The 57,671-nt window shown below is 67.7% G+C and carries 40 protein-coding genes and 1 tRNA gene (2 of these 41 running past the window's edge); 14 read left to right on the top strand and 27 right to left on the bottom strand.

Features of this window, described 5'->3' with window-relative positions; translation table 11 throughout:
• Positions 1-179, top strand: the final stretch of a protein-coding gene (locus tag ACS5PN_RS28235) for a caspase family protein (protein ID WP_439467372.1). The gene continues 1,237 nt to the left of window position 1, outside the view; only the last 179 of its 1,416 coding nucleotides appear in the window; its start codon lies beyond the left edge, outside the window; it ends in the stop codon at positions 177-179.
• 165 nt (positions 180-344) lie between these two features.
• Here ACS5PN_RS28235 and ACS5PN_RS28230 read toward each other — a convergent pair whose 3' ends face one another.
• Positions 345-1,523: a hypothetical protein gene (locus ACS5PN_RS28230; protein ID WP_439467371.1), complete on the bottom strand. Its 1,179-nt coding sequence runs from the start codon at positions 1,521-1,523 to the stop codon at positions 345-347.
• A gap of 127 nt (positions 1,524-1,650) precedes the next feature.
• Between ACS5PN_RS28230 and ACS5PN_RS28225 the strand changes: the two genes are divergently transcribed.
• The 6 genes from ACS5PN_RS28225 to ACS5PN_RS28200 are packed head-to-tail and all read left to right on the top strand — an operon-like array spanning position 1,651 to position 11,453.
• Positions 1,651-3,402 carry a hypothetical protein gene (locus tag ACS5PN_RS28225; protein ID WP_439467370.1) on the top strand — a complete coding sequence of 584 codons (1,752 nt, stop codon included), beginning with the start codon at positions 1,651-1,653 and terminating at the stop codon, positions 3,400-3,402.
• Positions 3,403-3,415: 13 nt separating this feature from the next.
• Positions 3,416-5,626 (top strand): hypothetical protein, encoded by a 2,211-nt coding sequence (locus tag ACS5PN_RS28220; protein WP_439467369.1) that lies wholly within the window; start codon positions 3,416-3,418, stop codon positions 5,624-5,626.
• A gap of 2 nt (positions 5,627-5,628) precedes the next feature.
• Entirely contained in the window at positions 5,629-6,318 is a 690-nt protein-coding gene (locus ACS5PN_RS28215; protein WP_439467368.1) for a CpXC domain-containing protein, read from the top strand.
• 12 nt (positions 6,319-6,330) lie between these two features.
• Positions 6,331-8,475, top strand: coding sequence for a hypothetical protein (locus ACS5PN_RS28210; protein ID WP_439467367.1), 2,145 nt, complete (start codon positions 6,331-6,333; stop codon positions 8,473-8,475).
• 12 nt (positions 8,476-8,487) lie between these two features.
• Positions 8,488-9,186: a CpXC domain-containing protein gene (locus ACS5PN_RS28205; protein ID WP_439467366.1), complete on the top strand. Its 699-nt coding sequence runs from the start codon at positions 8,488-8,490 to the stop codon at positions 9,184-9,186.
• Positions 9,187-9,212: 26 nt separating this feature from the next.
• Positions 9,213-11,453, top strand: a complete 2,241-nt coding sequence (locus ACS5PN_RS28200; RefSeq protein ID WP_439467365.1) for a hypothetical protein — start codon at positions 9,213-9,215, stop codon at positions 11,451-11,453.
• Positions 11,454-11,491: 38 nt separating this feature from the next.
• Here the strand turns inward: ACS5PN_RS28200 and ACS5PN_RS28195 are convergent, their stop codons facing one another.
• The 6 genes from ACS5PN_RS28195 to tssK all read right to left on the bottom strand — a co-directional run bounded on the left by ACS5PN_RS28195 (position 11,492) and on the right by tssK (position 22,960).
• Entirely contained in the window at positions 11,492-14,050 is a 2,559-nt protein-coding gene (locus ACS5PN_RS28195; protein ID WP_439467364.1) for a hypothetical protein, read from the bottom strand.
• Positions 14,051-14,141: 91 nt separating this feature from the next.
• Positions 14,142-15,983 carry a type VI secretion system contractile sheath domain-containing protein gene (locus tag ACS5PN_RS28190; RefSeq protein WP_439467363.1) on the bottom strand — a complete coding sequence of 614 codons (1,842 nt, stop codon included), beginning with the start codon at positions 15,981-15,983 and terminating at the stop codon, positions 14,142-14,144.
• A gap of 7 nt (positions 15,984-15,990) precedes the next feature.
• Positions 15,991-16,602, bottom strand: a complete 612-nt coding sequence (gene tagF, locus ACS5PN_RS28185; RefSeq protein WP_439467362.1) for a type VI secretion system-associated protein TagF — start codon at positions 16,600-16,602, stop codon at positions 15,991-15,993.
• On the bottom strand, positions 16,599-20,144 hold the full coding sequence (gene tssM / locus ACS5PN_RS28180; RefSeq protein WP_439467361.1) for a type VI secretion system membrane subunit TssM: 3,546 nt from the start codon (positions 20,142-20,144) through the stop codon (positions 16,599-16,601). The genes tagF and tssM overlap by 4 nt, the downstream gene beginning before the upstream one ends.
• A 2-nt stretch (positions 20,145-20,146) precedes the next feature.
• Positions 20,147-21,496 carry a DotU family type VI secretion system protein gene (locus ACS5PN_RS28175; protein WP_439467360.1) on the bottom strand — a complete coding sequence of 450 codons (1,350 nt, stop codon included), beginning with the start codon at positions 21,494-21,496 and terminating at the stop codon, positions 20,147-20,149.
• A 126-nt stretch (positions 21,497-21,622) separates the two neighbouring features.
• Complete coding sequence (gene tssK / locus ACS5PN_RS28170) at positions 21,623-22,960, bottom strand: type VI secretion system baseplate subunit TssK (protein ID WP_439467359.1); 1,338 nt, start codon at positions 22,958-22,960, stop codon at positions 21,623-21,625.
• Positions 22,961-23,134: 174 nt separating this feature from the next.
• Between tssK and ACS5PN_RS28165 the strand changes: the two genes are divergently transcribed.
• Both ACS5PN_RS28165 and ACS5PN_RS28160 read left to right on the top strand, forming a co-directional pair.
• The gene (locus ACS5PN_RS28165; protein ID WP_439467358.1) at positions 23,135-23,701 is read left to right on the top strand and encodes an OmpA family protein; all 567 of its coding nucleotides are present in this window, start codon (positions 23,135-23,137) and stop codon (positions 23,699-23,701) included.
• Positions 23,702-23,709: 8 nt separating this feature from the next.
• Positions 23,710-24,117, top strand: coding sequence for a DUF4280 domain-containing protein (locus ACS5PN_RS28160; protein ID WP_439467357.1), 408 nt, complete (start codon positions 23,710-23,712; stop codon positions 24,115-24,117).
• Positions 24,118-24,304: 187 nt separating this feature from the next.
• On the opposite strand, the gene ACS5PN_RS28155 is transcribed toward ACS5PN_RS28160, so the two are convergent.
• The 18 genes from ACS5PN_RS28155 to tssA all read right to left on the bottom strand — a co-directional run bounded on the left by ACS5PN_RS28155 (position 24,305) and on the right by tssA (position 46,035).
• The gene (locus ACS5PN_RS28155) at positions 24,305-25,051 is read right to left on the bottom strand and encodes a PP2C family protein-serine/threonine phosphatase (protein WP_439467356.1); all 747 of its coding nucleotides are present in this window, start codon (positions 25,049-25,051) and stop codon (positions 24,305-24,307) included.
• Between the two features lie 9 nt (positions 25,052-25,060).
• Positions 25,061-26,839 (bottom strand): type VI secretion system-associated FHA domain protein TagH, encoded by a 1,779-nt coding sequence (gene tagH / locus ACS5PN_RS28150; protein WP_439467355.1) that lies wholly within the window; start codon positions 26,837-26,839, stop codon positions 25,061-25,063.
• 60 nt (positions 26,840-26,899) lie between these two features.
• Positions 26,900-27,718, bottom strand: a complete 819-nt coding sequence (locus ACS5PN_RS28145; protein WP_439467354.1) for a hypothetical protein — start codon at positions 27,716-27,718, stop codon at positions 26,900-26,902.
• Positions 27,718-29,457 carry a hypothetical protein gene (locus ACS5PN_RS28140; protein WP_439467353.1) on the bottom strand — a complete coding sequence of 580 codons (1,740 nt, stop codon included), beginning with the start codon at positions 29,455-29,457 and terminating at the stop codon, positions 27,718-27,720. Before ACS5PN_RS28140 ends, ACS5PN_RS28145 begins: the two co-directional genes overlap by 1 nt.
• Entirely contained in the window at positions 29,457-29,999 is a 543-nt protein-coding gene (locus ACS5PN_RS28135; RefSeq protein WP_439467352.1) for a DUF4123 domain-containing protein, read from the bottom strand. The genes ACS5PN_RS28140 and ACS5PN_RS28135 overlap by 1 nt, the downstream gene beginning before the upstream one ends.
• Positions 29,996-32,911 (bottom strand): type VI secretion system Vgr family protein, encoded by a 2,916-nt coding sequence (locus tag ACS5PN_RS28130; protein WP_439467351.1) that lies wholly within the window; start codon positions 32,909-32,911, stop codon positions 29,996-29,998. The genes ACS5PN_RS28135 and ACS5PN_RS28130 overlap by 4 nt, the downstream gene beginning before the upstream one ends.
• A gap of 26 nt (positions 32,912-32,937) precedes the next feature.
• Complete coding sequence (gene tssH, locus ACS5PN_RS28125; protein ID WP_439467350.1) at positions 32,938-35,607, bottom strand: type VI secretion system ATPase TssH; 2,670 nt, start codon at positions 35,605-35,607, stop codon at positions 32,938-32,940.
• Between the two features lie 48 nt (positions 35,608-35,655).
• Positions 35,656-36,714, bottom strand: a complete 1,059-nt coding sequence (gene tssG / locus ACS5PN_RS28120) for a type VI secretion system baseplate subunit TssG (RefSeq protein WP_439467349.1) — start codon at positions 36,712-36,714, stop codon at positions 35,656-35,658.
• The gene (gene tssF, locus ACS5PN_RS28115; protein ID WP_439467348.1) at positions 36,711-38,582 is read right to left on the bottom strand and encodes a type VI secretion system baseplate subunit TssF; all 1,872 of its coding nucleotides are present in this window, start codon (positions 38,580-38,582) and stop codon (positions 36,711-36,713) included. The genes tssG and tssF overlap by 4 nt, the downstream gene beginning before the upstream one ends.
• Before the next feature lie 112 nt (positions 38,583-38,694).
• The gene (tssE, locus tag ACS5PN_RS28110) at positions 38,695-39,231 is read right to left on the bottom strand and encodes a type VI secretion system baseplate subunit TssE (protein ID WP_439467347.1); all 537 of its coding nucleotides are present in this window, start codon (positions 39,229-39,231) and stop codon (positions 38,695-38,697) included.
• Complete coding sequence (locus tag ACS5PN_RS28105; protein ID WP_439467346.1) at positions 39,231-40,073, bottom strand: type VI secretion system accessory protein TagJ; 843 nt, start codon at positions 40,071-40,073, stop codon at positions 39,231-39,233. The genes tssE and ACS5PN_RS28105 overlap by 1 nt, the downstream gene beginning before the upstream one ends.
• Positions 40,063-40,641, bottom strand: a complete 579-nt coding sequence (locus ACS5PN_RS28100) for a double zinc ribbon domain-containing protein (RefSeq protein ID WP_439467345.1) — start codon at positions 40,639-40,641, stop codon at positions 40,063-40,065. Before ACS5PN_RS28100 ends, ACS5PN_RS28105 begins: the two co-directional genes overlap by 11 nt.
• Before the next feature lie 17 nt (positions 40,642-40,658).
• A complete protein-coding gene (locus ACS5PN_RS28095; RefSeq protein WP_439467344.1) occupies positions 40,659-41,492 on the bottom strand; it encodes a type VI secretion system tube protein Hcp in 834 nt (277 codons plus the stop codon).
• Positions 41,492-42,019 carry a type VI secretion system tube protein Hcp gene (locus ACS5PN_RS28090; protein ID WP_439467343.1) on the bottom strand — a complete coding sequence of 176 codons (528 nt, stop codon included), beginning with the start codon at positions 42,017-42,019 and terminating at the stop codon, positions 41,492-41,494. Before ACS5PN_RS28090 ends, ACS5PN_RS28095 begins: the two co-directional genes overlap by 1 nt.
• Before the next feature lie 169 nt (positions 42,020-42,188).
• On the bottom strand, positions 42,189-42,689 hold the full coding sequence (locus tag ACS5PN_RS28085; RefSeq protein ID WP_310272906.1) for an Hcp family type VI secretion system effector: 501 nt from the start codon (positions 42,687-42,689) through the stop codon (positions 42,189-42,191).
• A gap of 93 nt (positions 42,690-42,782) precedes the next feature.
• Positions 42,783-44,276 (bottom strand): type VI secretion system contractile sheath large subunit, encoded by a 1,494-nt coding sequence (gene tssC, locus ACS5PN_RS28080; RefSeq protein ID WP_439467342.1) that lies wholly within the window; start codon positions 44,274-44,276, stop codon positions 42,783-42,785.
• Between the two features lie 45 nt (positions 44,277-44,321).
• Positions 44,322-44,816, bottom strand: coding sequence for a type VI secretion system contractile sheath small subunit (gene tssB / locus ACS5PN_RS28075; protein ID WP_439467341.1), 495 nt, complete (start codon positions 44,814-44,816; stop codon positions 44,322-44,324).
• A gap of 112 nt (positions 44,817-44,928) precedes the next feature.
• Entirely contained in the window at positions 44,929-46,035 is a 1,107-nt protein-coding gene (gene tssA, locus ACS5PN_RS28070) for a type VI secretion system protein TssA (protein ID WP_439467340.1), read from the bottom strand.
• A gap of 157 nt (positions 46,036-46,192) precedes the next feature.
• On the opposite strand from tssA, the gene ACS5PN_RS28065 reads away from it, so the two are divergent.
• From ACS5PN_RS28065 to ACS5PN_RS28050, 4 genes are all read left to right on the top strand, one after another.
• On the top strand, positions 46,193-48,001 hold the full coding sequence (locus ACS5PN_RS28065; protein WP_439467339.1) for a serine/threonine protein kinase: 1,809 nt from the start codon (positions 46,193-46,195) through the stop codon (positions 47,999-48,001).
• A 42-nt stretch (positions 48,002-48,043) separates the two neighbouring features.
• Positions 48,044-48,649, top strand: a complete 606-nt coding sequence (locus ACS5PN_RS28060) for a hypothetical protein (RefSeq protein ID WP_439467338.1) — start codon at positions 48,044-48,046, stop codon at positions 48,647-48,649.
• Between the two features lie 147 nt (positions 48,650-48,796).
• Complete coding sequence (locus ACS5PN_RS28055; RefSeq protein WP_439467337.1) at positions 48,797-49,360, top strand: RNA polymerase sigma factor; 564 nt, start codon at positions 48,797-48,799, stop codon at positions 49,358-49,360.
• A gap of 98 nt (positions 49,361-49,458) precedes the next feature.
• Positions 49,459-49,535 (top strand) — tRNA-Met (locus ACS5PN_RS28050).
• A gap of 1,352 nt (positions 49,536-50,887) precedes the next feature.
• Here the strand turns inward: ACS5PN_RS28050 and ACS5PN_RS28045 are convergent.
• Positions 50,888-51,643, bottom strand: coding sequence for a hypothetical protein (locus ACS5PN_RS28045; protein ID WP_439467336.1), 756 nt, complete (start codon positions 51,641-51,643; stop codon positions 50,888-50,890).
• A 28-nt stretch (positions 51,644-51,671) separates the two neighbouring features.
• Positions 51,672-52,925, bottom strand: coding sequence for a deoxyribonuclease II family protein (locus tag ACS5PN_RS28040; protein WP_439467335.1), 1,254 nt, complete (start codon positions 52,923-52,925; stop codon positions 51,672-51,674).
• Positions 52,926-53,523: 598 nt separating this feature from the next.
• Between ACS5PN_RS28040 and ACS5PN_RS28035 the strand changes: the two genes are divergently transcribed.
• Positions 53,524-57,671 carry the start of a hypothetical protein gene (locus tag ACS5PN_RS28035; RefSeq protein WP_439467334.1) on the top strand. The gene runs 9,937 nt beyond the window's last position, so only the first 4,148 of its 14,085 coding nucleotides appear in the window; its start codon is at positions 53,524-53,526; its stop codon lies off the right edge, out of view.

Raw genomic sequence — 57,671 nt, 5'->3', positions numbered from 1 at the left:
AGTCGCGTTACGAAGGCTGGATGCAGTTCGCCGTCGCCCTGGGCAACGGCATTGCCAGCTACGAGCTGGCCCTGCATTTCCGCAACACCGGCCAGCCCTTGCTGGCCTCGCAGTTCGAGGCCCGAGCCCGCGACCTCGGCTACACCCCGCCGCCCGATCTGGACAACGTCCGCAAGTAACGAGCACGGCTGCTTGGTATTCGGGCCGAGCGCTGGGCCGCTCCCGAGCCGGCCCGGTTGGCGATGTGCTTGCCGGTCGACCCGGCAAGCATCGCCGTCCCCTCGGGGGACCGACTGGGCAGACGCGCTTTCAGCGCCGCCTGACCAGGCGAGGGGCCTCCTGGTCTAGCTGGCCTTCATGGCGGCGCCGAGCTTGCCGATGGAGCTGACCGAATCGACGGCCGTGGACAGCAGGTCGGTGTTGACGTACTGCTTGATGGATTCCGTCAGCGTGCGGGCCGGCACGACCGGGATCTTGGTCAGGTCGCCCATGACGACGCGGGCCTTGTCGATGAACTCCTCGAAGGCCTTGTCGCGTGCCAGGGCGGAGTCGAGGAACTTCTGCGACTTGACCTGTTCCTCGGCGATCTTCTTGACCGTGGCGGCCTGCTTGGCAATGCCCTTGAGGTCGCCCACGGACTTGAGCTGGGTCAGCTTGGCGTCGGCCTCCTTGGCCTTGTTGCCGAGTTCGTCCAGCTTGCTGCGGGCTTCCTGGATCAGCACGCGGCGCTCGGTGCACAGGCGCGAGGCGTCGTCCAGGTGCTTGGGCATGCCGGCGCTCTTGCTGATGATGCTGCCCAGGTGCGTGAGCACGGCCTTGAGGTCGTTCTCCAGGTTGACCAGGGCGCGCTTCTCCAGGTCGTACTTGCCTTTGATGTCGGTGCCGACCTTGTAGAGGGCGTGCAGGCCGCCCATGCTGGCGAAGGCCACGCCCACGGCGGCGATCAGCGGTGTGGCTGCGCCCAGGGTCATGACACTCAGCGCGATGGCCGCGGCCGCGCCGCCGAGGATCAGCACGCCCTTGACGACGGCGCCCACGACGTGGCGCACCTTCTTCCACTTGATGTCGCTCTTGATCTTCTTCTTGGCGGCGTCCTCCGCCTCCTTCTCCAGCGTCGGCGCCCAGGCCAGGATCTGCTGCTGGGCCATGTTGTGCACGGCCGCGGCGATGTAGGTGGCGTAGTCCTTGAGCTGCTCGTCCAGGGCCTTCTTCAGGTCGACGGCCTTGTCGATCTCTTCCTTCAGCTTGAAGGGATCGGTGGCCGTGGTCGCTGCGTGGTACGACGCCCTGAGCTTGTCGATGTCCTTCTGCATGGACTGCAGGGGCACGGCGAAGGCGTCGATCTGCTTGCGGAACTTCTTGCGCATGGCGGCTTCGAAGTTCTTGACGATGTAGTCAAACTTGACCCGCTCATGCTCCTCGCTGCCCGAGCTTTCGACCTCGTAGGTCAGCTCCAGCTTGGGCGGCTTGAGGTCGGCCGTGCCTGGAATGTCCTCGGTGATGGTGATGGTCTTCTTGCCCATGGGGATTCCGGTTGCGGCTGTCCGTGCGTTGAATCTGTGTGACGCGGTGGCCGGGGAAGTTCCCGAGGGAACTCGCGGCGCCGCCGCGTCACTCAATGGGCCACGACGATCACCGAGGATCACGACGATGGCTCAAGTCAAACTGCCGGCAGCGCTCACCGCGGCCTCCTGGGACAAGCAGAAGTCCGCCCTGGCCAAGGCTGCCAAGGCGCCCGCCACCAAGCTCCCTGACGAGCTCAAGGAACTGGCCAAGCTCAATGGCGCCGTCGACTGGGACGAGTTCGACGCCGGCAACTACGACTCCGAAGGCGAGATCGCCGCGGTCACCGGCGAGCTGGACAAGGCGGTCGGCGGTCCCATCAAGGCCCTGCTGGCCCAGCTGCAGGCCGTCGAGAAATCGGCCACCAGCTTCGAGACCGAGGCCAAGAAGGACAAGGCCTTCCCGAAGGAGCCGCTGACGGCGGTGGCGGCCATCGTCAAGGCGGCCAAGGAGCACCGCGACGAGGTCAATGCGTCGGTGGAAGCCGCGAAGAAGGCGCTGAAGGCCAAGGGCGACAAGCTGGCCGCCGAGCAGAAGAAGGCCGGCACCGGCGGCCCGCCGCCCAAGCTGGTGGCCATGGCCAAGAGCCGCCTGCTGTCGACCATCGGCCTGATGGTCAAGCCCGGCGGCGCGCCCAAGACCGTGCGCTTCATGATCGTGCAGGGCAAGAAGACGACCGGCTTGGCCCTGGCCTATGCCGTCGGCCCGGCCCAGGAAAAGCTGCTCAAGGGCCTGCTGCCCGGCGAAGCCCCCTACAAGGTGCTGAAGGACCCCAAGGCCCAGGTGGTGTGGGAGAACAAGTCGCTCACCTTCGTCAGCGACAAGCTGTCGGGCACCATCCTGAAGAAGATCCAGCTCTGGTTGAAGAAGCAGTTCAAGCTCAACCTGAAGATGCGGGTGCGCAAGTCCAACGGCCAGGTCGAGGAAGGCGATGGCGGCGAGGACATCCCCGACGACCTGCTGAAGCAGGCCGCGAGCGCCGGCTCGGGCCTGACCACGGCCGAGGTCTCCAAGCGCCGCGCCGACATGGCGGACGACATCAAGAAGGGCCTGGCCGGTCCGGCCCAGGCGCAGATCAAGACGCTGTACGCCAGCATCACTGAGCTCATCAAGGCCGGCAAGGCGGATGAGGCCGACGAGGCCCTCGACGAGATGGAAGCGCTGCTGCATGCCGATGATGGCGGCGGCAACGACACGCTGGACGAGGAAACCGACGAGGCGGAGGGCGAGGAGACGAGCGCCAGCGGCGGCAAGCCCGTGCGGCATCCGGTGCAGGAAGAAGACGAGGCCAACGAGAGCGAGACGGAAGAGAAGCCGGGCGCGGCCTTCACCAAGCGCATGGCGGCCATGGGCGCGGCCATCAAGGCCGGCCTGGCCGGCCCGGAGAAGGCCCGCATCAAGCTGGGCCTGGAGAAGATCACCGAGCTGACCGGCAAGAGCAAGTTTGCCGACGCCGGCAAGGTGCTGGACGCCATCCAGGCCCTGCTGGGCAAGGACGGCGGCGCCGCGCCGACGACGACCAGCAACGGTGGCGGCCAGGGCGCTGCCCAGGCCCTGGACGAGTGGAAGACCCGCCGCGCCGCGGCCGTGACCTCGCTGAAGGCGGTGGCCACCCAGGTCGCCAGCGCCAAGCACGCCAGTTCGGCCAAGGCCATCATCGAGCTGCAGGCCGTCATCAAGAACCTGACCGAAGCGCCGTCCACGGTGCAGCAGGTCAAGGAGCTGGAGCGCTGGCTGAAGGACGACGACGTCGTCACCGACGTCTGCGAACTGGCCGAGGACATCCGCACGCCGCTGCTGGGTGCGCTGGGCAAGCTGCGCGACGCCATCGCCGCCTGATCGCTCGCAGCCCATGTCACGTCCCCCCGAGCATCTGGGAAGTTCATCCGACAGTACGCCCGTTCGCCGCAAGAGCAGCGTGGGCGAAGTGCTGCAGGCCATCAACAGCCAGACGGTCGAAGTCCCCAAGGCCAGCGAGTCCAGCAAGCCGCCGCCGCCCAAGGTCGACGCGGGCGCCGTGCTGCAGAAGCTGGCCCAACAGCTCAAAGGGCTCAGCGCCGACGCCGAAATGCTGCCCGACGAGGCCGAGGCCGTCGGCGAGCTGAAGCGGCGCCGTCAGGTGCTGTCCGACGAGCTCACGCCGGTGCTGGAATCGACGCCGCGCGACTTCGACCCCTGGCTGGTCAAGTTGCGCCAGCTCGAGAAGGACGTGGCCGACGAGCAGCTGAAGATCGACGGCCTGGCCACGACGAAAGCGAAAGGCTACGAGAAGCCTTTCAAGGACCAGCGCGCCAAGCAGGCCAAGGACATCGACCGCTTCGACCAGGCCGACTTCGGCTCGCCGCCGCCGGCCGACCTGAAGGCAGCCTGGGATATGTACAGCGCGGAAAGGCCGCGGCTGAAGCTGGCCGAGGAATCGGGCGACTATCTGCGCGCCATGTCCGCGCTGACCAAGGTCATCGAGGGCATCAAGGCCATCAACAATGCGCTGCCGCAGCTCGACGCCAAGCTGAAGAACGCGGAGAAGATTGCGCAGTCGGTCGACGCCTACAGGGGCGAGGCCTTCAAGAAGCCCGCGGAGAAGGTGAAGGCCGCCCTGGCCCGTGCCAACCAGGCCAACCAGGACGACGACTTCGCCACCGCCTACGAGGCCCTGGAAGCCATGGAGGCGGCGCGCGGCGAACTGCGCGAGGCCAGCGCCAACGCCTTGCTGGACGCGAAGACGCCCAAGGCCGAGGTGCTGAAGCAAGCCATGGCCTTTGTCGACAAGGACCCCGGCATGTTGAAGGCCCTGGTCGCCAAGAAGCCTGAAGGCGAGAAGCTGCTCGATGAACTGGTCGAGTCCCTGGGCGGCAAGGCTGGCGATGGCCAGAAGGCCTTCGTCAAGCAGGCCGTCATCGCCCGCTACGGCCTCGAGGAAGAAGGCCTGACGGGCATCCTGAGCACCAAGGCTCTGCCGCGTTTGTACAAGGTCATGGGCATGGTGCCGGCCAGCCATGCGCAGGACAACCACCTGCTGAAGAAGGTCGAACGCCGTCGCGAAGGCGATGCTTCTCAATACGAGCTGGGCCAGAAGAAGGTCGTCATCACCTGCAAGCGCACCGGCTGGAACGCCGACACCTCGAGCTTCGACCCCGACGCGGGCAAGAAGACCAAGGTGCCGGCCTTCGATGCCCACACCTTGCACGAGATCGGCCATGCCGTGGATGCCAAAGAGAACTTCATGGATGGGGCCAGGGGCAAGGAGACGCAGCACGGCGGCTGGGCGCAGGACCTCACGCCCGAGGGCATCGCCGCCACGCTGTACGCGGATACCAAGTTCAAGTTCGCCTCGAAGTGGGAGAAGGCCGGCTGCTCGCCAGCCTTCCTGAAAGGCTATCTCGCCGCCGCCTTGAAGGGCAACGCCGCCAAGGCCGCCGGTGCCGGCAAGATCAGCCGCGAGGATCTGCTCGCCGATGCCGCTCTCAAAGCTGCGGTGGAAGCCGCCACAGCGCTCAAGCAAAAGCCCAAGCCCACGACCCCCGCCGAGACCAAGAAGGTCGACGCCGCCAAGGCCAAGTTCGCCAAGGCGGCGGTCGGCAAGTCCAAGTCCAAGGACGCCGACGTGAAGAACCTGCTGCTGCAGGTGACCACCCTCATCCTGGACGGCAAGACGGCGGCCGATGCCGTCAAGGAAGCGCTTGCCGAGGCCAAGATCGATGCAGCCCCCGAGGGCCTGGACTGGGCTGCGCTGGCCAAGGACGATGCCGTGAAGTGGTGCGAGGCGGTGCGGCTCAAGGGCTCGTCCACCGGCCTGTGGGAGGGCGGTGCCAGCAGCGCGACGGCCCAGGCCCTGTCCGACAAGCGGGTCTATCAAGAGGCCTATCGGGGCAAATGGGTCAGCTATGACCTGGGCGCCCGCGGTGAGGGCATCAGCTCCTACCAGTTTCGCGCGCCGGGCGAGTGGTTCGCCGAGGCCTATTCCGCCTTCTTCCTGAAGAAGCTGAAGACCGGCCATCCGCTCTACACCTGGCTGCAGACGCAACTGCCCGCCGACCACCCGCTCAAAGCGAAGGCCGCCTGATCATGTCCCTGCTCCAGACCGAGGCAGTCACCTGCCCCCACTGCGGCGAGGTGTCGGACGTCGACGTGGTCTACAGCGTCTACGCCGACCGCCGCCCCGACCTGCGCCAGGCCGTCCTCGACGACAACCTGCAGCGCGAAACCTGCCCGCACTGTGGCGAAGGCTTCCGCATCGAGCCGGTGCTGACCTTCCTCGACATGAGCCGCAAGCTGTGGCTGCTGCTCCAGCCGGCCGAGAACCTGACGCTCTGGCCCGAGCTCGAGCAGTCGGCCCGCACCACCTTCGACATGGCCTACGGCCAGCGCGCCATGCCGGCCGCGCAAACCCTGGGCGCCGGCCTGCAGGCGCGCGTCACCTTTGGCTGGCCGGCGCTGCGCGAGAAGGTGCTGTGCACCGAGCACGATCTGGACGACGTCGTGCTCGAGCTGACCAAGCTGGCGCTGATCCGCAGCCAGCCGCAACTGCGCCTCTCCGACGACGTCGAGCTGCGCCTTACCGAGGTGGGCGACGAGCAGCTGGTGTTCTGCTGGGTCCATGCCACGTCGGAAGGGGTCGAGGACGAGCTGCTGGTGCCGCGGCAGGTCTACGACGACATCGCGGCCAACCAGAAACCCTGGGCGGCCCTGCGCGGCGAACTGACGGCCGGCCCCTTTGTCGATGTGCACCGCTTGCTCGTGCCGACGGCCGATTGATAGGAAAACAAAATGCCGAAAACAAGTCTGCGGGAAGTTCTGGAAGCCATCGGGTCCACGGGTCCGGGCATCACCAGCGAGAAAGACGCCGTTGCGCTGCTGGACCTGCATCTGGGCCTGGTGCAGGAATGCCAGCACACCGACGCGCTGGAACGCCTGGTCAAGGTTCGCGACGACGCCCGCAAGGCGCTGGCGACCACCTTCAAGGTGCGCGCCGAGAGCATGCTGGCGCGTTCGCATGCCGATCCGCTCGAGAAGGCCCTGGGACCGCTGGAGCGCCTGATTGACGGCCAGGCCACCGAGGAGAAAGGCCGCTTCGAGAAGCGCTGGGCCCAGCTCGGCGCGCGCGTCGAGAAGCTGGTGGGCGAGCTCGAGGCCAGCCGCTACATCGGTGTACAGGACGAGGGCTTCAAATCTGCCGCCAGCAGCCTGAGGAAAAACAACACGGAGTTGCAGGGCCTCAAGAAGGGCCCGGACTTCGAGAAGGCCAACGAGGTGCTGGATCTGGTCGAGCAGGACCTGAAGGCCTTCGACAAGGCTTTCTCGCCGGTCAATGACAAGGCCAGGAAGGACTACCTGGTGGCCAAGGCCGAGCTGAAGCCGGCCATGGAGAAGCTGGATGCCGCGTTGGCGGCGCACAAGTACGGCAACCCGATCCTGGACGTCTTCAAGCAGCCGGTCGAGTCGTACACGACGGCGCGCGACCGCATGCTGAAGAACGAGGAGGACGGCAACTACCTGTTCGCCAACGGCGTCGCCAAGGCCCTCAAGGCCGATATCCCGAAGCGCCAGGGGCAGATCCTGGCCGCGTTGACGGATGCTTTCCACAAGCGGCAGGGTCCTGCAAAGAAGCTGCTTGACGGCATCGGCGGCGGCGCGTTTTCGGGTGTCGATGCCAAGCCGCTGAAGACGGCCCTGGACCGTGCAGAGCAGGCCATGAAGCGCGTCGACTCCGACGACGAATGTGCCGCGGCAATGGCGACCTTCGATCCCATCGACGACGCCATCGTGGCGGTGCGCAAGGCGGCGGTGAAGGGCCTGGTCGAGGCGGGGACCAAGACGCCCAAGGCGGCGCGCGCCAAGGCCATGGCCATGCTCGAGCACGACCCGGAGGCCATGACGGCCCTGGGCGATGAGCCCGGCGGCGCCGAGCTGCTGGACGCCATGGTCAGCGACCTGGGCGGCAAGGCCAAAGGCGCCGAGAACAAGCGTTTCGTGCGCGCGGCCATCACGGCCCGCTTCGGCACCAGCCTGTCCAACAAGCCCGATGACAACACCACCAAATATCTGCCGCGCCTGTACAAGGCGCTGGGCATGGTGCCGGCGTCGCACACGCTGGACAACCCCATGCTCAAGAACATCAACCGCGAGCGCACCAAGCTGATGCCGCAGGGCGACTACACCGACGGCACGGGGAAGATCAATCTCGAGGTGCCGCGCACCGGCTTTGTCGATTCGCTGCTGAGCTTCGGCGTGCGCGTGCTGCCGGAGAAGCTGATCGGCAAGGTGACCCACGGCAAGGACATCTCGATCTTCGACGTGCTGACCTTGCACGAGGTCGGCCATTCGGTGGACGACAAGAAGCAGTTCATGGCCGGCAAGGCTGGCAACGTCACCTTCGGCGGCTGGCAGAAGCACACGGTCGACGAGATTGCCCAGGTGCTGGGCGACATGCTGGGCTTCTTCAAGGACTGCGCCGACCAGGGCCAGAAGTCCTTCCTGAAGGCCTATCTGAAGGCCGTGCTGCAGAAGAAGAAGCCGCAGGACGAAGGCGACGTCACCAAGGAGATCAAGGCTGGCGACAAGCCCGACTGGAAGAAGCTGGCCAAGCATGCCGCGGTGACGCATGCCGAGAACATCCGGCTGAAGAACAGCGACTCCGGTCTCTGGGACAAGGGAGATTCCGGCGCGTCGAAATGGGCCATCGGGAGCTCGGTCTTCCAGCAGTCCTACGACGGTGACGACAACTGGGTCAGCTATGCGCTGTCGGCGCGCTCGTCCAAGATCACCGACTACCAGTTCCGCGCCGATGGCGAGTGGTATGCCGAAGCCTATGCGGCCTTCTTCGTCAAGAAGCTCAAGGATAGCCACCCCCTGCACGCCCTGCTGACCAAAGACCAGCAATCCACCGAGGCGGCCAAGCGCGCCAAGCGTTGATCGGAGATCCCCATGTCACGTCTTTATTCCCAGAGCTTCTCCTGCGGCGGGTGTGGCGCCGCGCTGGAAATGGGCATCGTCGCCAGCATCAATGCCGACCGCCGTCCCGACCTGCGCCAGGCCGTCCTCGATGACAGCTACCAGCGCGGCCGCTGCGAGGCCTGCGGCAAGGACTTCCGCGTCCAGCCCGACCTGACCTATGTGGATGCCGGCCGCGGCCAGTGGATCCTCGTGCGGCCGGCCGAACGCCTGGCCGAATGGGCGCCGACCGAGGAACTGGCCCAGCAGGCCTTCGAGCGCGGCTATGGCGAGGAAGCGGCCGTCGATGCGCGCGAACTTGGCGCCGCCATGCAATCCCGCCTGGCGTTCGGCTGGGCGGCCTTCCGCGAGAAGCTGTTGTGCGCCGAGCACGGACTGGATGACGTGGCCCTGGAGCTGACCAAGCTGGCCGTCATGCGCGCCGTCGAGGACATGCCCCTGGGCGACGACATGGAGCTGCGCCTGACCGCGGCGACGACCGACGCGCTGGAGCTGACATGGGCCCTGTCGGGCGGCGACCTGGCGTTGGAGAGCATCGCCGTGCCGCGCAAGCTCTATGACGAGATCGCCAAGGACAAGGGCAAGGGCTGGGTCGAGGCGCGTGCGGAACTGAGCGGCGGCGCCTATGTCGACGTCAACCGCATCCTGGTGCCGGCCGAAGAAGAAGCCTGAGCGCACACCCACTCACGGAGCTGACCATGCCCAAGACCAAGCTGCGCGAGGTGCTGGAAGCCATCGCCGCGGCGTCCGAAGGCCTCACCGAGGACGAGGACGCTATTGCGCTGCTGGACATGCATCTGGGTTCGATCCAGGCCGCCCAGCACACCGATGAGCTGGCCCAGCTGATCAAGGTCCGCAACGAAGCCGAGAAGGCCCTCAAGTCGACGGCCGGTCTGGGCGGTACGAGCAAGGTCGTGCAGTCGCACCGGCAGCCGCTGGTGGATGCGTTGGAGCCGCTGAAGCGGCTCATCGTCACGCAGCAGAAGGAGCAGGCCGAGGAGGTCGAGGCGGCGCGCAAGAAGTCCGAGACCGAGCGCGGCCGCATCAAGCAGGCCATGGCCCAGCTGACGGCCAAGGACCCGGTCGACCTGAAGAAGCTGCGTGAGCTGGCCGCGCAGGAGCACAAGCGCGCGGCCGAGCTCGACGCCGTGCTAAAGCAGGCGGGCGCCCTGCAGCTGCCCATCACGCCATCGCCGGCCAAGGTCAGCTTCACCGACAACAAGTCGGCCAAGGAATGGACGGCCGCCGTTTGCGCCGCGGCCTTCAACCAATACACCTGGTTCGAGTTCAAGGACCTGCGCAAGTCCGGCCAGGAGGTCGAGCTGCCTGGCCTCGTGGAGCAGAAGACCGTCACCGACGACGTGATGTGGAAGCTCTACCAGTTCCGCCGCCATGTCGTCGACGGCCTGATCGCCCAGCTGCATGCGGCCTTCCCCAAGTCGGGTCTGATGTTCAAGAGCAGCGGCAGCGAGGACATCGAGTCCGACCTCGACATCACGGTCGCGTCCACGCCGCCGGGCGATGACGTCAAGGCCATGAGCCGCTTCAACACCGAGATCAAGCGCAAGTTCGGCCGCCCGCCGGGCCGGGTCTTCGACACCAACCTCTATGCCCGCGACTACCGCGCCATCGAGGACAACATGACCCAGGGCCGCGAAGCGACGCCCCAGGACCGCGACATCGACGAGCCCACCGGCCCCATGGCCAACATGAGCGGCATCGACCAGGACGTGGCCACGCTGATGAAGCAGCGCCGCTTTCTCGATGAGGCCAGCTTCACGGCGATGTGGCAGGAGTTGCGCGACAGCATGAAGACCAAGGAGGACCGCCAGCGCATCCAGCAGCGCTTCGAGGAGGCCGAGGCGGTCTATCTGCTGACGGCGCAGGAAAAGGTCGAGGCCATCGAGACGAAGATCGAGGCCGCGCGGGCTGCACTGCTGAAGAAGCGCCAGCCAACGGCCAACGAGGCGGCGAACTTCAAGGCCTTCGACGCGGCCAAGGAACGCTTCGAGCAGGCGCGCAAGGACCACGATCTGCACGAGATGCAGGCCCTGCTGCCCGAGTTCCTCGACCTGATGGAGGAGAAGTTCCCCGACGAGGTCATGGACGCCACCGACGACCAGTACGCCGAACGCATGACCCGGCTGCGCGAGGACCAGGCCCGCGTCGATGCCGCCGAGGCCGGCCACGCGCAGGAGGGGCCGGACTGCGCCCAGGTGCACGCGGGCAAGACCCATGCGGTCTGGGCCGCCGAGATCAATGCGCTGAAGGCGCGCATCAAGCAGGCCCAGTTCACCAACATCGTCTTCGCCAACGAGGCCTATATGAGCCAGGGCGCCATCACCCACATCGTGGCCGGCGCCCAGGCCTCGACGCCCGAGAAGAAGGCGGCGGTGCTCGGCAAGATCAAGCCCGCCGAGCTGCTGCAGTCCACCAACGAGCAGCTGGCCGACTTCTACAAGGACATGAAGCACATGGAGCATGCCGAGAAGGCCGCGGCGCCCGGCACCGAGCGCCGCCGTGCCACCGGCGAGGCCTTCGTGCATGCCTCCAAATACCTGTCGCGCATGCTCGATGGCGCGGCCATGCTGCAGGAAAAGTACAAGGATGACGCGGTGGCGACGAAGCTGCTGTCGGGCGAGCCCTTTGCGCTGTGCACGCGCGCCAAGGCCGCCTCGCCGCGCGATCTGCAAGCCAGGATCGACACGCAGCTGGTCAAGCTGCGCAAGTCATCCAGCATCCCGGGCGACGCCAAGGCCGAGCTGGCCGTGGACGACGTGAAGACGATGTTCAACGTCGGCAGCGTGGCCGAGCTGCGCACGCTGATCACGCAGTTCAGCATCGAGTTCAATCACCGCGTGCGCCACCTCGGCGAGTTCCAGGACGCGCAGCACGTCGACCTGGACACCGAGCGCCAGTATTTCCGGCCCGCGAGCTGAACGGCGCCGCCGGGCCGTGAGGCCGGGCGCCCGGGGTCTCAGCTGAGCTTGGCGACGGACTCGTCGAGCACGAGGCGGCCGCGTTCGACCTCGACTTCGTCCGTCGACCTCACCTCGTCGGTCTGCTGGCCCTTGTCGCCGCCGGCCTCCCAGTTCTTCTTCTCGAGCACGGCCTTGAAGACGGCCTTGCGTTGCTCGGCGGTGAGTTCGGACAGCTGCTTCTTCTTGTATTGCTTCCTGGCCAGGGCGGCCATCTCCTGTTCGACCTCGGCCTTGGGGATGCGGCGGCCCAGCAGTCCCGAGGCGTCCAGATCCACGAGCAGCGTGTACTCATCGATGACGTCCTGGACCTGCAGGCGCTGGGTCGATGACACGCCGGGAACGCCTTCCAGCGTCAGCTTCTTGTCACCCGCTTCCTCGCCTTCCCATTCGTCGACATAGATGCCGTGGCGATCGGCCAGGCGCACCGTGGCTTGCGAGGTGCGTGACATCGAGGTGACCACCCACAGCTTGTTCTTCAAGCCCTTGCCGGAATCGAAGCTGCGCTTGGGCGGCGGCACCAGCAGGGCCGTCGCCGATTTGCCGCCGAAGGTCCAGGCCTGTTCTTCGACCGGCTGATGCCGATACGGGCCGTCATCGGTGGAATAGCTCTTGAGGTTCTCGGAGAACAGCTCGGCCTGCACCTTCATGGCCGTCAGGGCCGTGGGTCCCTTGAGCTTGGCCTGGTGTTGTGCGGTGAAGGGCGCGGTGCCCCTGAACTGCGCGATGACCATCATCTGCCAGGCATGTGTGTTCTCGTGCAGGATGGTGTCCATCATCTCCTTGAAGTCACCGATCATGCGGTGCTCGGAATTGATGGTGATCTCGGCGGGGAAGCGAGGCGTGGTCTCGCCAAACTCGGTGGGCTTGAGCTTCTTCAGCTTCACCGTGACCGGCGGCTGGGGGAACTTGGGCGGCGGGTTGTCGGGATCGAGGCCGGCCAGCTTCATCAGCTCCTTGAACTGCTGCTCGGCGATCTTCTGGCAGACGGCCTGCAGCCTGGAGATGTCCTTGGCCTTGGGCTGCTTGGGATCCTTGCCCGCCCAGGCGGCCCAGTGCTTCTCGTTCTCGGCCCATTCCTGTTTGGCCTTGATGCTCTCGGGCGTGGCGTCTTTGCCGTCGTTGCCGCGCAGCATCTTGATCACGTCCTTGAGCACCTTCTGCTCGGCCTTGACGAAGTCCTCGTCGAGTGCCGGATTGCCGAAGACGGCCGCGCGGGCGTCCAGGTTGTCGTCGGAGTCGGGCGGCATCTTCTTGACCAGCGCCAACTGCTGCTTGGCGGTCAGGATCTCCAGCAGGCCCTCGGCCTTCAGGTCTTCCACCACCTGCCGGGCCTGGTCATCGTCGCCTGCACCGCCGATGTCGTTGTCGATGGCTTCGCGGCGCTTGTCCAGCAGGGCCTTCATCAGGCGGGCGCAGTTGGCGAGCTCGACATTGGCCTCGCGGAACTTGCCGCCGTCCTGCAGCTTGACGACGCGTTGGCGGGAAGCGTCATAGGCCTGGCGTTCGGCCTTCCAGTCGGTGTCGCCACCGCTGCCGTCGTCCTCGGGCAGCGTGTCGGCCACCTGGATCTGCGGTGTCATGCGCTTGAGGCTGGCGAAATACTTTCGCACCTCGTCGTCATGCGCCCGCAGCGAGGGAGCCGTCGCCGCGATCTTCTGGCGCAACACGCCGACGGCCTCAGTGGCCGACTTCGCAGCCTTGTCGCGCGCATCACCCTTGGCCGCCTTTGCGAACGCGTCCAGCCGGGTCTCCACCCGACCGCGTGCTTCGTCCACCGCCCGGACGGCCGCGCGGATGACTGACGACTGGTACTCCGGCGGGTAATTCACGACGTCGTCCACGCGCAGCTTCAGGCGATCGTAGAGGACGGCCGGATCGGCCGCCGTCACCTCCAGCCGGCGCTCGATGGCTTCGATGGCGTCATGCATCGGCTTGGCGAGCTTGCGTGCCTGCTCGATCTTGGCCGCCGTCAGATCGCCGTCCATGGCCTTCAGCGCCAGGCCACGCAGGGTTTCGACCTCCTTCATCTCCTGGGGCGTGGCCTCCTCGGGCAGATCGGCATTGATCTCGCCACGCAAAATGTCGGCGGCCCGGTCAAGCCCGAGGTCTTCGCGCATCTGTGCTCGGGCGCATACGGCGCTGAGCTGATCGACCTCGTCGGCCGCTTCGTCCAGCTTCATCGCATCGATGTCCTCGGCGATGCTCAGGCGCAGCATGCGTGCGTGCTCGCGCTCCTCATCCGTCATGCCTGGCGCATCGACGTAGAGGGCCGCGTCTTCCTTGACGGCAATGCTGGCCTCGATGTCTTCGCGATAGGAGTCCAGCAGACGGCGCGCTTCGTCGTAGTGCTTGGCGATGGCCTGGTCGTTGATCTCGTCACGTCGGTCCACCAGGGCGCCGCCCAACGACACGCCCGCCGCAGTGCCGCGGCGATACAGCGTGACCGCTTCGCCGCCGATGCTCAGGGCATCGGAATCGACGGTCGAGGGCCTCGCCTTCTTTTTCTTGAAGGGATTGAGGCTTTCCAGTACTTCGCGGAGGGCGGTCTTGGGCATCGTTCTTCCTGCAGGCAGTCTGACCTGCTGAGTGAACGAATGGCCCCGCTTGGTTCCACTCGCGTGACGCGCACCAGCGCGTCAGGGTTGTTCAGCCCAGGGACTTCAGCAGGGCTTCCAGATCCGGGTCCATGGCGTCGTCATCGCCGCTTGCGGCCGCCGCGGCGGGCTCGGCGGCGGCCGGCGTGTCGTCATTGAGGCTGGCGAGCAGGGCGTCGAGATCGTCCAGGTCCGAGGTGTCGGCCGCTGCAGGCGCTGGCGCGGGCGCGCTGTCGCCACCGCCGGCCAGGTCGGCCAGCAGGGCGTCCAGGTCGGCGCTGTCGTCGGACGTGCTGGCGGCCGGTGCGGCTTCTTCCTCGGGCGCCGGTTTCTTGGCTGCAGCTTTCGGCGCGGCCTTGGGCGCGGCGGCCTTGCGTTCCTCGGGCTCGGCCAGCTTGCTGCGCACCGACATCTCCACACCCATGCGGGCGCCGGGCTTGGCCGCGACGGCGGCCGGCGGCGTGAAGGTGCCGGCGACGGTGTCGGGGCCGGTCAGCTGCACCAGCGGCTCGCCCTTGTGGGCCATCAGGGCCTTGAGGCCATAACGAGCCATCTCGGTGGCGACGCCGGTCGAGATGAAGCGCTCGGTGCAGGGCAGGGCGGTGCTGTCGCCGTCGGCATCGACGAAGTGATGGAAGGGCAGGTCGTCCACATTGGGCTTGCCGCCCTGGCCGGCCAGCACCGTCAGTGCCAGCAGGGCCGGGTGGCCCCACAGCAGGGCGCCCAGGCCGTCGGCCATCGTGAACTCTTCGAAGGCGAAGGACGAGATCGGGTCGCTGCGCTTGCCGTAAGGGTGGCGCAGCAGGAAGCGCGGACCCAGCAGGCCCAGGCGCTTGGCCTCGGGCAGGCCGCGCAGGGCCGCGAAGGCGTCGACGACGAGCTGGTGCGGCGGGTTGCGCGGGTTGCTCAGGTCATCCACCGCCATCGAGGTGAAGAAGGTGGCGCCCGCGGCGTTGGCGATCTTGGCCATGCGGCCCAGCAGCTCGGTGTGGGGCGGCGTGGCCTCGAACTGGTAGAGGCCGGCGACATAGGTGTAGCCGCCGTCCTTGGTCTCGGCCTGCTTGCTGACCAGCAGCTGGTAGAGGCCGCTGTCGGTCAGGTCATCGCTGGCGCTGAGGTCGGCCGCGAACTCCTCGGCGCTGATGTCGATCAGGTGCACCTGCAGCATCGGCCCGGTCTCCAGACGGCGCAGCAGGAAGTCCACGCCGCGCCACAGCGATTCGGTGGTCTGGAAGTCGGGCTGGTGCAGCACAGCGCGCATGCCATCGGCAATCGACTCGTCGAGCACCTTGAGCAGGCCGACCTTCTCGGGCTTGGCCGCCGGCACGACAAAGGGCCCGATGACATTGCGCAGCAGGGCGTCGATATTGCCGCCGCTTTCGGGCGCGCTGGTGCGGCCGGTCAGGCGGGCGAAGTCGCTCAGCTTGGCGCCCGCCGACGGTGCAGAACCCCGCGAGCGCGCGCCGTGGGCGGTGCGCGAGGCCTTGCGGGCCGCACCGCCGCCCATCTTGGCAACCTCGGCCGCGGCCTTGTCGAAAGTGGCCGTGTTGTTGAGGCGCTTGCGCAGGTCGTTGAGCTTCTTGAACAGCTCCAGCTCGCGAAACAGGGTGTCGGGGTGGAAGGACTCCAGGTCGGCCAGCGGGATCTCGACCGGCGCGCCATCGGCGCCCACGGGCAGGTTCAGCGTGATGTTCTGCTGACCCAGCCAGTCTTCCAGCGAATCGAATTCCACCGAGCGCGGCTTGCGGCGGGCCAGGTCGGCGCCGCTGTCCAGGCGGCCGGCCGCGGCGCCGGCACCGAAGTCACCCAGCAGGGCGATGCGGATGGGGCGCTTGGGGCCCCAAGCGGGGGCGGCGGCCGACAGTTGGCCGTAGTTGGGTTTCCAGTCGCTCATGGCGTCCTCAGTTCGGTCTAAACAGGGCGGCGAAGGCCGCGCCTTGGGGCAGGGCGGGCTGCACGGTCGGGCCGGCGCCGGCATGCAGCCACAGCGAGCAGCCTTGCAGGCCATCCCAGGCAGCCTGGCTCAGCAAGGCGGCGAGGGCCGGGGGCAAGGCCGTTTCGGCCATGACGGTCGGTGGTGGTGCGTCAGCCAGCGCGGCATCCAGGGCTTCCGCCGTCCAGTCCTCGTGCAGGGCGTTGACCGCGATGTCTTCGATCTGGCCGGCCCATTGCCACAGCGCGGCCACCTGGGCGCCGTCGGTCGGGCGCTGCAGCGGCGGGCTGATGACGACGAGGGGAAAGTAGCGGCCCACGCGATCCACCGAGGGGATCATCACGCCGACACGCAGGCCCTCGCCCGAGCCGTCGGGCAAGGACCCGGGCAGCAGGGCGAAGCGCCAGGCAGGGCTGGCCAGGTAGTCGTTCAGCCAGGTGTCGGGCGCGATCTCGCGCAGCTGATGCAGGCCGGCGGCAAGCCAGTTGTCCCACTGGGCGATCCACTCGGGCGTCAGCCGCCGCGAGGCGAAATCTCCCAATGCAGGCAGCTTTCCATACCAACCGGCAATCGCGTTCACAGCGCCCCCGGGCAGCGGAACTGCTGCAGCTCGCGCAGACGGAAGGGGTTGAAGACGCTGCTGGCTGTCACTTCCAGGCGGGCGCGGTGGCCGTCCAGGTTCATGACGACGATGAAGCGCTCGGGCTGCTGCGGCGAGCCCTGCACCTCGAAGCGGTCGAAGAGGCGGAACAGCGCCCAGGGGCCGTCGAAGGTGACCGGCGCACCGCCGCCCGGCAGGGCGCTGAGCTTGATCTGCGAGGACAGGCGCGCGCCCGGCCATTGCAGGCTGACGGCCTGGTTGCTGCCGGCGGTGAACTTGGTGACCTGGCCGTCGATGTCCAGGTTCAGCTCCTTCAGGCCGTCGGCCAGTTCCAGCACGCGCACGTCGACGCGGAAGGCCGGGGCCTTGCCGCCGCCGCGGAAGAAGACCTCGCGCACGCGGGCCGCGCGCTGGAAGTCGGCGAGTGCCGCCGGCGACACGGGCTTGGTGCCGTCACCCGTCGGCCGGAAGCTCCAGGGGTTGGTGCCGACGTCGACCAGGGGCGCCAGCTTGCGCGTGAAGAAGTCGTCCATCATGCCGCCGGGGGCGAAGAACTGGCCGAAGTCCTCGGGCAGCACGTCGACCTTGGAGCCCTGGGCGACCGGATAGCGGCCGGCAATGGCTCGCGAGCAGAACTCGCTGACGGGCTGCAGTTCGCCGGTCAGGCTCTGGCGCTCGACCAGGCGGCTCTGGTTGTCGGCCGCGTCGGCCAGGGTCTCCAGCGCGCCGCGCAGCGGCTCGGGCTGCTGGCCGGCCGCGGCCTTGAGCTTGCCGCCGCCGCCACCCGCGGGCGGCGGCGACTTGCTCTTCAAGGCTTCCTGCACGGCGCTGAGCTGCACATAGACCTCGTTGAACATCTTCATCACATCGTCCAGCGGCGCCGGCGTGCCGGTGACGAGGCGGCGCAGCGCGGCGAAGTGGTCGTCGACGATCTTCTCCAGCGGGCCGTCCGACGAGATGGCCGTCGGCGCCTTGGCCTGGTTGCCGGCCAGGCGGGCCAGCTCGCCGCCCTTGGCGAAGATGGCGTCGTCGGCGCGCTTGTTCAGTTCCTTGTTGATGGAGTTGTCGTTCGTGACCGGGTCGATCAGCGTCGTCTCCCTGGACGCGGCGCGCAGGAAGGCGGCCAGTGGCGAGTCCACCGCCGACAGCAGGCGCGACACCGCGATGCCGCGGTCCAGGCCATTGAGCTTCACCAGGCGCACGTCGGCGAGGTAGTTGTCCCAGACCTTGACGTACTCCTCCAGGTAGAGGCGGCGCACGCGGTTGACCAGGGTCTTGTCCTCGGCCAGGCGCTTGGCCGTGGCGGGGTTGGTCCCCAGCACCCAGGCTTCTTCTTCGGCGAGCTGCTTGGCGGTCTTGTCCACCGAGGTCTGGAAGGCCTTCTTGTAGCCGTCCTTGGTGAACATGCCCGGGATGCCCTGGGTCAGCGGCGCGCCGCTGGCACGCATGAAGACGTTAGGGCTCTGCGGGCCGGCCGAGGCCGCCACCGTGAAGGGCGGCAGGTCGCCGTCGATCTGGGCGCGGCGCAGGCGGCTGAAGATGCGGTATTCGAGCGGGTAGGCGCCCAGCATCTCGCGCACGCTGGCCACCAGCGTCTTGTCCATGGGCTGGGCCACCTCGAAGCCGCCGCGCGACAGCAGGGCGTCGAGATGGTTCTTCAGCAGGGCCACCTTCTCGGCGCCGAGGCTGCCTTCGAGGTTGGCGTCCCAGTCCAGGCCGATCCAGGCCTGCAGGCCGGGCTTGTCCAGATGCTCGGGCGTGTAGAGCATCAGATAGGCCTTCAGCGACTCGTAGGCGAACTCGAGGTTGTCGCGGTTGGCCGTGCGCAGCCTCTCCTCCAGGCGCGCTGCGATGCGCGGCGCCAGGGCGCGCTGCAGCAGGCGGTGGTAGGAGACCTGGGCGCCGGCGTCGAGCTTGTCACCCTGGAAGAGGCCGAAGCCCAGGGACAGCGGCGGGCTGTCGAGCGCGAAGCCGGGCGGTTGGGCCGCATCGCGGATGGCGGCCAGGGCTTCGGGCAAGGCCGAGGGGTCGCTGCCGCTGGTGGGCGGCAGGGCCGTGACCGTGTCCCTCAGTGCCGGCAGCTTGGCTTCGATGTCGTTGATGTAGCGCTTGTTGCCGAAGTAGCTGAAGCCCCAGCCGACCAGCAGGGTCAGCGTGATGACGCCAACCGTCGCCAGGCCGGCCAGGCGCAGGCGCGCACTGCGGCGCTCGACCTGGGCGTTCTGGCCTACCAGACCCTGCTCGATGAAGATGACCTTGCGCAGCAGGTGGTTCAGGAAATAGCTCTTGCCCTTGGCCGCGGCGGGCGGCGTCAGGCGGCGCTCGACGCCGAAGGTGCGGGCCAGGGCGCCCAGCACACGGTCGATGGGCGTGCCTTCCTGGGTGCCACTGGTGAAGTAGACGCCGCGCAGCCGCGGCGCTTCGTCCAGCGCACCACCGCCGCCGAACACCGTTTCCAGATAGCCGCCCAGCAGGCCCTTCAAGCCGCCGAACTGCTGCGGGAAGGCGAAGATGGTGGCGCGCTTGAGAGTGTCGCTCTCGGCCTCCATGCGCTCGATGAGGCGTTCGCGCAGGCGCTTCTCCAGCGACGCGAACTCGCCGCCGAAGTTGGACATGATCTCCTCGCCCGGCTGCGTTGACAGCGGGAAGGTGAAGCCGAAGACCTGGTCGCGCTCCTCCTTGCCCATGGGGCCGAAGGTCTCGTTGAAGCCGGCCAGCAGGTCGCACTTGGTGACCATCACATAGACCGGCACCTTCACGCCCAGGCGCTGCTGCAGCTCCTGCATGCGGCCGCGCATGCGCGAGGCCTGTTCCTTGCGCTGGTCGGGCGGCAGGGCCAGCAGGTCCTGCACGCTGATGGTCAGCAGCACGCCGTTGATGGGGCGGCGCGGGCGGGCCTTGCGCAAGAGGCCCAGGAAAGTGTCCCAGGCCGCGGCATCGGTGTCCTTGTCGGAATCCTGCGTCGCGTAGCGGCCGGCGGTGTCGATGAGGACGGCCTCGTCGCTGAACCACCATTCGCAGTTGCGCGTGCCGCCCACGCCGCGCACGCTGGCCTGGCCGAGCTTCTCGGTCAGCGGAAAGTTCAGCCCGGCGTTCAGCAGGGCCGTGGTCTTGCCCGAGCCGGGCGCGCCGACGAAGACATACCAGGGCAGGTCGTACAGCGAGTTGCCGCTGAACAGCCCCTTCTTGGCGCCGGGCGCCTTCTTCAGCAGGTCCAGGGCCTGGGTGAAGCGCTCCTGCAGCACGCCCTCTTCCTTGGCGGCGGCCGAAGGACCGGCATTCATGCCCTTGACCAGGGCGGCGTTGATGCGGCGGCGGCGCATCTGCGACCACACCAGGCGCAGGCCACCCAGCAGCCAGACGACGGCCAGCGCAATCCAGCGCGCGAGGCTGGTGTCCAGCGGCCGGTGCTCGCCGAAGGCGATCAGCGGGCCGACCCACCAGACCAGGGCCGACAGCACGAGGAGGACGAACACGCCGAGCGTGATCGGGTGGAACAGGAAGGAAAGGATCTTCTTCATGATCAGCGACCGTCCTGGACCATCAGCGTGACTTCGACGCGGCGGTTTTTCGCGCGGCCGGCGGGGGTGGCGTTGTCGGCCACGGCTTCGGCGTCCGCGCGGCCTTCGGCGCGCAGGCGGGCGATGTCGACTCGCTCGGCCAGCAGGTTGCGGAAGGCCTCGGCGCGCGACTGCGACAGATGCCAGTTGGACGGGAAGCGCAGCGAGCGTATGGGCTGGTTGTCGGTGTGGCCGGTGATCTGCACGGGGCCCTTCATGCGCTGCAGGGCCTCGCCGATGCGCAGCACCAGCGGGCGCAACTCGGACGACACCTCGGCGCTGCCGGGGCCGAACAGGCCGTCGCCCTTGATGATGACGACGGAGCGGTCGGCCAGGTCGTTGACCTGGATCAGGCCGGCCTTGATGTCGTTGTCGAGCAGCCCGGCCAGGCGCGGCGCGGCCGGCGGTGGTGCGGGGGCGGCGACGGCGGCCGTCTTGACGTCATAGCCGCGCAGGGCCGCAAAGACGTCGTCGGACGAACCATTGATGCTGAAGCGCAGGCCGATATAGACCAGCAGCAGCACCAGGGCCATGGCGGCCGCGATGGCCCAGACCGGCAGCTTCTGGCGCAGGCGGGTCTCGCCGGGCTCGGCGCCCTGCCAGCGTGGCGACAGGGCAGGGTCGGGATTGCTGCCCTGGCGCAGCATCTGTGCGAGGCGGGCGCGCACGCCGTCGAGCTGGGCACGGCCGTTGTCGACGACGCGGTAGCGGCCCTCGAAACCGAAGGCCAGGCAGACGTAGAGCAGCTCCAGCAGATTGCGGTTGGCCGGCACGTTCTCGGCCAGCTTGGCCATCAGCGCGAAGACCTTCTCGCCGCCCCAGGACTCGTTGTGGAACTGCACCAGCAGGCTTTGCGCGGCCCAGGCGCCGGAGCCGCCCCAGGGCGTGCTGGCGGCGGACTCATCGAGCAGGGTGCACAGGATGTAGCGACCGGCGATGACCTGCTCGTTGGGCAGGCCCTCGGCCCGGGCCTTGGCTTCGAAGGTGCGGATGCCTTCGGCCAGGGCCTCCTTCAGGCCAGCGGGGTTGGGATGCTGGGCGCTGTGGCGCACGCGCGGTGCGGCCGACAGCAGCGGCATGGCGGCGGCCACCAGCGGGTTCATGCTGGCCGTCGTCAGCGCCTCCAGGGCCATGGGGGCTTCCTTGCCCATGGGGCCCGCGGGGATGCCGGCGGGCTGCTGGCCGCCCATCGGGCCTGCGGGGCGTGCCGGTGGCTGGGGCGCTGTCACCGCGGCCCGGCCTGCGCTGGGCTTGATGACGGTGCGGTCCTGCCCGAAGGCGGCAAAGGGGTCGTCGTTGTTGGGATCGCTCATGGCGTCAGCCGTTCAGGCCCGGTTCAAAACTAGCCACAGAGGCACAGAGGCACAGAGAAGAAGGCAGCAGGGCTTTGGAATTCCTCTGTGTCTCTGTGCCTCTGTGGCTATGTTCGTATTTCATGGTCAGGCGCGGATCGCCCAGAACTCGAGCTCGAGCCCGGGGAACTCGCCGGCGATGTGCATGGCCAGGCCGCCCGAGGTCTCGAGCTGCTTCCACAGGTCGTTGCCCCGGGTCTCGAGCTCGAAGTAGTTGTGGCCGGCGTGATAGGGGATCTGCCGCGGCGCCACCGGCAGCGGACGCAGCGTGACGCCGGGCAGCTGCAGGTTGACGAGGTCGCGGATGCGCTCGACCGGGCCGATCTTGACCTGGGTGGGAAAGCGGGCGCGCAGGGCGTCGCCGGGCAGCTGGGCGGACACGGCCAGCACGAAGGTGGCGGTGCGCTGCAGGCCGACGTCCGGGATCAGCGCGACGCGCACGCCATAGGCGCGGTCCTGCAGCTCGATGGGGATGGCGGTCTGCTCCATCACCATGGACAGCGACTGGCGCAGGTCGTCGATGACGGGGCGGAAGGTGGCGGCCAGGTCGTCGTGAAGATAGTCGGCGTACTGGCCCGGGCGGCGGCTGTCGCGGAAGGTGGCGAGGTCGCCGGCCAGGCTCAGGCATTCGCTGTACAGCCGCTCGGGGTGCAGCACCGACACCGCGCGCAAGTGGTTGAACAGGGCCTGGTTGCGGTTGACGGCTTCCAGCAGCAGGAAGTCGGAAATCTCGCCGACACCGCCGCGGCCCGGGGCGGCCAGGCGGGCCGCCAGGGCCTCGCCGCGCTGGTTCAGCAGGCCGCAGAGCTCGCGCACATAGCCGTCCAGCACCGGGTGGGCCGGCGCGTGCAGCAGCGGCGGCACATAGCTGGGGTCGAGCACGACACGGTTGTCGGCGCGGCGCTCGACGACGCGGGCCACGCCCAGGGTTGCATAGCCCTCGCCGGCATCGCGCTGCAGCATCAGGCGCAGGTTCAGCCGCCCGATCTGCAGGGCGGCGTCGCGGTCGAGCTGGGAGTTGCTGTCGCCGACATTGACCTCGGCCGTCGAGAAGCGCGGGCCCATGGCGCCGGCGGCCTGTTCGGCATCGGTCTCGACGACACCGGGGCGCTGCAGGGTCACGGCCAGCACGACGATCTCGTTGCGGGCGTCGGGCGGGATGTCGACGGCGGCCGGCGTGGCGTCGCCGCCTGGAGCGGAGAAGGCCGTGCCGTCGGGCATCAGCCCCTGGGCGGCGGCCAGGCCGACCTTGCCCAGGGTCAGGGAGGCCTCGTCCAGGCTCAGGGCCGAGAAGCCCCAGGCATAGGCCACGGCCTGCTGCAGGCGTTGGCGCCACTGGTGCTCCCAGTGGCGGTCGTGCTGCTGGAAGTGCTGCGGCTGGAGGAACATGCCCTCCGTCCAGATCACTCGGTCACGCCAGGTCATGGATGGGATCGCCTCGATGGAGCAAGAGAAAACAGGGGGAAGCAGCCACGGCGGCCTGCGATCAGGCCATGAGTGACTGGCGGGCGTGCTTGGTTCCCCGCTCCTTCGGGAACCAATCGGCGCGGACGGTCACTCAGTCAGCGGTTCATCCTGTCTGACCACCGAGTGCCCGTCATGAAGAAGTTTCGCCCCCTCCTGGTTCTTTCCTTGTGCGGTCTCACCCTGAGTGCCTCCGTGGCCGCCCAGACGCCGGAAATCCCGCCGCCGGCCGCCTCCGCTGCCGAGGCGGTGGACCTGGGCAAGACCGTGCCTACCGCCGACGCCATCAACGAAGGCCTGTTCCCTGACGACAAGTGCAAGGAACTGGAGGCTTCGGGCTTCAAGTGCATGGGTTTCAAGCCCGCCATCAAGTATTCCCTGCCGGCGACCTCCTTCAAGGTCGGCTCGGCCGAGCTGCCGGCGACACTGAAAAAGCAGCTCGACGTCTTCGCCGACGTGCTCAAGACCAAGAAGAACAGCGACCGCAAGGTGCGCGTCATCGGCCATGCCGACGCTTCGGGCACCCCGGCCGCCAACCAGGCCCTGTCCATCAAGCGGGCGGAGTCGGTGCGTGACTACCTGGTCAGCAAGGGCGCGGACCCGGCCGTGCTGGTGATCGAAGGCGTGGGTGCCAGCGAGCCCAAGAATCCGGCCAAGCCGAAAGCCGACGAGAACCGCCGGGTGGAAATCGGCAGGAAGTAGAGGCCCCCATGCCTCAACATGTCTGCAAGGGTGCTCAGCTGGTCTGCACCTTCGGCTCCAAGCCCAGCGAGCTGGGCGTGCTGCCGCTGAACAAGATGAAGACCAGCAACCAGTTCGCGGCCAACATCATGGACAACAAGCCCATGGTGAACATCCAGCCCTTCGGGCCGTGCAAGAGCATGGCCAACCCGGCCGTCGCCGCCGCCACGGCTGCCGCCACTGCTGCAGCCCAGGGCGTGTTCACGCTGACGCCCATGCCCTGTGTGCCGGTCTTTCCCGCGCCCTGGGTGCCGGGAGCGCCGACCGTCATGCTGGCCAATATGCCGGTGCTGAACAACACCTCCAAACTGATGTGCGCCTATGCCGGCGTCGTCAGCATCGTGTCGCCCGGCCAGCTGACGGAAATGGTGCCCTGAGCGCTCGAGCGCCAACAGAAAAGCCGCCCGAGGGCGGCTTTTTCTTTTTCGGGCCGAGCGCTGGGCCGCTCCCGAGCCGGCCCGCGTAGGCGATGTGCTTGCGGCTCGATGCCGCAAGCATCGCCGTCCCCTTGGGGGACCGACCAGGCGCGCCCGCGTTCAGCGAGGCGAGATTGGGCGAGGGGCCTCATTTCTCCAGCCAGAGGGCCAGCGCGGTGTAGTTGTCGTGGTTGGCCTTGTCGGCGGCGGCCAGGCGCACGCGCTGGCCGAGGTCGTTGAGCCAGGCCTGGGGGTCCGGCGCGAAGGACAGGGCGGCGGCGATCTCCTCATCGGTCAGCCATTCCCACAGGCCGTCGGTGCACAGCATCAAAGCCTCGCGGCCCACCAGCGGCCAGGGTTCGGACGCCACCGTGATGTGCAGATCGTCGCCCTGGGTGCCGAGTGCCGAGTAGAGCTCGCTGCGTTTGGGGTGGACGCGGGCCCCCGCCTCGTCCAGCATGCCGCCGTCGATGAGGGACTGCACCAGGCTGTGGTCGCGGGTGCGCTGGGCCAGCAGGCCGTCGCGGAAGGCATAGAAGCGCGAGTCGCCGCAGTGGCCCCACAGCGCATTGCGCTCCTGCAGGTCGATGGACAGCACCACCACCGTCGAATGCATATGGCGCAGCTGCGGGTTGTCGGCGCGGTGGGCGAGCAGTTCGCGGTTGGTGTCCGCCAGCAGGGCTTCCAGCGCCTGCGGATGATGGGCGGGCAGGCTGGCATAGCCCTGCAGCACATGGCTGACGGCGAGCTTGGACGCGATGTCGCCGCCGCCGTGGCCGCCGGCACCGTCGGCCAGCACGCAGCACAGATAGCGCTCGGAATGCCAGTGACCGCAGGCGTCCTCGTTGTAGTCGCGCCCCCCCTGTTCCGACATCAATGCGAGCTCGATTTGCACAGGGCTCCTTTATCGTTGTTCTGAATTCAGCGCGTCGAGCTGCGCCTCATAGGCACGCAGGAACTCTCGCCCGAAGACCTGGTGGAAATCATCCGACAGTTCGCCGGCAATCTGCTGATATTCCTGCTGGAAAACCGACCAGAGCTGGGCCTTGCGTGCCGCCGGCAACAGGCTGGACAGCACCGACTTCTGCGTCAGCCGCGATTCCAGCTGGGACGGGTCGAAGCGCTGCAGCAGGCCTTCCAGCGCCGCGCGCATGCCGGCCAGGAAGGCGAGCTGGTGGGCACGCAGGTCGTCGAAGGCATCGCGCATGGCCTGCTGGGGTGGCACGAAGCCGCGCACCGCGGGGCCGAGCAGATGGCCCAGGGCCACCTCGGCCGTCGGCGAGAACTTCAGCGGGTTGTTTTCCTTGGCGACGATCATGGTCGCCTCGGCGCGCACCTCGCGCTTCAGTGCCGCGCGGGCGACCAGCAGGTCCACCGTGCCGCGGGCCGACTCGTGGATGAGCTGGCCGAGCAGGCGCATGAATTCGGGCGTCAGGCCACTGGCCGGCAGGTTGGCGATGCCCAGACCTTCGCGGAAGGCCGCCAGCAGGGCGGCCTGGTCGGCCGGCATCGCTGCCGCCACGGGCGCGGCCTGCGCGACCGGCGCGACCACAGCGGGTGGTGGGGGCGGCGGCATCAGGGGTGCGGCCGCGATGGGAGGCGCGATGGTGGTTTGTGCGGGCGCCTCGGGCTTCTTGCCGGCGCGGATGATGGTGCGGCCTTCGCCGGCGCTGTCGTTCCAGGATACGACGGCACCCGACAGCGTGCCGGAGGGGTCGAGGGAATTCAGCGCGGCCATGGAGGCGGCGGGCGGGCGGGGGCGCTGGCCCGTCGTCGTCGATGCGGAGGGCGCGTTCGGCGGGATGAAGGGGCGGTTCAGCTCCGAGGTCGTGTCCGGCAGGGCCTGGCCGGCCGCGGCGGGCAACATGCCCAGGGCCTGCATGGGGTCGACGTGGCCGGCCATGTTGGGCTGGGCGATGGCTTCGCCGAGCAACGACTGGGCCAGCGGGTTGTTGCTGGCCGGCGTGGGGGCGCCGAGGCCGAACAGCGCGTCCAGCGAATCGCCGGCCGCGCCGCCGCGAGGGGCCGAGCCGGGCAGGTCGGGAATCAGCGACGCGGGGGCGCCGGCGCCCAGGTCCAGGCCGAGGGCACGCGCCCCGGCCGAGGGCTGCGGGGCCGTGGCCTGCTTGGTCGGGGCCATCGGCGCGAAGGGATCCCAGTCGGCCGGGATGCCACCCATGGCCGGAGCCGATGGAGGCGGTGCAGAGACGGGCGGCGCCACGGTGCGCGGCGCGGACGGCGTGGCGCTGCCGAACAGGCCCAGCGGGTCGGCGGCCTTCACATCGCGGCGGATGCCGGGCTGGGTCAGGGCCGTGGCGGGCGCCATGCCGAAGAAGTCGGCAAAGGGGTCGGCCGCGGCGCCGCCGGCACTGCCGGCCTCGACGACGAGGACATAGCCGCCGATCTGGATCTGGTCGCCCGGCTTGATGGCAGCCTCGCGGCCCTTGCCGAGCTGGATGCCGTTGACGCTGATGGCGTTGCTGCCCTGGTCGACGATGCCATAGCCACTGCTGGCGCGGAACAGCACGCGGGCATGCACGCGCGAGATGGTGCGTTCGGGATCGGGCAGCACCAGCTGGTTGGTGTCCGCGCGGCCGATGTCGCCGCCGAGTTCGTCGAACTGGGCAGACAGCGGCTGGCTCACGGGCAGGCCGTTGTAGGTGGTGACGTTAAGGCGAATCATGGTCAGCGATTTTCAGCGCGGCACGGCCCTGCGGCGACCCCTGCAGGCGGGCATGGGTGCTCATCTAAGCACATAAACCTTGCCTTCGATCAGCGTCAGCCGCAACGGCCAGGCGATATTGCCGAGCGTCGCGTCGTCGTTCTGGCTGCCGAGTACCGGGGCGCCCATCGGGTTGACGCACTCCAGCAGGCGGCCACCGGCCACGAGGCGCAGCAGCAGGGTGTCGGGCGTGGGCGGCTGCAGCGTGGCCAGGACGCCGGCCTGCCAGAGTTGCTGCACCTGCTCGCGCAGGGCCGCGCCGCCCTGGCCGGCGGGGCGCTGGTAGGCCTGGTCGACCTCCTCGAGCTTGAGGCGGCAGGCGGCCAGCAGGCTGTCCGGGTTGCCTCGGGACAGGTCGAAGGCGATGCGCTGCAGGGCGGCGAGCACGAGCTGGCGGTCCTGCGGGCCGGGGTTGAGGACGGGCGCGTCCAGCCAGCGCCAGCGCGGGAAGCCGACCGGCAGCTCCAGGTCCTGGTGCTGGGCGGTCGGGGCGTCGAAGCTCGTGCCTTCCTCGACGGCCCAGACGACTTCGGCGAGCACGCGCACCGCCTCGTCGGCCAGGCTCTTGCCCTGGCGCAGCAGCACCAGCCGGGCGCGGGCATGGGCAGCGCGGGCGGCCATGCGCGGCTGGGCCGGCGCATTCGGCGCGGACACGGCCTGCGCGATGGGCAGCGGCGCCACCACGAGGGTGATGCGGTTGCTGCCGTTCTGCAGGTATTCGTGCACCGTGACGGACTGGCTGCCCGCACCTGCCGGCAGGGCCAGCACGGGCACGCCGTTGACCAGCACCTCGACGGGCTCGCCGCTGGTCTGCACATGGAGGCACATCAGGCGGTCCATCAGCCGGCACTCCAATCGATCAAGGTCAGTGCGGGCAGCAGCTCGCACAGCTTGCGTTGCGCACCGCCCAACGGGTCCTGTCGCAGCAGCCGTACATGGGCTGGCTCGATGGCCAGGCGATAGAACCACTGCAGGCCGCGGCCATCGGGGCGCGGGCGCAGGCCGCATTCGCCGACGATGGCGCCGCGGAGGCCTTCGGCCAGCGGGCCGGCCGACAGCAGCGCCGGCTGGCCATTGGCGATGGCCTCGACGCTGAGCGCGAAGGGGTGGCGCCAGCTGGTCTTGACCTGCTCCAGGTCCTGGCCCTCGGCCAGCGTGGTGCGCCATTCGCTGCGACCCTGGGCCTGCAGGCTGATGCGGGCGCGGCTGCCGGCCCAGTCCAGTTCGCCGCCCAGCTTGAGGTTCAGCACCAGGGCCGCGAAGTCGATGGCGCCCCGCACGCGCAGCGCCACGGCGCCGTCGGCGGCATGCTGCCAGCCCCAGGCCACATCGGCCTGGCCGACCAGGGGCGCGGCCTCGGCCTCCATGCGGCCGCTGGTGCCGGCCATCTGGCGCGACCAGGCGATGAAGAGCTTCTCCAGGCCGGCGCGCGCAGCGGGCTGCAGGCCCTGCCAGGCCTTCAGCCAGGCCGGTACCGGCTCGCCATGGCCGTCGGCTTCGAGACGGCAGGCCGTGCTGGCGGTGTTCAACGCCGGGGCCTCGCCTTCGACCGGCCAGGCCTGGGCGGGCAGGGCGCCGTGGCGAACTTCGACCAGGCGCTGCGTGGCGGCATGCACCTGCAGGCCCAGCTCCAGCTTGCCCAGCGGCGCGCCGGCGTTGCGGATGCCGCAGCTGCTGATGCTGACCGTCTGCACATCCGGCGGCTCACCGTAGGCGATGCCGGCCGGTCCGAGCTTGGGGTCGGGCGGCGGGCTGGGCGGGGCGTGCAGGGTCAGGCTCAGGCGGGCCGTGTCGGCACCGCGCCAGCTCAGGCGGCCGGTGCCGCTGACATGCATCACCTCCGGGTGGTGGGCATTGCAGACCGCCTGGGTGCTGACCGCGAGCTGCAGGCGGGCGCTCGCGCCGCCACCGACGGCGCGGCTCAGCACCGGCAGCAGGCGCGGTTCGTCCAGCGGCGCGGACAGGGTCTCGGGCTGCGGCGCCCACGGCGCCAGGTCGACACGGCGCGAGCTGCCGTCCTGGCCCTGGTAGGCCTGCAGGGGCTTGGGCTCGGCGACGGCGAAAGTGACGGCCGACAGATCGCAAGCCTGGGGCCGGGGCGGCGGCGGCTGGTCAAGGAAGACGGCGCGGCCGCGGGCCATGCGGGCCAGGCCGGCCTCGATGGCGGCCTGGGCCTTGTCGAAGCCGGCGGGCGTCAGCGCATCGCCGGTCGGCGCGGCCTTGGCGGCGCGGCGCACCAGTTCCTCGCGCGAGCGCTGCGTCAGCTGGTGCAGGCGCAGCGTGGGGCTGAGCTGAGGGTCGGTGGCGATGGCGGCCGCCCACTCAAAGCGCGGCCGGGCCTGGAAATTGGCGCCCCACAGGCAGCACAGCGAGGCATAACGGGCCAGGTCGGCGGCATGGCGCAGGCCGATCTGCTGGGCCTGCTCCAGGGCCACGTCGACAAAGGACGGCCAGCGGGCCTGGAGCTGGGCGGCGACCTCGGGCCAGGCGCTGCCCAGCAGCTGCAGCAGCTCGCGCGAGTCGCGCTTGAGCTGCAGGGCTTCGACCTTCTCGAGTTGTTCGGGGGTGATCTGCAACATCAGTTCACCCGTTCGCGCACTTGGGTATCGAGCACGCCGTCCACGCGCTGCCACCAGGTCCAGCGCCTGGCGCCCGGGCTGACCAACTGCTGGCCGGCCGCGAAGAAGGCGTCCAGCTGGGACGGCGCCAGGCCGGGCAGCAGCAGGGCCAGCAGCTCCGGGTCCCACCAGCGCCAGGGGCGGCGGCGGCCATCGGGGCAGCGCACCTCGGCGAGATCGCGGCTGTGTTCGCGCATGGCCAGCAGCGGCCGGGTCGAGCTCATCAGCACGCCCCAGCCCTCGAAGGCGATGCAGGCCTCGTCGAACAGCCAGCTCGTGAACTCGGCCTCGGGCTGCAGTTCGACGATATAGGCGGCTTGCGCAGCGGCTTCGCCGGACAGGGCGCCGCGCTGCAGGCAGTCCCAGCCGACGGTCTGCGCGCCGTTGAGCCTCTGCAGCAGGCCGGGGATGACGCCACCATCGACGACGGCATGCACGCGCGCGTCAGTCCGGTCCCACAGTGCTGATCGGATCTGGGCCGTGGCCAGGGCGGCACCGCTCAAGCCGACCCTCCGCCGCCTTCGTCAGCAGCCGGCGGGGGCTCTGCCGCAGCGGCCGCCTCGGCGGCGGCCTGGTCCTCGGCCTGCTTGGCGGCTGCCTGGGCGGCCTCGGAGGCAGCCAGGGCTTCGTCGGCCGTCTGGCTGGCGACCTTGGCCTCGGCTTCGGCCTGCTTGGCCACTTCGTAGGTCGCCTCAGCCTGCGCCAGCGCCTGCTCGGCGGTCTGACGCTCCACCTCGGTTTCGGCGGCGGCCTCGGCGGCCTTGGCGGCAGCCACGCCGGCCTCGGCCTCGGCCAGCACGGCGGCGGCCTCCTTGGCTGCGGCGGCTGCCGCATCGGCTTCGGCCTTCAGTTCCTCGGGCGTCTTCTCGACCGGCTTCTTGGCCTCTTCCTCGGCGTCGCGCGCCACCTCTTCGTTGGCGGCGGATTCGGCCAGGGCGGCGTCGCGCGCGGCGCTGCCGTCGTCGACGGGCTCGTCGGCGTCATCGTCGTTGCTGCTCAGCGTGGCGCCGCCGGCAACGGCCATGGCGGCGGCACCGGCGGCCGCCAGGGCTGCCGCGCCCAGGCCGAGGGCACCGGCGCGCAGGCTGGACACGCCCGGCGTCTTCATGCCCCCCGCGCCCGCGCCTGCTGCGCCTGCGCCGCCTGCACCCGCGGTGCCCGCGTTGTCGGCCAGCGGGTCGGCAAACAGCTTGTCGTAGTCGGTGGCCTTGGCCGGCGTCAGCTCTTCCAGGTTCTTGGCGTCTTCCGGCGCCTTGGGTTCGGCCGCGGCCGCACTCTCGGCCGCGCCTGCAGAGCCGCCGCCACCGCCGCAGTTGACCTTGACCATCGGGCCGTCAATGGTGACGCCCGCCGAGCTCAGCGTGATGACGGAGGCGCCGCAGACGATCTTGATGCCGGCCGTGGCCTCGAGCACGATCTCGGCGCTGCCCTTGGCCTTGATGTTGACGGCCTGCATCAGCAGATCGGCCGTGGCTTTCATCGACAGCTTGGCGCCGGACTCGCTGACGAGGTTGCCCGTCGTCTTGATATTGCCCGCGCCGCCGCTTTGCAGGTTGATGTCGCCGCCGGCCTTGATGGCCGTCTTGCCGGTGACGTCAAAGCCCATGTCCGCGCCGACCTTGGCGCTCAAGTCCTTCTCCAGCTTGAGCTGGTAGGTGGCCGCACCGGTCGTGAAGATGTCGCCGGCGACCTTGGTGTGCAGGTCCTTGCCGAGGTCGTGCATGACGTCCTTACCGACATTGACGTACCAGTTCTCGCCGACCACTTCCTTGCGTGTCAGCTTGACCTTCTTGGTCTCGTTCTTCTCGATCCAGTCGAAGGCGTCGTCCTTGACGTGGCGGTGGAAGATCTTCTGCGACTGCAGCCAGACGTATTCCTTGTCCTTCTTGTCGTCGAAGCGCAGCTCGTGGCGGGCGTCGGCGGCGCCCTCCTTGGTCGAGTGGGTGCGCCAGCCGCTGATGTCGGAATTGGCGGGCAGCGGATAGCTGGGGATGTTGACGTCGTTGTGCACCGAGCCCGTGATCAGCGGCCGGTCGGGGTCGCCGCCGATGAAGCTGACGACAACCTCATGGCCGACGCGCGGGATCATCCACAGGCCCATGTTCTTGCCGGCCCAGGGCTGGGACAGGCGCACGAAGCAGGAGCTGTTCTCGTCCTTCTTGCCCAGGCGGTCCCAGTGGAACTGCACCTTGATGCGGCCGTGCTTGTCGGTCTCGACCTCGTTGCCCGAGGCGCCGACGACGGTGGCCGTCTGCGGCCCGTACATGACGGGGCGCGGCGTGCGGCGCTGCGGGCGGAAGGGGTTGCCGCTGGTGCTGATGCACATGACGCTGGCGAGCACGCCATCGCGGCGACTGCCGTTGGGCTTGAGGTCCTCGATGGCCTCGTGATCGTTGAACTCGGCGCTGAAGCTCATGCTGACGATGAGGTAGCTGTCCTCGTCGTCGGCGTGTGGCGAGTCCTCCAGGTCGAAGGTGGCGCCCACCGACATGTCATTGCAGTTGGTGGTGCCGGTGTAGACCTTCTGCAGCGACTGCAGTTCCTCCAGCCGCATCTTGGCGACGCGGGTGGCGGCGGCCGTGGCCGGCTGGGATGCGTCCTTGACCTGGTTCTGCACCGCGCGGGCCGGGAACTCGTAGACCTCGCCCTTGCCGAGCTTGGCGGTCTCGGCCGAGGTCAGCGCGCTGTGGGTCTGCTCGATGGCCGTGGCGGTGGCCAGGTAGTCGAAGTCGCGCACGACGGCCTTGACCGCGTGCACCTCCTCGGCCACATGCCACTCCACCATGCTGGGCGTCTTGGCGTCGAGCTTGTTGGACCACTTGACGGTCTTCTCGCCGTCCTTGGCCTCGTGCTTGCCCATCGAGTCGGTCAGCACCATGGTGTGGGTGGTGCTGGTGTGCTCGAAGAAATAGTAGATGCCCACCTCTTCCAGCAGGCGGCTGACGAAGTCGAAGTCCGACTCCTCGTACTGCACGCAGTACTCCAGCGGCTTGTAGACCGACGCGTCCTGCAGCCGCCAGGCGAAGTCGGCGCTGTAGGGCGTCAGCACCTCGGCGACGATGTCCTTGACGCTCTTGTTCTGGAACACCTGGGAGTTGCGCGTCTTGGTCGCGAACCAGGTCCAGGGCCGCATCGTGATGCGGTAGGAGTCGTAGCGGCCACGGCGCTCGCCGCGCTGGGCCTCGGTGATGAAGCCGTTGAAATGACGCTTGGCGCCATGCTCGATGGTGACGTTGGCGCGCGAGCCCAGCAGGGCGTGCAGGTCGATGGACTCACGCACGCCCAGCAGGCTGATATTGCCGACCAGGTCGACATGCCACTCCGGCAATGCGCCAAGAGACTCCTTGCCATCCAGCCGGAGCACCAACAATTTGTCGGCACCCAGCTTGGTGGTGATGGACATCACATCAGACATCTCTGCTTCTCCGCGCGGGTTTCAGCTCAATCGAAGGCGTAGCTGAAATCGCCGTCCGCCACGCCCAGGCTGACCTTCTGCAGCGGCTGGCCCGAGGCCGTGCGCGACAGGTACTCGATGGAGACCTTGGGCAGCACGGTGTTGGTCAGGATGGCGTCGATGATGCGACCGCCCGACTCGGCGTTGTTGCAGCGCTTGACGATGAGCTCCACGGCCGCGTCGCTGTACTCGAACGGGATGCGGTGGTTCTCGGCGACGCGCTTGACGATGCGGCCCAGCTGCAGGCGCACGATCTTCGCCAGCATCTCGTCGCTCAGCGGGTAGTAGGGAATCGTGACGATGCGGCCCAGCAGCGCGGGCGGGAACACCTTCTGCAGCGGCTCGGTCAGGGCCGTGGCCAGCGACTCGGGGTCGGGCAGCAGCTCGGGGTCGCGGCACATGTTCATGATGAGCTCGGAACCCACATTGCTGGTCAGCAGGATGATGGTGTTCTTGAAGTCGATCATGCGGCCTTCGCCGTCCTCCATCCAGCCCTTGTCGAAGACCTGGAAGAACAGCTCGTGCACGTCGGGGTGGGCCTTCTCGACCTCGTCCAGCAGCACGACGCTGTAGGGGCGGCGGCGCACGGCTTCGGTCAGCACGCCGCCTTCGCCGTAGCCGACGTAGCCCGGAGGCGCGCCCTTGAGCGTGGAGACGGTGTGCGACTCCTGGTACTCGCTCATGTTGATGGTGATGACGTTCTGCTCGCCGCCGTACAGCGACTCGGCCAGGGCCAGCGCCGTCTCGGTCTTGCCGACGCCCGAGGTGCCGCACAGCATGAAGACGCCGATGGGCTTGTTGGGGTTGTCGAGCTTGGCGCGCGAGGTCTGGATGCGGCGCGCGATCATGTCCAGGCCATGCTGCTGGCCGATGACGCGCTGGCCCAGCGTTGCGCCCAGGCGCAGCACGGCTTCCAGTTCGTTCTTGACCATGCGGCCGACGGGGATGCCGGTCCAGTCGGCGACGACGCTGGCCACGGCCTGGGCGTCCACCGACGGCAGGATCAGCGGCGCATCGCCCTGCAGCTCGGTGAGCTGGGTCTGGGCGGCATGCATTTCGGCCAGCAGCGCATCACGGTCGGGGCTGCCACCGGCGTCCGCCGGCTGGCCGTCACCGCGCAGCTTGGCGCGCAGCTCCAGGATCTTGGCGACGACGTCCTTTTCCTGGGTCCAGCGGGCTTCCAGCGTGGCCAGGCGCTCGCGTTCGCCGGCCAGCTTCTCTTCCACCAGCGTGCCGCGGTCGCCGATGTGCACGCCGACCTGGGCCTCGCGGCCGATGATGCCCTGCTCGATCTCCAGCGACTCGATGCGGCGCTTGCAGTCCTCGACCTCGGCCGGCATCGCATGCTGGCTGACGGCCACGCGGGCACAGGCGGTGTCCAGCAGGCTGACGGCCTTGTCGGGCAGCTGGCGGGCCGGGATGTAGCGGTGCGACAGCTTGACGGCCGATTCGATGGCCTCGTCCAGCAGCTGGACCTGGTGGTGCTTCTCCAGCACCGTGGCCACGCCGCGCAGCATCAGGATGGCCTTCTTCTCGTCGGGCTCCTCGACCTGCACGGTCTGGAAGCGGCGGGTCAGGGCCGGGTCCTTCTCGATGTACTTCTTGTACTCGGCCCAGGTCGTGGCGCCCACGGTGCGCAGGTTGCCGCGCGCCAGGGCCGGCTTCAGCAGATTGGCCGCGTCGCCCGTGCCGGCCGCACCGCCCGCGCCCACCAGGGTGTGGATTTCGTCGATGAACAGGATGATGGGGGTGGGGCTCTGCTGCACCTCGTCGATGACCTGGCGCAGGCGCTGCTCGAACTCGCCCTTCATGGAGGCGCCGGCCTGCAGCAGGCCGATGTCCAGGGTCAGCAAGGTCACGCCCTGCATGGGCGGCGGCACGTCGCCGCGCGCCAGGCGCAGCGCGAAGCCCTCGACCACGGCGGTCTTGCCGACGCCGGCCTCGCCGGTCAGCAGCGGGTTGTTCTGGCGGCGGCGCATCAGGATGTCGACGATCTGGCGGATCTCGTCGTCGCGGCCCGTCACCGGGTCGATCTCGCCCTTGCGCGCCTTCTCGGTCAGGTCGACGGTGAACTTCTTCAGCGCCTCCTGGCGGCCCATGGCGGCCGGCGCCATCGCGCCCGAGGCCTCGCCCGGCTGGCCACCGCCCAGCGCGCTGCCGTCGGTGGCGCCCAGGCCGGCTTCACCGGTCTTGCCGATCAGGCTCTGCAGCTTGTCGGCCAGGTCGTCGGCCTTGATCTTGTCGAACTGGCGCGAGATGCCGATGAGGGCGTCGTGCAGCGTGCGCGTGCTCAGCAGGGCCACCAGCAGATGGCCGCTGCGCACCTGGGCCTCGCCATACATCAGCGTGGCATAGACCCAGGCCTGCTGGATGGCGTGGGTGATGTGTTCCGAGAAGTCGCTGATGGCGGTGGAGCCGCGCGGCAGGCGGTCCAGGGCCGTCGTCACGTCGCGCGCCAGGGCGGCTGCGTCCAGCCCGTAGTGGCGCACGATGGCGGCCACGTCGGACTCGTTGTTCTCCAGCAGCTGGGTGATCCAGTGCACCAGCTCGACATAGGGGTTGCCCCTGAGCTTGCAGAAGACGGTGGCGCCTTCGATGGATTTGTAGGCCAGCGGATTGAGCTTGCCGAACAGGGCTTGGCGGCTGATGTCTGTCATTTCCAGTTCTCCTCGGTGCTGAGTGACCGGGGCCGCCGTTCGGTTCCGCTACATGGCGTGCTTCGGGGCGAGAGAGGGCCCCAGGGGCTCCCGGCAGATGCTTTCCACATTCATGACCAGTTGGTCGGCCCGCTTGCGCGGGCGCTGGCTGTTGAGCCAGGCGCTGCGCCCCAGCATACCGACGCCGGGCCGCTTGCCCAGCGGCCAGGCCGGTACCTCGGTGGGCTTGAGCCTCAACCGCACATCCCAGGCGAACTCATGGCCGACGTACTGGCGCACCATGGCTTGCAGAGCCTGCAGGTTGTGGCCCGAGGGCAGGAAGGCCTGGAAGGCCGGCCAGCTCAGCGGGCCGATCTCGATGCGGAACTTGTGCTGCACGTCCCAGACCTGGCGGCCCAGCATGGCGCCGCGGCCCAGCCCGATGCCATCGTGCTGGACGAGGCGGGTGCGCTCCTCGGTTTCCAGCGTCATCCAGTGGCCGCTGAACTGGTGCACCTGGGCCGGCACGCGAAAGCGCAGCGCGATCCAGCTCTGCAGGCCGTCGGCATCGCGGGCCGAGCGGGCCAGGCGGCCGGCGAAATACAGCTTGGAGAAGTCGCCCAGGGCGTCGCGCTCGCGCAGCGAGGGTTCGGCCAGGCCGATGAGGGCGCCGACATGGCGCACGATGGGCGCCTCGCGGCCCCGGTCCATGCCGACGACGGGGTTCGCGCGCGCCCAGGCCCGGTAGAAGAGCAGGCCGAAGCGGTGCAGCAGCATGTCGGCGAAGGTCGCGAAGGTGCGGTCGCCGTGGTGCATGGCCCGCTCGCGGGCGTACTCCGTCATGTGCGTCGGCAGGGCACCGTTGGGCCCGAACAGGCTCAGCACCCGCTGCACCAGGCGCGGCGGGCTGTGTTCGCTCGGGGCCAGCTTGGTGATGGGCGTCGGCGCGAAATTCAGGGCCGGCTCGCTGGCAAAGCGCACCGGCTCGTCGCCGGGGCGCAGCGCATCGCCCAGGCGCGGCTTATCGGTGTGCGCGGCCTCGATGCGACGCAGGGCCTGGAAGAGGTCGAAGCGGCCCGGCCGCGCGGTCAGCGCGTCGAAGATCGAGGGCTCGGGCTTGGAGCTCACAACACTGCTCTTGAACCTGGCAGAGGCTGCCAGCGCTTGAGTTCGCCTCGTGTGCGCGAGACGAGCAGGGTCTGCACAAAGCTGTTCATCGACACATGGCGGCTGAAGTAGTGGTGCAGCACCGAGCCGAGCAGCGTCGCGCTGCCGCCTTCGAAGGACAGCTCATCCACCGTCAGCTGCACCTCCAGGCCGCGGCCGAAGGCGATGGGGCCGGGCGCCGGATGGCGGCGCACGACGGGCCGCGTGGCGACCGCGCGCACGCCCTCGATCTGGCGCAGCAGGCCGGCGTCCGAGCTCTGGCCGAACAGGCTCAGCAGCTCGCGCAGGGCCAGGGCGCCGCGTTCGGGGTCTTCGTCCACCAGCGACAGATAGTTCAGCGACAGCAGGGACAGCAGCCGCCAGGCCAGCGGGCCTTCGCGCGCCGCGCTGCAGGGGCGTGACGGCCCGGCGACGACAGAGATGTGGTCGACCGGCGCGCGGGTTTCCAGCGTCAGCCCGCCATGGTCGCGGCCGGCCGGCATGAAGAGGGGCAGGTCGCGGTTGGTGCAGCGGATCTTGGCGGCCAGCTGGCGCAGCTCGGTGCGGTAGGGCGCGCGCTGCAGGTCGACCAGGGACAGGAAGACCTCGCTGCCGACATAGGCCGAGCGCGGCCCTTCGCGCTTGGTGCGGTCGCTGGCCAGGCGCGGCTCGCGCAGCGGGCTGAAATAGCCGGAGGCGCCGGCCGGATCGGCATGCGGCACGTCGAACAGCGGCAGGAACTGCAGCTCGTCGGTGTCGGTCGAGAAGCCGGTGACCGAAGCGACGTCGAAGACCTCGAAGTCATTGCCCGCCAGGCGGTCGGGGATGACCTGGAAGGCTGTGGCGCTGTCGTCGACGGTGATGCGCTCGGCCCGGCGCTCGAACAGGTTGATGGCCGGTACGCAGTTCAGGCTGAAGTTGGCCGGCTCGCCGCCGCCCTCCAGACTCGGCTCATAGCGGTCGAACAGCAGCACCAGCTCGAAGGTGTTGCCGGTGCAGGCGGCAAAGCTGGGCCTGAGGCCGGCCACGTCGATGAACAGGAAGCGCTGCGGGAAGGCGAAGTACTCCTGCATCAGCCGCGTGCCCGACAGGCCGCGCAGCGTCACCGGCAGCATGGCCTCGTCGTCGGCCAGGCCGACGTGGCGCACGCGGCCGGGCGGGATGAAATTGCGCTTGAGGTCGGGGCCCTTGCCGCCGGGGCCGGCCAGCAGGCCCACGCAGCGGCAGGTGGCCAGTTCGTGCAGCTTCAGCGCCACGTCCTGCAGGCCGCCCATGAAGAAGCGCAGGCTGTCCAGCGGCAGCTTCGCGAAGCTCATGCCCGAGGGCAGCTCCAGGCGCACGCGCACGCCGCTCTTGGGCCGCTCGCGCAGCGGCAGGCCGCTGAAGTTGATGTCGGTGGCGCTGAGGAAATACTCGACGCCGGTGACCTTGATGGGCGTCAGCGTGACGGGCTGGGCGGTGCGGAACTCGCAGCGCGTCGGGCCCAGCGGCGTCTTGGGGCCCATCACCGCGCTGCCGCGCGGCAGCGTGAAGCCGGCGATCAGGTTGGGGTCCTGGGCCGGCTCGAGCTGGGCCACCAGCATCGACGGGATGGGCGCGCTCAGATTGGGGCAGACCATGTCCAGCAGGCGCTGGGCCAGCTGGGGGAATTCGGTGTCCTGCTTGAGCTGCACGCGCGCGGCCAGGAAGGCCGAGCCTTCGAGCAGGCGCTCGACATAGGGGTCGGCGACCTCCAGCCCTTCCATGCCGAGGCGGCCGGCGATCTTGGGGAACTCGCGCGCGAACTCGCCGCCCATCTCGCGGAGATAGCGCAGTTCCTGGTTGTAGTAGCGGAGGAGGCGGGGATCCATTCAGGGTTTCCGGCGCGGCCGAGAAACACAGCCACAGAGGCACAGAGACACGGAGGAACACGAGCCCTCAGCTTCTCCGTGCCTCTGTGTCTCTGTGGCCATGTTCATTGTTTCAGCCACGCATGTCTCTGACGGCGGCCTGCCCAGTATCCACGTCGACGTCGGCGCTCAGCAGCAGCTCCAGCGGCACCGGCTGGTTCCACATCTGGCCCTTGATGGTCAGGCGCAGGCTGGTCGGGCGCAGGCCGGTGCTCATGTCGTTGACGATGCGCACCTCGACCGTGGCCGGGTCCAGGCGCGGTTCGAAGCGGATGATGGCCTGGCGGACCTGGGCTTCGATGAGAGGGAAGTTGTGGATGTGCATGATCTGCCCGGTCAGGGGCAGGATGCCGAAGTTCAGCACCGAATCGCAGGCGTAGGGCACGCTCTTCCACAGCGCGGTGCGCTCGGGTGCGTCGCGGTTGCGGATGTCGGGCTCTTCGCACACGGCGTTGAACAGCCAGGACAGGTCGCGCAGCACGGCTTCGCGCAGCTGCTTGCGGCTCAGCACGCGGGCATCCAGGGCCTCGACCTTGGAGCTCGGATCGTTGTCGGTGAGCCGGTCCAGCAGCGAGGGCTGGAGGCGGTCCTGGGCGCCCAGGCCGGCCATCAGCCGGCCTCGTTGGGCGCGGCCTCGTCGGCGTCGAACACGATTTCGCGGATGGCCATCAGGTCGTGGTCGCCGATGTCGCTGGTCAGCACACGCTGGCCCAGGCCGGCGTAGCGGTCCTCGCCGGGCAGGGGTTGCCACTCCGTCTTGCGGGCGAGGTTGATCAGCCCGTCGGCGCTTTTCTCCGAGCCGGGGTAGCGCGTGGGCACCAGGGCCACGCTGTTGCCGCCGTTGGTGAAGCTCAGCTGGGCCGGCATCCAGACGCAGTCACGCAGGTCCTCGGGCGCGTCGAAATGGATCTTGGCCAGGTGCTTGAAGGGCACCCAGGTGTAGTGGCCATTCAGGCAGGCCTCGAGCACGGGGCCCAGGCGCGAGTCGGCATCGGCCAGCCACTCGAAGCGCTGGCCGTCGATGCTGCCGGCACCGGCGGGCGCGGCCTCGAAGGCCTTGGCGGCCAGGTCGACTGCGAGCTCGTTGTTGCCTTCGCCCTGCTGCTTGAGGGACTCGATGAGCTGGGCCACCCAGGCCTCGGGCTGGCCGAAGACGACGGGCGTGCGCTTGCCGGCAAAGACCTCGGCGCGCAGCAGCTCGCAGCGGATGGCATGGCCGACGGTCTCGCGCATCGGGATGGCGAGCTTGTCCATGTCGGCGACGACATTGAGCTGGGTGTGGGCGCGTTCCCATTGACCCAGCACGCTGAGCAGCTGGGACATGAAGGTGCGCAGCTTGGGATCGGCCGGCTTGGCGCGCACGGCCTCGGTCAGCTTGGCCAGTGCGGCGCGCGGGTCGCCGGCGCGCAGCGCCTCTTCGGCGGCTTGTTGGGGAGTCTGTTCAGAAGCCATGGCCGCAATCTGTGCAAAAACGCGCCTGGCGCGCAAGGGTGATACCGCAGGCCGGGCAGCTCTTGTGCGTGCTGGCCATGTCGAAGCCGCATTCGTGGCAGAAGCGCCCGCCCTGGCTGGGCGTCTGGCAATTGGGGCAGGCAGCCCCGCCGCCGCTGGACGCGCCATAGCCCGATCCGGCGGACGCGCTCGAATCCAGGGCAGACCTGGCGGCACAGTCGCGGCAGCTGTTGCTGCTGCTGTTCCAGCACTCGCGGCCCACCCATTTGCGGCAGCCGCTGCAGCGCTCGTACATGGGCGCCGCGGCGGCCATGGCTTCGGCCAGGGCCTCGGCCTTGGCGCTGCCGCCGCCAGCCTCGGCAAAGGCGCCGGTCGCCCGGCTGGCCTTGTTGAGGTCGTAGAACATGAAGGCGAAGCGGCTCAGCCAGCCGGTGATCTGGCCCTTGCGATAGGGCCTGAAGGCCGAGCGCGAGCTCTCGCCGCATTTCTCGCAGAAGAACTCGAACTGGAAACCGGCCGACACGTCGCTCATGGACGTGCTGATGTCCCGGTAATTGGTCATGGCCATGGAGCGCTACTCGGAAGCTAGATGGGGGAACCGATGTTCTTCATCGTAAACGCGCGCATGGTGCCTTGAGACAGCGTCTTGGCGACGGCCTGGCCCGCGTTGCCGTGCGAGTAGTGCGATGGCGGGTTCTTGTAGACATAGGCCAGCGAGCCGAACTCGCATTTCCACTGCTCCATCATCTCCGTCATCGTGTCGGTGACGGCGACCTGAAGCTGGTACTCGACCAGGCGGATCTTCTGGATGGTGAAGACCAGGGAGGTGCCGTCCATCACGGTGGCCGAGCGCTTGTGGATGGTCAGCGTGCCGGAGGGAAAGATGTCGCCGGCCTTCATCGAGTTCAGCATCTGCGTGCTGGCGATGTCGACGCGCTTGGTGAAGGTGAACTCGAAATTCGGGTTGCGGTCACCCGCACCTTCGTGGCTCTTGGCGCCGCCCTTTTCCTTGCCCGTCTTGCCGATGTTGTTGGCCGTGGCGGCCTGCTCGATCTTCTTCTGAGCCTCGTTCATCGAGTTGCTCAGCCATTTGTCGTGCTTGTCCTGCAGCGACGAGCGCTCGCTTTCGCTGCCGGCCCTGCCAAGGTCACGCTTCAGCGAGGCCTGGGCCTGGGTCACCTGCTGGTTGAGGCTCTTCATCATGGCGGCAGGGTTGTCGCCCTTGATGAGATTGGCCTTGCCGCCCTTGCCATCACCGGCGCCCTGCAGCTTCTCGTCCTCGTTGTGCAGCTTCCAGTTCAGGCTCTCCAGCAGGATCTGGCCCTGGAAGAGGTGCGAAACCGCCTCGCCCGCCACCGGCACCCGGGTGGGGCGGAGCAGGATCATGTAGATGTCGGCGCCGTTTTGGGAGGAAGACATCAGAGCAGGGCCACAGGGTGGAAGAAGGGGGGCGTGGGCAGGTTGTCCTTGCCGAGCGTCTTCAAGTACATCATCTTGATGCTCTTGAAGTTGAGGGTCCAGTTCTCGAACACTTCCTTGGACATGCCGCTGTCGGACACGTCCAGGGTGCAATCGGCGAAATGGCCCATGGTGCACATCAGCACGAAGCCGGGCTGATGGATGACGCGGCCCTGCTGCTTGATGTGCAGCACCGTGATGGTGGCGCTGACGATGGGCAGGTGGTTGTCCAGGCAGAAATGCATCTGCGAGGAGCCGACGTCGAAACGCTTCTTGAAGGTCAGCGGCTCCATCTGGACCGTGACCGGCGTGCCCAGGCCCGCCATGGACGCAGCCGCGGCGGCGACCGCCGCCAGGCCGCTGCCCTTGGCCTTGGGGTCCTTCAGGGCCGTCATGCCCCAGCCGAACTCCAGCACCTCGATGGAGCCCTCGAAGCCCTCGAGCAGGCCCTCGCCCACCACCGGCCCGGCGCCGGTGATGAGTTGCATGAATATGTTCGAGCGGCTCATGAACAGTCAGTGAAAGGCTGCAAGGACCAGGGCGGACCGACGTTGGGCATGTAGTGCCTGACCCAGCGGCTGCCGCGGAACCGGCTTTGCCGGGCCGCTGGCAGCGCCCCCTTGAGGGGGCCGGCGAAGCCGGTAGGGGGTGGGCCGTTTATGCCGAGGGAGAAGCCGTACCGGCCGGGATGTCCCAGTTGTAGGTCTTGGGCGCGCCCAGCTTGCCGGTCTTGTTGTCCTGCGGCTTGTATTCGATCTTGACGGTCTTGAAGACCATTTCGACCTTCTGCGTGACGTTGCCTTCCTCGGTGCCGTTCTGGGTCACCTTGGTGATGAAGCAACCTTCCATCGTCATCGTGAAGTAGGTCTCGGGCGTGGCCGAGCCGGTGGTCTTCATCATCTGCAGCTCGACCTTGGGGAAGGCCTTGCCGGTGCAGATGTAGCCCAGGATCACGGTCGACGAGGTGTCGAAATAGTGTTCCCAGTTCATCTTGCCGGGGTTGGGCTTGCCGACCGAGGCGCCGCCGCCCTTGGTCCAGCTGGTTTCAGCTTCGACTTCCCAGTCCCAGCCCTGGATCTCGATCCACTTTTCCTTGCCCTTCTGGATGGACTCGCCATCGGCCTTGTCGAAGAAGGTGAGGAATGCATTGACTGCCATGTTGATATCTCCTTTAGGGGTTCAAAGCGCGGGGTTGGTGGTGATGAGTTGACCCGTCCTGCTCCCGCGCCGGGCGAGTTCTCGGGTCCGTGATCAGGCCGACTTTTCGGACGGCAGCTTGGACACGAGTCGCAGGGACACGGTCAAGCCTTCGAGCTGGTAGTGCGGCTTCAGATAGAACTTGGATTGGTAGTAGCCGGGGGCGCCTTCCACTTCCTCGACTTCGACCTGGGCGGCCGCCAGCGGGCGGGTGGCCTTGACCTCTTCCGAGGAGTTCATCGGGTCGCCATCGACGTAGTTCAGGATCCAGGCGTTCAGCCAGTCTTCCATCGCGTCGCGCGACTTGAAGGAGCCGACCTTGTCGCGCACGATGCACTTCAGGTAGTGGGCGAAGCGGTTGCAGGCGAACAGGTAGGGCAGGCGGGCGGCCAGGGCCGCGTTGGCGGTGGCGTCCGGGTCGTCGTACTCGGCGGGCTTTTGCAGGGACTGGCCGCTGATGAAGGCGGCGAAGTCGCTGTTCTTGCGGTGCACCATCGACAGGAAGCCGTTCTTGCTCAGTTCGGCTTCGCGGCGGTCCGAGATGGCGATCTCGGTCGGGCACTTCATGTCCACGCCGCCGTCGTCGGTCGGGAAGGTGTGGGTCGGCAGGCCCGACACCGCGCCGCCGGACTCGATGCCGCGGATGCGCGAGCACCAGCCGTACTGCTTGAACGAGCTGTTGATGTTGACCGCCATCGCGTAGGCCGCGTTGGACCAGGTGTACTTGCTGTGGTCGGCGCCCTCGGTGTCCTCCTCGAAGGCGAACTCGTCGACCGGGTTGGTCTTGGCGCCATAGGGCAGGCGCGACAGGAAGCGCGGCATGCAAAGGGCCAGGTAGCGGGCGTCGTCGCTCTCGCGCAGCGAGCGCCAGGCGGCGTACTCGGGCGTCGTGAAGATCTTGGTCAGGTCACGCGGGTTGGCGAGTTCCTGCCAGCTTTCCATCTGCATGACGCTGGGGGCGGCACCGGCGATGAAGGGGGCGTGGGCCGACGCGGCGATCTTGCTCAGCTCGCCCAGCAGCTCGACGTCGGGCGGCGTGTGATCGAAGTGGTAGTCGCCCACCAGGCAGCCATAGGGCTCGCCGCCGAACTGGCCGTATTCCTCTTCGTACAGGCGCTTGAACAGCGGGGACTGATCCCAGGCCGTGCCCTTGTAGCGCTTCAGCGTCTTGCCCAGGTCCGTCTTGGACACGTTCATCACGCGGATCTTGAGCTGCTCGTCGGTCTCGGTGTTGTTGACGAGGTAGTGCAGGCCGCGCCACGCCGACTCCAGCTTCTGGAAGTCCTCGTGGTGCATGATCAGGTTGACCTGCTCGGTGAGCTTCTGGTCGATGGCCGCGATCATGGCCTCGATGGTCTTGACGGCGTCGTCGCTGAGCAGCGTCGTGTTGGACAGGGCCTGCTGGGCCAGCGTCTGCACGGCCTGGGCCACGGCGCCGCGCGCCTCGTCCGTCTTGGGCTTGAATTCCTTGTTCAGCAGTGCCGCGAAGTCGTTGCCTTCGAAGGTCACGCCCGCCAGGGCCGATGCTGACTGTTCCGCTTGGGTCATGTTTGAAACTCCGGTCGTTTCAGGATTGCGTGGAGGGCTGGCGGCTTATTCGGCCTTGGGTGCGTCGGTCAGCGTCTTCAGCAGCGTCGGGTCGGCGAGGACCTTGGCGATCAGGTCACCGGCGCCGGCCTTGCCGTCCATGTAGGTGATCAGGTTGGACAGCTGCTGGCGGGCCTCGAGCAGCTTGTTCAGGCCTTCGACCTTGCGCGCCACGGCGGCGGGCGAGAAGTCGTCCATGCTCTCGAAGGTGATGTCCACCGGCAGGCTGCCTTCACCCGTCAGCGTGTTCTCGACATTGAAGGCCACGCGCGGCTTCATGGACTTCATGCGCGAGTCGAAGTTGTCGACGTCGATCTCGAGGAACTTGCGGTCCGACACCGGCGGCAGCGGATCCTCGGGCTTGCCCGACAGGTCGGCCATCACGCCCATCACGAAGGGCAGCTGGACCTTCTTCTCGGCGCCGTAGAGCTCGACGTCGTACTCGATCTGCACCCGCGGGGCCCGGTTGCGGGCGATGAATTTCTGGCTGCTCTTGCTCATCTCGATACTCCTTGCGGATGGAATTCAGGGGTTCAAAAGACCTTGGACCACGAAGATTGCTGCGGGTGTACTTGAAAAGACGACATCGCAGCGCTGGTTGCGACTCGGGCGACTACGAATGCAGGCTGTCCGGATCTACGCCCAGCATACGGGCCACTTCGTTCACCGCATCGGGGGCAAACTCTCGTACGAGTTGCAGGAAGTTCCGGTCGATGAGGCGTTGCGCGCGGCGCAGCAGGTCGGCAGCGGGGTTGGTGGGCTCGTGTTTCTCGAGGTAGGCGCAGACCAGGTCGATGGCGCGCACCGCGTCGGCGCGGCTCTCGATGGCCCCCAGGCCACCTCCACCGCCGCTGCGACCCCGGCGGGCCGGAGCGGGCGCGTCGCCGGCGGCGTCGCCACCTTGGTCAATCCCCAGGTCATTCAGCATGCCGGCGAGGTCGTCCGCCGAGGCGTCGATGCTGACCGGGCGCGGCGAGACGGTGGCCACGGCGTCCAGCATGGCGCGCAGGGCCGAAAAATCGGGCAGGTCGCCGTAGTTCAGGCGCACGGCCAGGCAGGCCGACAGGGATTCCAGCGCCGCGAGGGCGTCCGGCGCCTGCTTGGCCAGGTGCGGGTAGCCGGCCACGGCATCGGACAGCATGTTCTCGATCTGGCTGCGCGAGGGCACCGATTCGTCGTCGCGCGCCTGCAGGTCGCCCATGGCGATCTCGATGTCGCGCACGCTGACCTGGCCGATGCCGCGGTCGTTCAGCACCAGGCTGGCGCGCACGTCACCCAGCGTCGTGTCCAGGCTGGTCAGCTCGTTGAGCACGTTGATGCGGCCGAAGGCGTCGCCGTCGTCCAGGCGCGGGTGGAGCTCGTCCCACCAGCGCGTCAGCAGCTCCTCGAACAGGCGCAGGCTGGGCGCCAGCACCGCGAACCCCTCCAGGCGCAACCGGGCGCGCAGCAGAAAGTTGGCCACCCGCAGGTCGCGGCTGCGGCCGTTGAGTTCCTCGGCACCGCTGCGCACGGCGCGCCAGTCCGGCGGCTCGGCGGGGGCGAACTGGGTTTCGGGTTTGCCCGCGGCTGCCTGGGTCAGGGCCAGGAAGTCGTTGTCGTATTCCAGGTCGGGGCCGCAGGCGTCGTATTCGGACACGGGTTGCAGCCAGGACGCCAGCACCGGGTCGCTGTCGAGTGACGGCGTGGTGTCGGGCGGTGCATCGAAGGGATTGCTGTCCATGGGTGTCCGGATTGGGGCCCGCCGGAGGGCAGGCGGTGTTCGGCCGGTATGTAACCCTGGGTGGCGCTTAGTTCCCTGGGGACTCACTTGGGTGCGGGGTGACGGGAACGGAATGGCGCGCGGCGACACTCAGCATCTTGGACGTCCCGCCAGCACGATGAACTCCACCAGCGATCCGGAAGACAACGACGCGACCATCATCCGGCCCAGCACCCCGGCCGGCCCGGATGGCGTGGCCCCCGTTCCCTTTGAGGACGCGCCGACCATCATCGGCTCGGCGCCTGCGCCCGAGCCGGCGTCACCTGCGCCTGCGCGCGTCGACCGGGAGGAGGGCGGCAATGCCCTGCCCGTGGGCAGCCGCCAGGCCGAATTCGAGGTCATCCGCGTGCTGGGCGAGGGCGGTTTCGGCATCGTCTACCTGGCCCGCGACCATGCGCTGGAGCGCACGGTGGCGCTGAAGGAATACATGCCCGCCGCCCTGGCCCTGCGCGGCGACCGCTCCCAGGTCAGGGTGCGCTCCGAGCGCCACCGCGACACCTTCCAGGCCGGCCTGAAGAGCTTCATCAACGAGGCGCGGCTGCTGGCCCAGTTCGACCACCCTTCGCTGGTCAAGGTCTACCGCTTCTGGGAGGCCAACGGCACGGCCTTCATGGTCATGCCCTTCATCGAGGGCAAGACGCTGAAGGACACCCTGAAGGAGCTGCCGGAGCCGCCGACCGAGACCTGGCTGATCGACCTGCTGGCGCCGCTGACCGAAGCCCTGCTGGTGCTGCACGGCGAGAGTTGCTATCACCGCGACATCGCGCCGGACAACATCATCCTGGTCAATGGCAACGGCGCCCGGCCGCTGCTGCTGGACTTCGGCGCCGCCCGCCGCGTCATCGGCGACATGACCCAGGCCCTGACCGTCATCCTCAAGCCCGGCTACGCGCCCATCGAGCAGTACGCCGAGGTGCCCAGCATGAAGCAGGGCCCCTGGACCGACGTCTATGCGCTGGCCGCCGTCGTCTACTGCGCCATCACCGGGCGCACGCCGCCGCCCAGCGTTGGCCGCATGGTCAAGGACGATTACGTGCCGCTGGCCCAGCTGTCCGAGGGCCGCTACAGCGAGCGCCTGGCCAAGGCCGTCGACCGCGCCCTGCAGGTGCTGCCCGACCAGCGCACCCAGTCCATGACCGAGTTCCGCGAGGACCTGGGCCTGGCCGGCCATTACGCGCCCAAGCCGGGGCAGATGGCGACGCTGATCCAGGCCCCCGCTGCGGCGCCCGCCGCGCCGGCCCCCAGGCCGGCGGCAAGCCGCACGCCGCTTTTGGCTGGCCTTGGCCTGGCCGGGCTGGCGGTGGCCGCCGCCGCCTGGTTTGCCACCCGGCCCGCGCCGGCCCCTGTCCCGACACCCGCGCCGGTGGCTGAAGCACCGGTGGCCGCTCCAACGCCCGCACCGGCCCCCGTACCGGCGGAGCCCGTCGCGCGCGACCTGCCCAGCCAGTTCCGCTCGCTGGTGGCCCGCCACAGCGAGGGCTTCGACGTGCACGCCGAGGCCGAGCGGCCGACGCTGCGCATCGACCGTGATGACCTGCGCTTCAGCGTCAGCGCCACGCGCGAGGGCTATGTCTATGTGCTGCTGGCCGGCCCCGACGGCAGCCTGGTCCAGCTCTATCCCAACGACAAGGCCAAGAACAACCACATTGGCGCCGGCGAGACGATGCGCCTGCCCGGCGCCAACTGGCCGCTCAAGGCCAGCGATCCGCCGGGACCGGAGCACTTCTTCGTGCTGGTCACCGCCGAGCCGCGCAGCTTCGCCCCCTGGTCCACCGAGAAGGACAGCGGCTACGGCTTCCTGACCCTGCCTGCCCAGGGTCCGGCCGGGGCCCCGCCCGGCTGGCTGCTGGGCCAGCCCGACTGCGGCCATGCCAACTGCAAGGCCGACTATGGCGCCGCCGTGTTCAGCGTCGAAGCGGTCAAGTAGGCGGACCAGCGGAACCGCGGCGGCATCGCGGTTACCTACTGGATGCCGGCAGACGAGGGCCGGCATCCATCGCCGACTCTGGACCGCGTTCTGAACTCCACACAAGCCCCGGTCGCCCATCCGCAGGCGACGCCCGAGACACCCAGGCTGGACGCCTTCACGAGCGCCGCGTCCGCCGGTCCGCTGCTGTGGGCCCACCTGGCGGAAGGGCGGCTGGAGATCCGTGGCGGCGTCACGCCGGCGGGTGCGGTGTCCGACGAGATCGGCAAGCTCTTCGTCGCCGCCCTGCGCGAGCACTTCGGCGATGCGGCCAGTGCCGTCGCCGAGCGGGAATGGCAGCTCAACCAGAACGCGCGCCGCCTGCTGCAGGCGCGCACCGTCAGGCAGGCGGTGGCCTGCGCCGAATCCGCCCTCAGCCTGCTGCTCGCCCAGTCCTGCCTGGTGCAGATCGAGTTCTCGGCCGTCATGCTGGGCTGGCGCTTCCGCCGCGTCGCCGAAGGCCTGGGCCTGGACCCGGCCACCCTCGGCATCGAGCGCCGCCAGGCCCTGGACGAGGCCCTGGCGCCGGACTTCCGGCTGCCGCCGCCGGCCGACGCCGACGCCCTCGCCGAGCGCGTCCGGACACTGCTCAGCCAGGTTCCGCATTGAGTTCGTGACGTAGTTCACGACGACAGGGGTTAACCCATGCCCGTGAATGCGGGGTGGGGCGGGTCTGCCTTGTCGCGAGTCACCGCGCGGCGGCGTCTGATCCAACAAGGCGGCCACTTCGGTCGCTCAACCCGCCCGGAGCCCGTCATGCAGCCCCAGTGCCAACCGATCCGCCATCCCGCAGTTGCCGATCCCAACGTCATCTTCTCGGAGCTGTTCGGCGAACACCGTGACCGTCTCTACCGCTTCGTGCTGCGCCATATCGGCGACAGCACCGAGGCAGAGGAACTGGCCCAGCAGGCCTTCGTCGAGGCGGCCCGCACCTTCGAGCAGTTCCGTGGCGAGTCGCAGCTGTCGACCTGGCTCTACGGCATCGCGATGAACCTGGTGCGCAACCACCTGTCGCGCGCGCCGTCGCGCCTCTACCGCTTCGAGGACGAGACCGCGCTGGAGGCCACGCCCTGCCTGCAGGCCAACCCCGAGCAGCAATGCCATATGAACCAGCTGATGGTGCTGCTGCAGAACGAGCTGGACGGCCTGATGCCCGAGATGCGCGAGGTGCTGCTGCTCGTCGCCATGGACGACATGAGCTACGAGGACGCCGCCGCCCTGCTGTCCGTGCCCATCGGCACCGTGCGCAGCCGCGTGTCGCGCGCCCGCTCGCATCTGCGCACCCGGCTGCAGGCCCGCGGCGCCCAGCTGCCCTTCTGAACACGCCTCATTTCACGGTGCGCTGCAGGCACGCTGACGCGCGAAACCTTCGCCAATTGCTGGAAGGGCGAAATCTCGTGTATACTGCTAGCTTCAGTCGCGGGGTGGAGCAGTCTGGTAGCTCGTTGGGCTCATAACCCAAAGGTCGTAGGTTCAAATCCTGCCCCCGCAACCAAGAAATACAAGTCCTGTGAAGGACTTAGCAAAGCCCGCCCAGTGCGGGCTTTGTCGTTTCTGGCGTTTGTGACGAGGTCTGTGTCGTCAAACCAGTCGACGTAAATACAGTCGACCGTTGGTCAATGTGTCGAGTCGGCTATCTGATGTTCTTCTGTGCCATGTCGGACGAGAAGATGGCAAGTATCGTCCTCCAACAGGATTTCGACCTCACTCGCACCCTTGAAGATCCGAATGTCCATGGCTTCCCTCCCGTCGATCCACAGCCGCTCTGACGTCGGAATTGGACGTGGCGCGCATTCGCCGATCGCCTCTTCGCCCGCGCCTTAACCGATTTATTCTGCTGCGCGAGTGCGCAAACCCACGTCCTCAGTTTTGTGGTTAGGGTTGTGCCTAGGCGGCTGATGGCTGCCCTTGAAGCGGGGGGCGGACGATTTCTTGGACTGCCTTGAGGTAGCTCATGTATTCATACGAGGACCGGCTTCGAGCCGTGCAGCTGTACATCAAGCTTGGCAAGCGCCTGGGCTTGGCGGAAAACATCGACTTCGGCTACCGCGCCCAACGGAGACACCTCGTCAATCAAAGACGCTAGTTGGAGCATCCTGAGCCAATCCGCCTACGGCAGTGCCGGCAACTGCGTTTTCTGATCTGTTCAGGCGGCCGGGGCGCGTTCGGCAGGCGCTTCTGACCGTGCTGTCCTGCGGCTCAATGAGAGGTTTTATCTAGGCATGCGGCCAGGAGGTACGAACCGAATCTGACATAACACCCGTTGTGCGCCAATCGCGAGGCGCGCCCCCGGGAGCGATGGATTCAAAGCCCCAGGCTGCCGTCCGCAAGCGTGCTGGCCTTGATCAGGGCCTGGCGCTCGTCTACTGTTCAACGGCATGCCGACGAACGACAAATCCACCATGAGCCCTTTGATCTGCGCCCCCGATGGTTCGGCGTCGGCTTGGCCTACGACTCGGAAGCACTCCCTGGGTTTTGTCGGCGTGGTGAACGTCTGCTTTGCCGGGAAGCGACCTGTGTCGGTTCGACACGAGTGCCTTCAGATTCGCGGAACTCGGGCCCAGGCCATGGGAGATGCGCGCAGCGACGCCAGGCAATTGGTTGACCTTTGGAGTGATCAAGTCAGCATCGATGACCTGCTGGGCGACGGGTAGGCGATGTTTAGCTTCAGGTCGAGAACTGACTAACCAGATCTCTGAACCCAATCGGTGGCGTGGCCTGCCAAGCCTTCCACGACTAAACATTGGCGCGCCGAAGGGGCATCGTTCGGCGGCCGGCGAATTTGAAGCTACGTGCTCGCCCGTCGGCGCATCTATCAGTCACGATAGGCCTTCGAGCATGGCCGTCTTAGGTGTGCGAGACAGCCTTGTTGGTGAGGTATCCCGCGTGGCTGATGCCCAGCAGCGCGACAGTGCTGTCATCCAGCGCGGGGAAGTCGGTGATGCCGTCTGGCTGTGCGTACTTGAAGGTGCGCCACAGCGCGAAGGCGTAGGCCGCGACGATGGCGACTGTGAAGAACAGCATCTGCACCTTGGACAGGTCCACGTGCGCGCCATTGCCGACTTCGTCGCCAGTCACCATATCGCCCCATCGGGCCATCAACGGATCGCTGTTACCCAGCAGCTGTCCATCGGGCTTGTCGCCACCAGATTGACCCGCTCGCGCCAGCTCCAGCTGGGTCGCCGCAAGCTTCTCCTCATCGGTGTCCTTGTTCTTCTTCGGTGCCAACAGCATGGGCGTGCCAACCAGGGACGCGGTGCTGATGCCCATGGCGAGCCACAGCTCTTTGGGCAGGCCGATGGCCAGCGGCTCGTCCACACCGATGTAGATGTTGTAGAACGCCGCAGTCAGATAGGCCGAAACCATGACCATGGTCCACGCCACCATCTGGAAGCGGGCCAGACTCATGACGTTGCGCTCGTTGATCAGGACGCCATGCCAACGCCCGATGATGGACTTGCCGGCGATGGCGATGAAGACTGCCATCAGCACGGCGATGCCAAGCCACGCGGGCCGGTAGCTGTGCTGTGAGACGCCCCACCAACCAACGATTGGAATGGCGGCCACGCACAGGATGGCGGCGCCGGTGTATGCCTTAGACATGAGACCTCCCTGCGCCGCGGGGCGCTTTTCATTGACCGACGACTGGTGCGCTCTTGCCGTCGAGCAGCTCGGTTACGCTCTTCCACAGCGGCTCGTTGTCCACGATGAAGAACAACCCCCCTCGGCCGTTCTGGCTGCTGCCGCACTTCGGATCGGACAGCGACCCCTGCTGGTTCATGTCGCCGAAGATGACGAAATGGTGGTCGCCCGACGTTGATACGCCCACCTTGGCGTGGTTGAAATCAGGGCCGGCGCCGCCCTTGAGTCCGAAACCCGTCCCTTTCCAACTGCCGGAGGTGGCAATTTCTACGGCGCCGGGCTTGGGAAGGCTCTCGTCCCAGCAGTCGATAGGCGTGTTGACCTTCGTGGAGGCGATGGCCGGGTTCGCCCACCAGGTCGCGACGCGTAATGACACGCTCCCCAGCTGCGACGACACAAGCTGCCAGGGTGGCACGAGCAACTTCGAGGGCTTGGACAGCAGGGCCACGCCGGAGGACAACTTGGTGTCGAAGACCTTGGTGCTTTTGGACTTGACGCCCAGCGCGCTGACGGCGTCTTGGATCTCCTGCGGCCCGCCGTTGTTCACCAACTGAGCATTGCCCGGCGCCGTCACGACACTGGCGTTACCCAACGCCCGCAGCACCTGCAGCACGTCGGCCGCAGTCAGCTTTACCGAGAAAAAGGATTGACTCACCAGGATGTTGTCCGGGCGCGGGATGCATCCCAATGTGTTGCCGCTTGTGCGCTCGGGCGTCAGGCGGCCGGAGCCCGGCCAAGAGGGCGTAGTGACCTGGACGATGAGGCCGTTGCCGTCGGCATCCCAGGCCAGCACGCCCTTGGAATGCCCCCAAGGTGCCGAGCATGAGTCGCTGCAGCCGGGGATGACAGGGTCGCTGTAGAACTGGTCGTTCCAGACGACGTAGAAGCGCTTGCCCTTGACGATCTCACCGAACGTGGCTCCCAGCGGGTCGGCACCGGTCTCGCCCACGCAGGTACTGCCCATCGTCAGTTTGGGCTGATCGTTGCTCGCGAAGACGAAGGTTTGCCCGCGCGTGTAGCTCTGCGCCTTGTCGCCGAACGGGCATTGCATCTGCGCGCCCGCAGGACACTGAGGAAACGACTTGGCGTTGAACTTGAAGACGAACCACCAGTCCACCGGCTTGCCGTCCTGCAACAGCGGCGCTGGCGCCCCAGCAGCCAGCGCATGCGCGGCCGCGCCAAGGTAAAGCGCAACGGCGGCTTGCGCTAACGTCGGCCGGATCTGAACCTGTTCGAACGCCATGGCCCCCCCAACACATGCGCCATACAAGCTGGACCACCCTCCGCCTGGGAGGAGCGTGGCGCGTGACATCAGCCGCGGCGCGAACGCTATCGGGGCCGTCTCGCCATGCCATCCTCATTGTTGAGGGTGCGACAGCTTGCCGAAGGCCGCCACCGCAGCCTGAGCGTGGAGCTTGGCTGCTTGCCGATCTGATCAGGCGTGCAGCCAGAAGCCGAGGTCTGCGAACTCTGAGCCGTTCCAGGCGCCGGCCTGCGAGCCTTCCAGACCTTAGCCCTTGAGCGACCGTTAGAGCTCCTGCGCGAGTTCCAACGCAAGCCGCACTGCGGCCTTTGTTCCCTTGTCTGCGCGTCCCAGGGCTGAATGGGAATTCCCAGCGCTGAGGATCTTGCAAATAGCGCCGCCCGCTTCAGCGATGTGCGCGCTGTCGCGTCCGAGCGAAATGATCGTCGCAGCACCTCGACGGAGCCATTGACCTCACGCAGATGATTAAAGGTCAAAAGACGATTAAATGTAACAAAGTGCGTCAGAAACTAAACCAAAGCTGAATGAGCTGGATTGGTTCTATTGGCATGCAAATTCAAAAGACGGGGAGGGCAGCATGGTTTCGATCGTGACGGGGAGTGGCGCGGGCTTGGTCAACAGTTCCAAGGACGTGCTGGGAAGAGCAGGCGAAATCGGCAACCCGACGTCGGGCCGCGCTGGAGAGCGGGTCACCGTCAATGCGGCCACCGGCAACCTGGTGGTCCAGGATCGCGACGAATACCTGGTGGGTATCGGCGCGGACGTCGACCTGCTGCGCACCTACAACAGCCAGGGCGGCTGGGACGGCGACAACGGCGATGGCTGGCGAATCGGCTACTACCGATGGGTGTCCGGCCTGTCCGGCACCGTCAATACCGCCGGCAGCAACGTCAAGCGCACCGATGCCGATGGCCATGAGGCGCTGTACACCTTCGACGCGGGCAGCGGCAAGTACTTGACCTCCGAGGGCTCGGGGCAGTTCGATAGCCTGAGCTTCGGCACCGGCGTGTGGACGTGGACCGATGGCGACACCGGCACGACGGAGACGTACGCCACGGCCAACTCGGGACAGACCTACCGACTCACCCAAGTGAAAGATCCCGCAGGTCACTTGGTCAAGGTCGACTACGACGGCGCCAACCTGATCAGCGCCCTGTCGACTTTCAAGGCGGGAAGTTCCACGGCCGACGAGGTGGTGACGCTGAACTACAGCGGCACGCAGCTGACCAAGATCACCACCAGCTACAAGGATGCGCAAGGTGCGCTGAAGACGCGCAGCGTGACCAGCTACGGCTATGACAACGGCCGACTGAGCCAGGTCACGACCGACCTGACCCCCGAAGACAGCACCGACAACAGCACCTATACGGTCAAGTACGGCTACGACGCCAACGGCCGGCTGCAGACCCTCACGCAAAAGGACGGCAGTCGGCAGTTCGTCGAGTACTGGGGGGACGGCAGCGTCAAGTCGATCACCGAGCAGACCGTCACCGAATACATGCCCGATGGGAGCGTGAAGACCGTCAGGGACGACCGCAAGACCGGTTTCGTATACGACACCGTCAACCGCACCACCACGGTGACCGATGCGCTGAATCAGGTCACGACGCTCAAATACCTCAGCGGCCTCAACGGTGGTCAGTTGGAGGAGATCAAGGGTGCGCTGGTCGGAGGCGCGACCTTCAAGCAAAGCTATACCTACGACAACGGCGATGTGCTGACCAGTACCAACGCCAAGGGTGAAGTCACGACCTACGAGTACGTGGGCAACGGCAAGCTGTCGCGCAGGACGGATGCTGCGGGCAACGTGCTGGAGCGCACCTACACCAGCGAAGGCCTGCTCTCCTCGGAGACGGTCTACGTCGTGCCGGACCTGGACGGCCCTCTGCAGCCGGGCAAAGCCAGCGTCCCGCGCACCACCCAGTACATCTACGACACGACTCAGATTGCCAAGCGGCGGCTGGCCTACGTGCTGGGCCCGCAGGGCGAGGTCACGCGCTACACCTACAACGCGGAAGGCCAGGTACAGCGCCGCGTGCAGTACACCGGCGCGCTCTTCACCGCGGCGAGCCCCACCTTCACGAGCCTGGAGGACTGGGTCAACGGTCCGCAGAAGCTGACGCTGGACCGCCAGGTCACCGAATTCACCTACGACCTGCGAGGGCAGGTGCAGGAAGAGCGCCACTATGCGAGCGAGACCCTGAGCGGCTCCACCGTGGTGGACGGCGATGCGACCAAGACGACGACGACCTACGACGCGTTCGGCCGCCTGCTGGCCAGCAAGAACACCGACGGCAAGGGCACGACTTACCTGTACGACGGCCTGAACCGCCTGACCCAGAGCGTGGACGCCAACTCGGCGATCACGCTCTACACGTACGACGACACCAACCGCAAGACCTCTGTCAAGCTGGACAACGGCCTGACCACCGTCCAGGTCTTCGATGCGATGGGACGCCTCGTGTCCAGCGACGTGCTGGGTGCCGCGAGCCAGGTGGCGCTCGGCGCCACCAAGTACTTCTACGACGCCGTGGGCCAGCTGCGGCGCGTGCAGGACGCCACGGGCGTCAGCGTCTACAGCCTGTACGACGTCAGTGGCCGCAAGAGCGCCGACATCGCCGCCAACGGCCAACTCACCGAGTACCTGTACGACGGTGCCGGCCGATTGGTCCAAACCGTGGCTTACGCCACGCTGGTGAGCGCGACCACGCTGGCCACTCTGAGCGACTCGCAGGGCCAGCCCACTGCCAAGACCGTGGCCAACGTCCGTCCCGCTGTCGACGACAACAATGACCGCATCACCACCTTCTATTACGACGCGGCTGGCCGCCCGGCCGGCACGCGGGACGCCGACGGCTATCTGACCCAGAACCAGTACGACGGCACCTCGGCCCTGACGGCACAGACTCGCTTCTCCAACGCAGTGGGGGTCACGCGCCTGGACGCGACGCTGGGCACGACGCGCACCAGCGGGCCGAGCATGCCTGCGCCCACGCAGGATGCCGTGCGCGATCGCACGACCCGCAACCTGTATGACGCCTCCGGCCGCCTCGGTGCGCGCGTGGATGGCGACGGCGGCCTGACCGTCTGGAAGTACGACGCCGCGGGCAACATGGTGTCGCAGCTGCGCCGCTCCCAGCCGCTTAGCGACGCGGACCGCACTGGCGGTACGTTGGCGACCCTCGCCGCGCTGACGCCACTGGCCGACGACGAATTCACGCAATGGATCTATGACGGCGTGGGCCGCCAGGTCGCGATGCTGAACGCCGAGGGTTATCTCACGGAATTCAAATTCGACACCGTGGGGCGCGCTGCGGGTGAGAACCGTTATCTCTCCCAGGCTTTCAAGCCCGTCGTGGCCGGCAGTCCCGTGAGCTTGAGGCTGTTCAAGACGACCGATCTGACGCCGGCCCTTCGCACCTCGCTGAGCAGCCCCAAGGCGCCGCTTTCCACTGGCAAGTCATACAACAGCCGCGGCCTGCTCGAAACGGAAACTGCCGTCGACGGTACCGTCACCTTCTACGACTACGACAACCTGCAGCGCCTGAAATCCACGACGCTGGCGCAGAACACGAGCGACGAGCGCAAGCGAACCATCGGCTACGACGACTGGGGCCGTGTGCAGACCACCCAGGTCCAAGGCGATGCCACCGTGGTCACCACGACCTACGACGCGGCGGGCCGGCGCCTCAGCGTCAAGGACGCGCGGGGCAACACCACCTTCTACTACTACGACGCGCAAGGTCGGCAGGTCTACGCCATTCTGCGGGACCCCATCCTCGGCGGTGAAGTCACCGAGACGGTCTATAGCAACTTCAATGAAGTGCAGCTCACGGTCACCCATGCCAGGCGGCTGAGCACGAGCGACAGTGCCTGGTTGGTCGGTGGCAAGATCGACGGGACCGCAGTCGCAAGCACGCTGACGTGGGTACTGCCGGATGCCACGGCCGACAACCGCAGCACGGTGAGCTACAACCGCCGCGGGTTGATCCAGCAGGCCATTGACGCCCTGGGCTACAAGACCGACTACAGCTACAACGCCTTCGGTCAGGTCAGCAAGCAAATCTACGACGTCGATGCGAAAGGCACGGCCAACGCGCGTCGCCTCACCGTGGATTTCGGCTACGACCGGCGCGGCGACTTGACCCGCACCGAGCGCAGTGGCACCGGACTGGGCAGCAGTGTCGTCACCAGCAGCGTCTTCGACGCACTGGGCCGGCTGGATAACACCAAGGACGAACTCGAGCGCACCACGCGGTACACCTACCTGCGTGACATCGGCGACGGCACGGGCCGCAAGGTCACCATCGCCGGCTCCGCAGGTGCCGCGTCGACCACGTATGACGCGCTGGACCGCGTGCTCACGCGCGTCGACCGCAATTCCAACACCGTCACTTACACCCATGACGCGGGTGCTCGCAAGCTGACGATCAAGACCGCTGAGGGAATCCAGACCACTACCGAGTACACCCGTCTCGGCCAAGCCTACAAATTAACGGATGGCGCCGGAGCGACCACCACCTACGCCTACGACACCCACGGCAACCTGACCACGGTGACGGACGCCTTGGGCAACGTCACGCAGAACGGCTACGACGCGAATGACAACCTGGTCAAGGTCATCGGTGGGCTGAAGGCCAACGGCAGCGGCGCACCGATCAGCGGCGACGCCACCACCACGACCACCTACAGCTTCGACGCCGCCAACCGGGTGCTGACGCAGAC

It is taken from the genome of Roseateles sp. NT4 (genome assembly GCF_051857475.1).
GTDB lineage: Bacteria > Pseudomonadota > Gammaproteobacteria > Burkholderiales > Burkholderiaceae_C > Pelomonas.
Note: the sequence above shows the minus strand (reverse complement) of the source record. Positions and strands in the feature narration are given on the sequence as shown.

What these genes read in the sequence shown, in the direction of transcription:
- ACS5PN_RS28200 (WP_439467365.1), top strand. Translation starts at nt 9,213, where the DNA reads ATGCCCAAGACCAAGCTGCGCGAGGTGCTGGAAGCCATCGCCGCGGCG.
- ACS5PN_RS28065 (WP_439467339.1), top strand. Translation starts at nt 46,193, where the DNA reads ATGAACTCCACCAGCGATCCGGAAGACAACGACGCGACCATCATCCGG.
- ACS5PN_RS28090 (WP_439467343.1), bottom strand. Translation starts at nt 42,019, where the DNA reads ATGCAACTCATCACCGGCGCCGGGCCGGTGGTGGGCGAGGGCCTGCTC.
- tssC (WP_439467342.1), bottom strand. Translation starts at nt 44,276, where the DNA reads ATGACCCAAGCGGAACAGTCAGCATCGGCCCTGGCGGGCGTGACCTTC.
- ACS5PN_RS28055 (WP_439467337.1), top strand. Translation starts at nt 48,797, where the DNA reads ATGCAGCCCCAGTGCCAACCGATCCGCCATCCCGCAGTTGCCGATCCC.
- ACS5PN_RS28190 (WP_439467363.1), bottom strand. Translation starts at nt 15,983, where the DNA reads ATGAGCGACTGGAAACCCAACTACGGCCAACTGTCGGCCGCCGCCCCC.
- tssE (WP_439467347.1), bottom strand. Translation starts at nt 39,231, where the DNA reads ATGGCCGGCCTGGGCGCCCAGGACCGCCTCCAGCCCTCGCTGCTGGAC.
- ACS5PN_RS28060 (WP_439467338.1), top strand. Translation starts at nt 48,044, where the DNA reads ATGCCGGCAGACGAGGGCCGGCATCCATCGCCGACTCTGGACCGCGTT.
- ACS5PN_RS28210 (WP_439467367.1), top strand. Translation starts at nt 6,331, where the DNA reads ATGCCGAAAACAAGTCTGCGGGAAGTTCTGGAAGCCATCGGGTCCACG.
- ACS5PN_RS28175 (WP_439467360.1), bottom strand. Translation starts at nt 21,496, where the DNA reads ATGAGCGATCCCAACAACGACGACCCCTTTGCCGCCTTCGGGCAGGAC.
- ACS5PN_RS28205 (WP_439467366.1), top strand. Translation starts at nt 8,488, where the DNA reads ATGTCACGTCTTTATTCCCAGAGCTTCTCCTGCGGCGGGTGTGGCGCC.
- ACS5PN_RS28140 (WP_439467353.1), bottom strand. Translation starts at nt 29,457, where the DNA reads ATGTTGCAGATCACCCCCGAACAACTCGAGAAGGTCGAAGCCCTGCAG.
- tssK (WP_439467359.1), bottom strand. Translation starts at nt 22,960, where the DNA reads ATGACCTGGCGTGACCGAGTGATCTGGACGGAGGGCATGTTCCTCCAG.
- ACS5PN_RS28105 (WP_439467346.1), bottom strand. Translation starts at nt 40,073, where the DNA reads ATGGCTTCTGAACAGACTCCCCAACAAGCCGCCGAAGAGGCGCTGCGC.
- tssA (WP_439467340.1), bottom strand. Translation starts at nt 46,035, where the DNA reads ATGGACAGCAATCCCTTCGATGCACCGCCCGACACCACGCCGTCACTC.
- ACS5PN_RS28095 (WP_439467344.1), bottom strand. Translation starts at nt 41,492, where the DNA reads ATGTCTTCCTCCCAAAACGGCGCCGACATCTACATGATCCTGCTCCGC.
- ACS5PN_RS28130 (WP_439467351.1), bottom strand. Translation starts at nt 32,911, where the DNA reads ATGTCTGATGTGATGTCCATCACCACCAAGCTGGGTGCCGACAAATTG.
- ACS5PN_RS28215 (WP_439467368.1), top strand. Translation starts at nt 5,629, where the DNA reads ATGTCCCTGCTCCAGACCGAGGCAGTCACCTGCCCCCACTGCGGCGAG.
- ACS5PN_RS28100 (WP_439467345.1), bottom strand. Translation starts at nt 40,641, where the DNA reads ATGGCCATGACCAATTACCGGGACATCAGCACGTCCATGAGCGACGTG.
- ACS5PN_RS28195 (WP_439467364.1), bottom strand. Translation starts at nt 14,050, where the DNA reads ATGCCCAAGACCGCCCTCCGCGAAGTACTGGAAAGCCTCAATCCCTTC.
- tagH (WP_439467355.1), bottom strand. Translation starts at nt 26,839, where the DNA reads ATGATTCGCCTTAACGTCACCACCTACAACGGCCTGCCCGTGAGCCAG.
- tssB (WP_439467341.1), bottom strand. Translation starts at nt 44,816, where the DNA reads ATGAGCAAGAGCAGCCAGAAATTCATCGCCCGCAACCGGGCCCCGCGG.
- ACS5PN_RS28145 (WP_439467354.1), bottom strand. Translation starts at nt 27,718, where the DNA reads ATGGACCGCCTGATGTGCCTCCATGTGCAGACCAGCGGCGAGCCCGTC.
- ACS5PN_RS28230 (WP_439467371.1), bottom strand. Translation starts at nt 1,523, where the DNA reads ATGGGCAAGAAGACCATCACCATCACCGAGGACATTCCAGGCACGGCC.
- ACS5PN_RS28165 (WP_439467358.1), top strand. Translation starts at nt 23,135, where the DNA reads ATGAAGAAGTTTCGCCCCCTCCTGGTTCTTTCCTTGTGCGGTCTCACC.
- tssF (WP_439467348.1), bottom strand. Translation starts at nt 38,582, where the DNA reads ATGGATCCCCGCCTCCTCCGCTACTACAACCAGGAACTGCGCTATCTC.
- ACS5PN_RS28045 (WP_439467336.1), bottom strand. Translation starts at nt 51,643, where the DNA reads ATGTCTAAGGCATACACCGGCGCCGCCATCCTGTGCGTGGCCGCCATT.
- ACS5PN_RS28160 (WP_439467357.1), top strand. Translation starts at nt 23,710, where the DNA reads ATGCCTCAACATGTCTGCAAGGGTGCTCAGCTGGTCTGCACCTTCGGC.
- ACS5PN_RS28085 (WP_310272906.1), bottom strand. Translation starts at nt 42,689, where the DNA reads ATGGCAGTCAATGCATTCCTCACCTTCTTCGACAAGGCCGATGGCGAG.
- ACS5PN_RS28040 (WP_439467335.1), bottom strand. Translation starts at nt 52,925, where the DNA reads ATGGCGTTCGAACAGGTTCAGATCCGGCCGACGTTAGCGCAAGCCGCC.
- ACS5PN_RS28225 (WP_439467370.1), top strand. Translation starts at nt 1,651, where the DNA reads ATGGCTCAAGTCAAACTGCCGGCAGCGCTCACCGCGGCCTCCTGGGAC.
- tssH (WP_439467350.1), bottom strand. Translation starts at nt 35,607, where the DNA reads ATGACAGACATCAGCCGCCAAGCCCTGTTCGGCAAGCTCAATCCGCTG.
- ACS5PN_RS28220 (WP_439467369.1), top strand. Translation starts at nt 3,416, where the DNA reads ATGTCACGTCCCCCCGAGCATCTGGGAAGTTCATCCGACAGTACGCCC.
- tssM (WP_439467361.1), bottom strand. Translation starts at nt 20,144, where the DNA reads ATGAAGAAGATCCTTTCCTTCCTGTTCCACCCGATCACGCTCGGCGTG.